Annotated in this window: 62 protein-coding genes, 1 tRNA gene and 1 riboswitch (2 of these 64 only partly in view); of the genes, 16 read left to right on the forward strand and 47 right to left on the reverse strand. The window is 71.6% G+C overall.

Annotation, left to right across the window (positions count from 1 at the left end):
* Positions 1-86, reverse strand: partial view of a hypothetical protein gene (locus ABZ794_RS23905; RefSeq protein WP_357517634.1) — the start only. Its footprint begins 361 nt before the window's first position; only the first 86 of its 447 coding nucleotides appear in the window; its start codon is at positions 84-86; its stop codon lies off the left edge, out of view.
* 97 nt (positions 87-183) lie between these two features.
* Between ABZ794_RS23905 and ABZ794_RS23910 the strand changes: the two genes are divergently transcribed.
* The gene (locus ABZ794_RS23910; protein ID WP_210783859.1) at positions 184-636 is read left to right on the forward strand and encodes a MarR family winged helix-turn-helix transcriptional regulator; all 453 of its coding nucleotides are present in this window, start codon (positions 184-186) and stop codon (positions 634-636) included.
* A gap of 6 nt (positions 637-642) precedes the next feature.
* Here ABZ794_RS23910 and ABZ794_RS23915 read toward each other — a convergent pair whose 3' ends face one another.
* The 3 genes from ABZ794_RS23915 to ABZ794_RS23925 all read right to left on the reverse strand — a co-directional run bounded on the left by ABZ794_RS23915 (position 643) and on the right by ABZ794_RS23925 (position 2,217).
* Entirely contained in the window at positions 643-1,326 is a 684-nt protein-coding gene (locus ABZ794_RS23915; RefSeq protein WP_210783858.1) for a hypothetical protein, read from the reverse strand.
* Between the two features lie 84 nt (positions 1,327-1,410).
* Positions 1,411-1,872 carry a peroxiredoxin gene (locus ABZ794_RS23920; protein WP_307850541.1) on the reverse strand — a complete coding sequence of 154 codons (462 nt, stop codon included), beginning with the start codon at positions 1,870-1,872 and terminating at the stop codon, positions 1,411-1,413.
* 45 nt (positions 1,873-1,917) lie between these two features.
* Complete coding sequence (locus ABZ794_RS23925; protein ID WP_247669342.1) at positions 1,918-2,217, reverse strand: hypothetical protein; 300 nt, start codon at positions 2,215-2,217, stop codon at positions 1,918-1,920.
* Between the two features lie 86 nt (positions 2,218-2,303).
* Here ABZ794_RS23925 and ABZ794_RS23930 point away from each other — a divergent pair, with 86 nt between their 5' ends.
* Positions 2,304-3,032 (forward strand): SDR family oxidoreductase, encoded by a 729-nt coding sequence (locus ABZ794_RS23930; RefSeq protein ID WP_210783857.1) that lies wholly within the window; start codon positions 2,304-2,306, stop codon positions 3,030-3,032.
* Between the two features lie 63 nt (positions 3,033-3,095).
* Here the strand turns inward: ABZ794_RS23930 and ABZ794_RS23935 are convergent, their stop codons facing one another.
* The 3 genes from ABZ794_RS23935 to zwf all read right to left on the reverse strand — a co-directional run bounded on the left by ABZ794_RS23935 (position 3,096) and on the right by zwf (position 6,215).
* Positions 3,096-3,221, reverse strand: a complete 126-nt coding sequence (locus ABZ794_RS23935) for a hypothetical protein (protein WP_255750329.1) — start codon at positions 3,219-3,221, stop codon at positions 3,096-3,098.
* Entirely contained in the window at positions 3,218-4,666 is a 1,449-nt protein-coding gene (locus ABZ794_RS23940; protein WP_238688944.1) for an OFA family MFS transporter, read from the reverse strand. The genes ABZ794_RS23935 and ABZ794_RS23940 overlap by 4 nt, the downstream gene beginning before the upstream one ends.
* Before the next feature lie 169 nt (positions 4,667-4,835).
* Entirely contained in the window at positions 4,836-6,215 is a 1,380-nt protein-coding gene (gene zwf, locus ABZ794_RS23945) for a glucose-6-phosphate dehydrogenase (protein WP_210783855.1), read from the reverse strand.
* Positions 6,216-6,428: 213 nt separating this feature from the next.
* On the opposite strand from zwf, the gene ABZ794_RS23950 reads away from it, so the two are divergent.
* On the forward strand, positions 6,429-8,027 hold the full coding sequence (locus ABZ794_RS23950; protein WP_238688943.1) for a beta-N-acetylhexosaminidase: 1,599 nt from the start codon (positions 6,429-6,431) through the stop codon (positions 8,025-8,027).
* A gap of 61 nt (positions 8,028-8,088) precedes the next feature.
* On the opposite strand, the gene ABZ794_RS23955 is transcribed toward ABZ794_RS23950, so the two are convergent.
* A complete protein-coding gene (locus tag ABZ794_RS23955) occupies positions 8,089-8,496 on the reverse strand; it encodes a hypothetical protein (RefSeq protein WP_357517639.1) in 408 nt (135 codons plus the stop codon).
* A 197-nt stretch (positions 8,497-8,693) separates the two neighbouring features.
* Here ABZ794_RS23955 and ABZ794_RS23960 point away from each other — a divergent pair, with 197 nt between their 5' ends.
* From ABZ794_RS23960 to ABZ794_RS23970, 3 genes are all read left to right on the forward strand, one after another.
* On the forward strand, positions 8,694-9,515 hold the full coding sequence (locus ABZ794_RS23960) for an alpha/beta hydrolase (protein ID WP_357517641.1): 822 nt from the start codon (positions 8,694-8,696) through the stop codon (positions 9,513-9,515).
* Positions 9,516-9,614: 99 nt separating this feature from the next.
* A complete protein-coding gene (locus ABZ794_RS23965) occupies positions 9,615-9,800 on the forward strand; it encodes a hypothetical protein (protein ID WP_357517643.1) in 186 nt (61 codons plus the stop codon).
* Positions 9,801-10,019: 219 nt separating this feature from the next.
* Positions 10,020-10,874: a hypothetical protein gene (locus tag ABZ794_RS23970; protein WP_357517645.1), complete on the forward strand. Its 855-nt coding sequence runs from the start codon at positions 10,020-10,022 to the stop codon at positions 10,872-10,874.
* A 99-nt stretch (positions 10,875-10,973) separates the two neighbouring features.
* Here the strand turns inward: ABZ794_RS23970 and ABZ794_RS23975 are convergent, their stop codons facing one another.
* A complete protein-coding gene (locus ABZ794_RS23975; protein WP_357517647.1) occupies positions 10,974-11,528 on the reverse strand; it encodes a hypothetical protein in 555 nt (184 codons plus the stop codon).
* A 321-nt stretch (positions 11,529-11,849) separates the two neighbouring features.
* Between ABZ794_RS23975 and ABZ794_RS23980 the strand changes: the two genes are divergently transcribed.
* Complete coding sequence (locus tag ABZ794_RS23980) at positions 11,850-12,845, forward strand: tyrosine-type recombinase/integrase (protein ID WP_357517649.1); 996 nt, start codon at positions 11,850-11,852, stop codon at positions 12,843-12,845.
* A gap of 6 nt (positions 12,846-12,851) precedes the next feature.
* Here the strand turns inward: ABZ794_RS23980 and ABZ794_RS23985 are convergent, their stop codons facing one another.
* From ABZ794_RS23985 to ABZ794_RS24005, 5 genes are all read right to left on the reverse strand, one after another.
* Positions 12,852-13,541 carry a fasciclin domain-containing protein gene (locus tag ABZ794_RS23985; RefSeq protein WP_357517651.1) on the reverse strand — a complete coding sequence of 230 codons (690 nt, stop codon included), beginning with the start codon at positions 13,539-13,541 and terminating at the stop codon, positions 12,852-12,854.
* 94 nt (positions 13,542-13,635) lie between these two features.
* Positions 13,636-15,735: a M14 family zinc carboxypeptidase gene (locus tag ABZ794_RS23990; RefSeq protein WP_357517653.1), complete on the reverse strand. Its 2,100-nt coding sequence runs from the start codon at positions 15,733-15,735 to the stop codon at positions 13,636-13,638.
* Positions 15,736-15,849: 114 nt separating this feature from the next.
* Entirely contained in the window at positions 15,850-16,650 is an 801-nt protein-coding gene (locus ABZ794_RS23995) for an MBL fold metallo-hydrolase (RefSeq protein WP_357517655.1), read from the reverse strand.
* Complete coding sequence (locus ABZ794_RS24000; RefSeq protein WP_210783847.1) at positions 16,647-17,447, reverse strand: alpha/beta hydrolase; 801 nt, start codon at positions 17,445-17,447, stop codon at positions 16,647-16,649. The genes ABZ794_RS23995 and ABZ794_RS24000 overlap by 4 nt, the downstream gene beginning before the upstream one ends.
* 107 nt (positions 17,448-17,554) lie before the next feature.
* Positions 17,555-18,334, reverse strand: a complete 780-nt coding sequence (locus ABZ794_RS24005; protein WP_357517657.1) for an endonuclease/exonuclease/phosphatase family protein — start codon at positions 18,332-18,334, stop codon at positions 17,555-17,557.
* Positions 18,335-18,518: 184 nt separating this feature from the next.
* Here ABZ794_RS24005 and ABZ794_RS24010 point away from each other — a divergent pair, with 184 nt between their 5' ends.
* A complete protein-coding gene (locus ABZ794_RS24010; RefSeq protein ID WP_357517659.1) occupies positions 18,519-19,289 on the forward strand; it encodes a TSUP family transporter in 771 nt (256 codons plus the stop codon).
* Here the strand turns inward: ABZ794_RS24010 and def are convergent.
* Positions 19,286-19,795, reverse strand: coding sequence for a peptide deformylase (def, locus tag ABZ794_RS24015; RefSeq protein WP_210783845.1), 510 nt, complete (start codon positions 19,793-19,795; stop codon positions 19,286-19,288). The genes ABZ794_RS24010 and def overlap by 4 nt on opposite strands.
* Positions 19,796-19,827: 32 nt before the next feature.
* Positions 19,828-21,099 (reverse strand): chorismate-binding protein, encoded by a 1,272-nt coding sequence (locus ABZ794_RS24020; RefSeq protein ID WP_357517706.1) that lies wholly within the window; start codon positions 21,097-21,099, stop codon positions 19,828-19,830.
* A 96-nt stretch (positions 21,100-21,195) separates the two neighbouring features.
* Here ABZ794_RS24020 and ABZ794_RS24025 point away from each other — a divergent pair, with 96 nt between their 5' ends.
* Complete coding sequence (locus ABZ794_RS24025; protein WP_007460326.1) at positions 21,196-21,396, forward strand: DUF5999 family protein; 201 nt, start codon at positions 21,196-21,198, stop codon at positions 21,394-21,396.
* Positions 21,397-21,546: 150 nt separating this feature from the next.
* Here the strand turns inward: ABZ794_RS24025 and gcvP are convergent, their stop codons facing one another.
* From gcvP to ABZ794_RS24040, 3 genes are all read right to left on the reverse strand, one after another.
* Positions 21,547-24,369: an aminomethyl-transferring glycine dehydrogenase gene (gcvP, locus tag ABZ794_RS24030; protein WP_210783843.1), complete on the reverse strand. Its 2,823-nt coding sequence runs from the start codon at positions 24,367-24,369 to the stop codon at positions 21,547-21,549.
* Between the two features lie 73 nt (positions 24,370-24,442).
* Positions 24,443-24,541: riboswitch (glycine riboswitch) on the reverse strand.
* An 86-nt stretch (positions 24,542-24,627) separates the two neighbouring features.
* A complete protein-coding gene (locus ABZ794_RS24035) occupies positions 24,628-25,470 on the reverse strand; it encodes an NAD-dependent protein deacetylase (RefSeq protein WP_357517661.1) in 843 nt (280 codons plus the stop codon).
* An 84-nt stretch (positions 25,471-25,554) separates the two neighbouring features.
* Positions 25,555-26,622, reverse strand: coding sequence for a MerR family transcriptional regulator (locus tag ABZ794_RS24040; RefSeq protein ID WP_357517708.1), 1,068 nt, complete (start codon positions 26,620-26,622; stop codon positions 25,555-25,557).
* Positions 26,623-26,741: 119 nt separating this feature from the next.
* On the opposite strand from ABZ794_RS24040, the gene ABZ794_RS24045 reads away from it, so the two are divergent.
* A complete protein-coding gene (locus ABZ794_RS24045; protein ID WP_210783840.1) occupies positions 26,742-27,398 on the forward strand; it encodes an NAD(P)-binding oxidoreductase in 657 nt (218 codons plus the stop codon).
* Between the two features lie 26 nt (positions 27,399-27,424).
* The gene (locus ABZ794_RS24050) at positions 27,425-27,703 is read left to right on the forward strand and encodes a DUF1905 domain-containing protein (protein ID WP_112587027.1); all 279 of its coding nucleotides are present in this window, start codon (positions 27,425-27,427) and stop codon (positions 27,701-27,703) included.
* Between the two features lie 25 nt (positions 27,704-27,728).
* Here ABZ794_RS24050 and ABZ794_RS24055 read toward each other — a convergent pair whose 3' ends face one another.
* From ABZ794_RS24055 to ABZ794_RS24130, 16 genes are all read right to left on the reverse strand, one after another.
* Positions 27,729-28,688, reverse strand: coding sequence for a class I SAM-dependent methyltransferase (locus tag ABZ794_RS24055; protein WP_210783838.1), 960 nt, complete (start codon positions 28,686-28,688; stop codon positions 27,729-27,731).
* A 114-nt stretch (positions 28,689-28,802) separates the two neighbouring features.
* Positions 28,803-29,498 (reverse strand): cell division protein DivIVA, encoded by a 696-nt coding sequence (locus ABZ794_RS24060; RefSeq protein WP_357517663.1) that lies wholly within the window; start codon positions 29,496-29,498, stop codon positions 28,803-28,805.
* A 52-nt stretch (positions 29,499-29,550) separates the two neighbouring features.
* Complete coding sequence (locus ABZ794_RS24065; protein ID WP_210783834.1) at positions 29,551-30,732, reverse strand: globin domain-containing protein; 1,182 nt, start codon at positions 30,730-30,732, stop codon at positions 29,551-29,553.
* A gap of 2 nt (positions 30,733-30,734) precedes the next feature.
* The gene (locus ABZ794_RS24070; protein ID WP_210783832.1) at positions 30,735-31,133 is read right to left on the reverse strand and encodes a group 1 truncated hemoglobin; all 399 of its coding nucleotides are present in this window, start codon (positions 31,131-31,133) and stop codon (positions 30,735-30,737) included.
* Positions 31,134-31,391: 258 nt separating this feature from the next.
* Complete coding sequence (locus ABZ794_RS24075; protein ID WP_210783830.1) at positions 31,392-31,988, reverse strand: MerR family transcriptional regulator; 597 nt, start codon at positions 31,986-31,988, stop codon at positions 31,392-31,394.
* Positions 31,989-32,148: 160 nt separating this feature from the next.
* Entirely contained in the window at positions 32,149-32,613 is a 465-nt protein-coding gene (locus ABZ794_RS24080; protein ID WP_030327706.1) for a bifunctional nuclease family protein, read from the reverse strand.
* 185 nt (positions 32,614-32,798) lie between these two features.
* A complete protein-coding gene (locus tag ABZ794_RS24085) occupies positions 32,799-33,500 on the reverse strand; it encodes a MerR family transcriptional regulator (protein WP_357517667.1) in 702 nt (233 codons plus the stop codon).
* A gap of 50 nt (positions 33,501-33,550) precedes the next feature.
* Positions 33,551-34,003: an FHA domain-containing protein gene (locus tag ABZ794_RS24090; protein ID WP_007071101.1), complete on the reverse strand. Its 453-nt coding sequence runs from the start codon at positions 34,001-34,003 to the stop codon at positions 33,551-33,553.
* A gap of 214 nt (positions 34,004-34,217) precedes the next feature.
* Positions 34,218-34,598 (reverse strand): glycine cleavage system protein GcvH, encoded by a 381-nt coding sequence (gene gcvH / locus ABZ794_RS24095; RefSeq protein WP_091397961.1) that lies wholly within the window; start codon positions 34,596-34,598, stop codon positions 34,218-34,220.
* 60 nt (positions 34,599-34,658) lie between these two features.
* Complete coding sequence (locus ABZ794_RS24100; RefSeq protein ID WP_210783826.1) at positions 34,659-35,669, reverse strand: DUF881 domain-containing protein; 1,011 nt, start codon at positions 35,667-35,669, stop codon at positions 34,659-34,661.
* An 11-nt stretch (positions 35,670-35,680) separates the two neighbouring features.
* Positions 35,681-36,013 carry a small basic family protein gene (locus ABZ794_RS24105; protein WP_030327710.1) on the reverse strand — a complete coding sequence of 111 codons (333 nt, stop codon included), beginning with the start codon at positions 36,011-36,013 and terminating at the stop codon, positions 35,681-35,683.
* On the reverse strand, positions 36,010-36,954 hold the full coding sequence (locus ABZ794_RS24110) for a DUF881 domain-containing protein (protein WP_210783824.1): 945 nt from the start codon (positions 36,952-36,954) through the stop codon (positions 36,010-36,012). The genes ABZ794_RS24105 and ABZ794_RS24110 overlap by 4 nt, the downstream gene beginning before the upstream one ends.
* Positions 36,951-37,583, reverse strand: coding sequence for a CDP-alcohol phosphatidyltransferase family protein (locus ABZ794_RS24115; protein ID WP_210783822.1), 633 nt, complete (start codon positions 37,581-37,583; stop codon positions 36,951-36,953). The genes ABZ794_RS24110 and ABZ794_RS24115 overlap by 4 nt, the downstream gene beginning before the upstream one ends.
* Before the next feature lie 294 nt (positions 37,584-37,877).
* Entirely contained in the window at positions 37,878-38,339 is a 462-nt protein-coding gene (locus ABZ794_RS24120; protein WP_210783872.1) for a MarR family transcriptional regulator, read from the reverse strand.
* A 56-nt stretch (positions 38,340-38,395) separates the two neighbouring features.
* Positions 38,396-39,568 (reverse strand): PP2C family protein-serine/threonine phosphatase, encoded by a 1,173-nt coding sequence (locus ABZ794_RS24125; RefSeq protein ID WP_210783820.1) that lies wholly within the window; start codon positions 39,566-39,568, stop codon positions 38,396-38,398.
* Between the two features lie 71 nt (positions 39,569-39,639).
* Positions 39,640-40,386 (reverse strand): SAM-dependent methyltransferase, encoded by a 747-nt coding sequence (locus tag ABZ794_RS24130; protein WP_210783818.1) that lies wholly within the window; start codon positions 40,384-40,386, stop codon positions 39,640-39,642.
* Positions 40,387-40,499: 113 nt separating this feature from the next.
* Between ABZ794_RS24130 and ABZ794_RS24135 the strand changes: the two genes are divergently transcribed.
* The 3 genes from ABZ794_RS24135 (at position 40,500) to ABZ794_RS24145 (ending at position 42,167) form a co-directional block, all read left to right on the forward strand.
* Positions 40,500-41,381 (forward strand): universal stress protein, encoded by an 882-nt coding sequence (locus tag ABZ794_RS24135; protein ID WP_210783816.1) that lies wholly within the window; start codon positions 40,500-40,502, stop codon positions 41,379-41,381.
* A gap of 100 nt (positions 41,382-41,481) precedes the next feature.
* Positions 41,482-41,694 carry a phosphatidylethanolamine-binding protein gene (locus ABZ794_RS24140; RefSeq protein ID WP_088948250.1) on the forward strand — a complete coding sequence of 71 codons (213 nt, stop codon included), beginning with the start codon at positions 41,482-41,484 and terminating at the stop codon, positions 41,692-41,694.
* Entirely contained in the window at positions 41,691-42,167 is a 477-nt protein-coding gene (locus ABZ794_RS24145) for a hypothetical protein (protein ID WP_210783814.1), read from the forward strand. Before ABZ794_RS24140 ends, ABZ794_RS24145 begins: the two co-directional genes overlap by 4 nt.
* Before the next feature lie 8 nt (positions 42,168-42,175).
* On the opposite strand, the gene ABZ794_RS24150 is transcribed toward ABZ794_RS24145, so the two are convergent.
* A complete protein-coding gene (locus ABZ794_RS24150; protein WP_210783812.1) occupies positions 42,176-42,379 on the reverse strand; it encodes a hypothetical protein in 204 nt (67 codons plus the stop codon).
* 135 nt (positions 42,380-42,514) lie between these two features.
* On the opposite strand from ABZ794_RS24150, the gene ABZ794_RS24155 reads away from it, so the two are divergent.
* Positions 42,515-43,165: a hypothetical protein gene (locus ABZ794_RS24155; protein WP_210783810.1), complete on the forward strand. Its 651-nt coding sequence runs from the start codon at positions 42,515-42,517 to the stop codon at positions 43,163-43,165.
* Positions 43,166-43,170: 5 nt separating this feature from the next.
* Here the strand turns inward: ABZ794_RS24155 and ABZ794_RS24160 are convergent, their stop codons facing one another.
* The 5 genes from ABZ794_RS24160 to ABZ794_RS24180 form a co-directional block, all read right to left on the reverse strand.
* Positions 43,171-43,356, reverse strand: coding sequence for a hypothetical protein (locus tag ABZ794_RS24160; RefSeq protein WP_036410487.1), 186 nt, complete (start codon positions 43,354-43,356; stop codon positions 43,171-43,173).
* A 73-nt stretch (positions 43,357-43,429) separates the two neighbouring features.
* Positions 43,430-44,707: a hemolysin family protein gene (locus ABZ794_RS24165; protein ID WP_210783871.1), complete on the reverse strand. Its 1,278-nt coding sequence runs from the start codon at positions 44,705-44,707 to the stop codon at positions 43,430-43,432.
* A gap of 80 nt (positions 44,708-44,787) precedes the next feature.
* The gene (locus ABZ794_RS24170) at positions 44,788-44,985 is read right to left on the reverse strand and encodes a hypothetical protein (protein ID WP_030327722.1); all 198 of its coding nucleotides are present in this window, start codon (positions 44,983-44,985) and stop codon (positions 44,788-44,790) included.
* A 39-nt stretch (positions 44,986-45,024) separates the two neighbouring features.
* Positions 45,025-45,765, reverse strand: a complete 741-nt coding sequence (locus ABZ794_RS24175; RefSeq protein ID WP_210783808.1) for a hypothetical protein — start codon at positions 45,763-45,765, stop codon at positions 45,025-45,027.
* Between the two features lie 76 nt (positions 45,766-45,841).
* Positions 45,842-46,450, reverse strand: coding sequence for a TetR/AcrR family transcriptional regulator (locus ABZ794_RS24180; RefSeq protein WP_210783806.1), 609 nt, complete (start codon positions 46,448-46,450; stop codon positions 45,842-45,844).
* A gap of 95 nt (positions 46,451-46,545) precedes the next feature.
* On the opposite strand from ABZ794_RS24180, the gene ABZ794_RS24185 reads away from it, so the two are divergent.
* Positions 46,546-47,586, forward strand: a complete 1,041-nt coding sequence (locus tag ABZ794_RS24185; protein ID WP_210783804.1) for an NAD(P)-dependent alcohol dehydrogenase — start codon at positions 46,546-46,548, stop codon at positions 47,584-47,586.
* A 24-nt stretch (positions 47,587-47,610) separates the two neighbouring features.
* Here ABZ794_RS24185 and selB read toward each other — a convergent pair whose 3' ends face one another.
* From selB to fdh, 6 genes are all read right to left on the reverse strand, one after another.
* Entirely contained in the window at positions 47,611-49,395 is a 1,785-nt protein-coding gene (gene selB, locus ABZ794_RS24190; protein WP_210783802.1) for a selenocysteine-specific translation elongation factor, read from the reverse strand.
* A 2-nt stretch (positions 49,396-49,397) separates the two neighbouring features.
* On the reverse strand, positions 49,398-50,702 hold the full coding sequence (gene selA, locus ABZ794_RS24195) for an L-seryl-tRNA(Sec) selenium transferase (RefSeq protein WP_357517673.1): 1,305 nt from the start codon (positions 50,700-50,702) through the stop codon (positions 49,398-49,400).
* A gap of 23 nt (positions 50,703-50,725) precedes the next feature.
* Positions 50,726-50,821: transfer RNA gene (locus tag ABZ794_RS24200), tRNA-Sec, on the reverse strand.
* 13 nt (positions 50,822-50,834) lie between these two features.
* Positions 50,835-51,986, reverse strand: a complete 1,152-nt coding sequence (gene nrfD, locus ABZ794_RS24205; RefSeq protein ID WP_210783799.1) for an NrfD/PsrC family molybdoenzyme membrane anchor subunit — start codon at positions 51,984-51,986, stop codon at positions 50,835-50,837.
* Entirely contained in the window at positions 51,983-52,951 is a 969-nt protein-coding gene (locus ABZ794_RS24210) for a 4Fe-4S dicluster domain-containing protein (RefSeq protein WP_357517675.1), read from the reverse strand. Before ABZ794_RS24210 ends, nrfD begins: the two co-directional genes overlap by 4 nt.
* Positions 52,941-55,807, reverse strand: partial view of a formate dehydrogenase gene (gene fdh, locus ABZ794_RS24215; protein WP_357517677.1) — the 3' portion only. 406 nt of this gene lie beyond the right edge of the window; 2,867 of the gene's 3,273 nt are visible here — the last part of the coding sequence; its start codon lies off the right edge, out of view; the stop codon is at positions 52,941-52,943. The genes ABZ794_RS24210 and fdh overlap by 11 nt, the downstream gene beginning before the upstream one ends.

Genomic DNA, 55,807 nt, shown 5'->3' on the forward strand with positions numbered 1-55,807 from the left:
GCAGCGGTGGCCCGTTCGAGCAGGGCCCGGGTGGCGTAGTGGGCCTGGCCGATGACCTGGCCGTTGAGGGTGGGGATGGTGGACATGACGCCTCCTTCGACACGTTGGCAGAACCAACGTTGGTCTCACCAACGTAACATCCGATCGTGGGTCGCGCCAACGATCCCTGGTAGACTGCGCCACATGGACAACGCGGCCCCGCAGTCACCCGCCGGGCTCAGCACCACCCCGAGCTGGCTGCTCAACCAGACCGCCGGTCACGCCGCCCGCCTGCTCAGCGAGGGCCTCGCCGCGCACGACCTGCGCGGCTACCACTACCGCCTGCTCGCCACCCTGGCCGAGGACGGGCCTGCGAGCCAGGCCGACCTCGGCCGGCGCTGCGGCATCGACCGCAGCGACGTGGTGGCCGCCATCAACGACCTGGCCGGCCGAGGGCTCGTGGTGCGTGCCCCCGACCCGGCCGATCGCCGCCGCAACGTCATCAGCGCCACCGACGCCGGCGCCGACGAGGCCCGCCGGATGGGCGCGACCCTCGAGCGCGTCCAAGCCGACCTGCTGGCCCCGCTGTCCGCCACCGAGCGCGAGCAGCTGACGCGACTGCTCACCCGACTGCTGCGCCACCACAGCCGGAACTGACCCGCCTCAGCGAGCCTCGCGCAGCTCCGCCAGCCGCGCCTCGATCTCGGCCAGCTCGGCGCGCAGCTTCTCGGCCTGCTGTTCCGCCTCGGCCCGCTCGGTGCCGAGGATCTGCTCCACCGCCTCCTGCACCCCCGGCACGTCGACCAGGGCCACCATCTTCAACGCCTCCGCCGGCTTCACCACGTACGGCTTCGCCAGGGCCTTGCTGCCCTGCTGCGCGGCGACGGTCCACTCACCGTCGGCGTACGCCAAGGTCACGGTGAGGCCCGCGGGGCCCTTCGGCTTGACGGCCTTGACCGCCCGCCGCGCCGGCGGCTTCTCCGTCTGCTCCACCTTCGGCTCCTCCTGTCGCTGCGCGGGCACCCGCGGCGTGTCCAAAACGAACTCCGGCGCGGCCACCGCTGGCGGCTCGGGCTCGGGCTCCGGCTTCGGCTCCACCACCCGACGGGTGACGCCCTTGGGCGCCACGGCCAGGTCGGCGGGGGAGAACGGCAACTCGTCGCGACCGAAGCGCACCACCACGAACTCGTCGGACACCTCCGGGTCGGTCAGCTCGATCACCTGACCGACCTGACCGGCGATCTGCCCCGCCGACGCGGTGAACACCACCCGTGGTTTACGCCCGGCCGCCAACGACTCCCGGATGCTCTGCACCTCGCTAGTGGACAAACCCTGGCCGGCATCCATCACAACCCTCTTCCGTACACCTGTTTGATTGCTGTCTTGATAGCAGCCGACTGCGACACCCGCCGCACCGGGCTCACACCTCGCTCAGCCGCCCAGCGCCCGCAGCGCCCGGTCCGCGTGCTCGTTCATGCTGACCTCGCTGTGGATCACCTCGATGACCCGCTGGTCAGCGCCGATGACGAACGTCATGCGCTTCATGCTCAACGGCCCCAACGGCACCCGCCGCTTGACGCCGAACTGCTGCGCCACCGCGCCGTCGGCGTCCGACAACAGCGGATAGTCGAAGCCGTGCAGCTTCGAGAACTCGGCCTGCTTCGCCACCGGGTCGCGGCTGATGCCCACCCGCGTCGCGCCCAACGCCGTGAACTCCGCCGCGAGGTCGCGGAAGTGGCAGCTCTCCGCCGTGCACCCCCGGGTCATCGCCGCCGGGTAGAAGAACAGCACCACCGGCCCGGCCGCCAACAACTCCGACAGCCGCCGCGGCGTGCCCGTCTCATCCGGCAGCTCGAAATCCTGCACCACGTCGCCGACACCCACACCCGCCACCGCACACCTCCATCGTCTGATCGACAGCGCGGTGAGCGTAAGCGATCACGCCCAGAGCGCCGCCACCTCGTCGGCCTGGGTCCGCCCGGCCCGCGTCGCGGCGCACCGGGCCGGGTCCAGCGCATTGCGGCCGATCGCCGTGCGCGCCGCCGCGTCCGGCGTCAGCACCACCACCCGCGACCCGGCCGCCCGCAAGGCGCCCACCTGCGCCGACAGCCGTGGCATCGGCCCGAACGCCGTCGACGTCGGCGCGAGCACCAGCACCCTGCGCGCGTGCGCCGCCAGGTCCGCGTTCACAGTCGAGCACATCCGATCGTCGACGAAGCGGCGCGCGCCGATCGTCACCGGGTCCTCTGGACGACCGACCCGCGCCGGTCACGGTAGCGTCGGCACGACCATCGCGCAGCCGTCAGACTCCCCGGGAGGCAACAGTGGCACCCGTCACCGTCATCACCGGCGGCGGCCGGGGCATCGGCGCGGCCACCGCCCGCCGGCTCGCCGCCGCCGGTCACCACGTCGCCCTGTGCTACCGCCGCGACGAGGCCGCCGCCACCGCCGTCCTGGCCGACGTGCGGGCCGCCGGCGCACAGGCCGTCGCGGTACGCGCCGACACCACCGACCCCGAGCAGGTGCACGCCCTGTTCGACGCGGCCGCGCAGCTCGGCCCGCTCACCGGCCTGGTCAACAACGCCGGCGTCACCAGCCTGATCGGGCCGTTCACCGAGCTGCGCGTCGAGGATCTGCGCCGGGTCGTCGACGTCAACCTCGTCGGCTACGTCCTCTGCGCCCAACAGGCCGCCCGGCGGCTCACCGACGGCGGGGCGATCGTCAACGTCTCCTCGGCGGCCGCGACCCTCGGCAGCCCGGGGGAGTACGTGCACTACGCCGCCGTGAAGGCCGCCACCGACACCCTCACCGTCGGCCTGGCCAAGGAACTCGCCCCGAAGGGCATCCGGGTCAACGCCGTGGCCCCCGGCATCGTGCGCACCGACATCCACGCCGACTCCGGGGTGCCCGACCGTGCCGACTCCGCCGTCGGTCGCATCCCCCTGGGCCGTGCCGGCGAACCCGACGAGATCGCCGCCGCCATCGCCTGGCTGCTCGGCCCGGACGCCTCGTACGCCACCGGGACCGTGCTGCGCGTCTCCGGCGGCCTCTGACCACGCGTGCACCCGGCCGAAGACCGCCGGGCGTTCACGCGGTCGGAGACCGCCGGATCCGGCTCAGTGGGTGAACAGCTTCGCCGCGGTGACGACGGTCTGGGCGACTCCGTAGCCGAGCAGCGCCGCCACCACCAACCAGGAGATCCACAACCGGGCCTGCTGCCCGGGTCGGCTGTCCGCACTCATCGCGTACCACTCCTCTGCGCCGTCGTGTCCTCGTCCACGTCCCGATCCGCGTTCTCATCCGCGCCCTGTTGCGCGTTCTGCTCCGTCGACGGTTCGTGGTAGCGCTGCGGCACCGGCCGCACCAGCAGGTTCGCCACGAAGCCCACGGCCAGCACAGCCACCATCGTGAACAGCGCCGGCCGGTACGCCGCGGCCGTCAGTGAGCCCGGCTCGCCCTGCGCGTCGAGGAACCCGTTGACGATCAGCGGACCGGCGATCCCCGCCGCCGACCACGCGGTCAGCAGCCGACCGTGGATCGCGCCGACCTGGAAGGTGCCGAACAGGTCCCGCAGGTACGCCGGCACTGTCGCGAAGCCACCGCCGTAGAACGACAGGATCACGCAGGCCAACAGCACGAACAGGGCCGTCGAGGTCTGCCCGACGAGCGCCAGCAGCGCGTAGAGCACCATGCCGACGCCCAGGTACACCAGGTAGATCGGTTTGCGGCCGATGACGTCCGAAGTGGACGACCACACGAACCGGCCGGCCATGTTGAACAGCGACAGCAGACCCACGAACCCGCCGGCCGCCGCGACGGTCACCGCCGAGGTGCCGTTGTCGCGGAAGAAGTCCTGGATCATCGGGCTGGCCTGCTCGAGGATGCCGATGCCGGCGGTCACGTTGCAGAACAGCACCACCCACAGCAGCCAGAACGAGCGGGTCTTCACCGCGTTCGCCGCCGACACGTTCGCCGTGGTGACCAGCGGCTTCGCCGCCACGCTCGCCGGGTCGAAGCCGGCCGGCCGCCAGTCCGGCGCCGGCACCCGCACGTTCGCCACCCCGAACATCATGATCACGAAGTAGCCCAGGCCGAGGGTCACGAACAGCCACACCAGGGCGCTGCCCGACGCCGTCGACCCCGCGTTGGCCGGGTCGTAGCCGGCGTCGTAGAACGACAACAGTTGCCGCGACAGGGGAGAGGCGACCATCGCCCCACCACCGAAGCCCATGATCGCCAACCCGGTGGCCAGCCCCGGCCGGTCCGGGAACCACTTGATCAGCGTGGAGACGGGGGAGATGTAGCCGATGCCCAGCCCGATGCCGCCGAGCAGCCCGTAGCCCAGATACAGCAGCCACAGCTGCTTCGTGGCGATGCCCAGCGAGCCCACCAGGAAACCCGCCGCCCAGAAACAGGCCGAGACGAACATGGCCTTACGCGGCCCGTTCGCCTCCACCCAGGTCCCGGCGACCGCGGCGGACAACCCGAGCATCACGATCGCGATGCTGAAGATCACCCCGATCGCCGTCTGGCTGGTGTCGAAGTGGGCGATCAGGGAGTTCTTGTAGACGCTGGTCGCGTAGACCTGACCGATGCAGAGGTGGATGGCCAACGCCGCCGGGGGGATGAGCCACCGGCTGTAGCCGGGCGGCGCGACGGTGTGCCGACGATCGAGTGCGGAAAGCATGCGCTGCTTCCTCTCCGACGAGGACGAGAAACGTCGCACCCAACGTGCCCGCAGCACTCGTAAGCGGCAAACCTCACCGTCGCCGGACGGTCGTTTCGCTGAGCTGAGCGGTCAGTCAGCGTCCGCGCGGCACGCTCCGTCAGGGAGCCGCCGGCGGATCAGGCCGCGGCTACCGCAGGTCCGGAAGGTGCCAGCCGCCGGCCAGCGCCTCGGCGTCCGCCGGACCCCAGCTGCTCTTCTCGTACGACTGCACCGCCGTCGGCAGATCCAGGATCGGCTCGACGATGCGCCACTCCTGCTCGATCGTCTCGGCACGCGCGAAGCGCAGGTGCTGCCCGTCCATCGCGTCGTCGAGCAGCCGCTCGTACGCCTCCTGCCGGCGACCGAGGGCCGAGCCGAAGTCGACGGACAGATCCACCGGACGGCTCGCCACCTCGGCACCCGGGCTCTTCGCCTGGATCGACATGGTGATGCCGTCGCCACGCCCCAGGCGGAAACGCAGCAGGTTCGCGGCCCTCGCCGTGCCCCGCTCGGCGGGGATCAGCGAGCGCTGCGGCTGCTTGAACTCGACCACCACCTCCGTCGCCGTCCCCGGCAGCGACTTGCCGGTGCGCAGGTAGAACGGCACGCCCGCCCAGCGGGGGGAGTCGACAGTCAACCTGGTCGCCACGAACGTCTCCGTGTTCGAGTCCGCCGCCACGCCCGGCTCGTCGCGGTAGCCGGCGTACTGCCCCCGGACGGTGGACTCCGGCGACAGCGGTGCGATCTGCCGCAGCACCGCGGCCTCCGCCTCCCGGAACGCCGTGGTGTCATCGCTGGCCGGCGCCTCCATCGCGATGAGCGCGACGACCTGAAGGATGTGGTTCTGCAGCACGTCCCGGGTCGCGCCCACCGTGTCGTAGAACCCGGCCCGGCCCTGGGTGCCGAAACCCTCGGCGAGGGTCACCTGGATGTTGTCGATGTGCTCGTTGTTCCACAGCGGCTCGAACAGCCGGTTGGCGAACCGGAAGGCGTAGAGACCTTCGACGGCTTCCTTACCGAGGTAGTGGTCGATGCGGAACACCCGCTCCGGCGCGAAGGCCGCGCCCAGGGTGCGATCCAGCTCGCGGGAGGACTCCAGGTCACGCCCGAACGGCTTCTCCACGATCACCCGACCCCGGTCGGCCAGGCCCACGGCCGCCAGGCCCTCGACGACGGAGCCGAACACCGCCGGAGGGATCGCCAGGTAGAACACCGGCCGCTCGGCGTCGCGCAGCCGCTCAGCCAGCCGCTGGTACGTCGTCGGGTCCGCGTAGTTGCCGGAGATCATCGAGAGGTTGTCCGCCAGCCGATCGAAGGTCTCGTCGTCGATCTCGTCATCGGCCTCGGTGACCGACTTGCGGGCCATGGTGACCAACTGCTGATCATCCCAGGCGGAGCGGGCCACGCCGATCACCGGAACGTCGAGGCGGTCGCGCCGGGTCAACTCGTACAGCGCCGGAAACAGCTTCTTCGAGACGAGGTCTCCCGTGACGCCGAACAGCACTACCGCGTCTGAGCGCACGTGCATGGCACTTCCCATTCGATCATCCGAACCTGATCTTCCGAACGGACAACGGCACGACCCACTCCAGGAATTCCCCAGCGTGCGGCGTACGTGAGGTCGGCGACAACACTGTCTCGACGAACCCCTACGTTAAGGAAGGTTTACAGTGCAGGCGAAACGCCGGTAGCCTGCGACTCTAATCGACGAAGGTCGATCATCACGAGGCCTGGAGGTACCGTGCGTCGCCGACACACCACCACACGGCTGCTGGCCATAGCCGCACTCGCGCTACCAGTCATCCTGCCCGCAACGCCCGCCGCCGCCGCGACACCCACCGCACCAACCCGACACCTCAGCGACGTCATCCCCGCACCCGTCGAAACCCACCCCGACGCGCACAACACCTTCCGGATCACCCCCCTGACCGTCATCCGCACCACCCCAGGCTCAGCCGCCGCCCGGCGCATCGGTCACCAACTCGCCACCACACTGCGCCCCGCCACCGGCCACCCCCTGCCCGTCCTGCCCGTACGCTCCACCCCGCTACCCGAGATCGCCCTGCTCATCGGCGGCGCCGACGACCGCATCGGCCAACAGGGCTACCAACTCGACGTCACCCGCCGCAGCGTCACAATCCGCGCCAACACCCCCGCCGGGCTGTTCGCCGGCACCCAGACCCTGCGCCAACTGCTCCCCGCCGACATCGAGGCACCCGACCGGCAGCGGACCACCTGGACAGTCCCCGGCGGACGAATCATCGACTACCCACGCTTCGCCTACCGCGGCGCGATGCTCGACCTCGCACGCCACTTCCACACCGTCGACGACATCACCGCCTACGTGGACCTGCTCAGCCAGTACAAAATCAACTACCTGCACCTGCACCTCACCGACGACCAGGGCTGGCGCATCCAGATCGACTCCTGGCCCCGCCTCACCACCGTCGGCGGCGGACCCGGCACCGGAGTCGACGGCGTCGGCCCCGGATACCTCACCAAGGCCGACTACAAGGCCGTCGTCGCCTACGCCGCCGCACGACACATCACGATCATCCCCGAGATCGACATGCCCGGGCACACCAACGCCGCCCAGTCGACGTACCCCGAACTCAACTGCGACGGCGTCGCACCGGCCCCGCGCACCGACATCGCGGTCGGCTACAGCTCCCTCTGCATCAACGACGAACTCACCTACCGCTTCGTCGAGGACGTCATCCGCGAACTCGCCGCCATCACCCCCGGACCATTCCTGCACATCGGCGGCGACGAAGCCCACGCCACCACCGACGAGGACTACCGCACCTTCATGAACCGCGTCCTGCCCCTGGTCGCGAAGTACGGCAAGCGCGCCTCCGGATGGAACGAGATCACCCAGGCCGACCTGTCCACCGACGTCGTCGCCCAGTTCTGGGGCACCGGCACCACCAACGCCAGCCTCGCCGCGGCCGCCGCCCGCGGCAACAAGATCATCATGTCGCCGGCGAACAAGGCATACCTGGACATGAAGTACGACGCCAACACCCGCCTCGGCCTGCGCTGGGCCGGCCTGATCGAGGTGTCCGACGCCTACGGCTGGGACCCGGCCACCCGGGTCACCGGCGTCGGCGAGAACGCCATCCTCGGCGTCGAGGCCCCACTGTGGTCCGAGACGCTGCGCACCCTGGACGACATCGAATACATGGCCTTCCCCCGCCTACCCGCGATCGCCGAACTCGGCTGGTCCACCACCGCCAGCCACGACTGGGAATCGTTCCGAACCCGACTGGGGAAGCAGGCACCCCGCTGGCGACTGCAACAGGTCGACTTCTACCCGTCCCCACAGGTGCCCTGGATCTGAGCCCTACCCCCGGCGCACGACGTTCGTGGGCACCGGCCGACCCGGCCGGTGCCCACAACGGTCAGCGACCGCAGGCGGTGTCCAACGCCTTCAGCGGCGGGTCGAGATCCGGCGCCTCGATCTCGGCGGCCTTCGGACCGGCCAGGTGCTTCTCCACCCCGGCAGCCAGGGTCTCCAACGCGGTCCGCACCTGCGGATCGGCAGCGCTCGGCGCCGCCGCCTTGAGGTCCTGCAACAGCGCCGTGTAGTGGCCGCGAACCTTCACGCCCGCCTCCTTCGCGCTGACCGGCTTGTCGATGGCGGCGATCGCGTCGTCGGCCATCGCGATGTAGTGCTTCTTGACAAAATTGAGACTGGCGTCGCAGACCTGCTTGCTGTTCGCCGCCACGTCGACGGTCGGGCTGGGCGCCACTGTCGGCGACGGCGCGGCGGCCCCCGCGCTCTCCTTCTCGGCAGGCTGGCAGCCCACAACGAGGCCAACGGTCGCGACCAGGCCAACCACAATACGGACAGGCTTACTCGTCAAGGTGTTCCCCCGTGATGATGTGCGACCCCGCCGTTCGCGGCGAACGGCGGCGGCCAGAGCGCACCACTGTAGACAGCCCACGCCGATGTCGCACACCGCTTTCACGTCCGGCAACCCGCCCCGACCTCACCGGGCATGAGATGTTGGAGCACACAGCCATCCCCAGCGAGGACGCCTCCATGAACCTGGCGTACGACCAGTCAGCGGACACCGGACCAGCCGTGGTGTGCCTACCCATGTTCAGCATGAGCCGCGCCGCCACAGCCGCCGCCCTCAGCCCCGCCCTCGCGGACGCCGGCCTACGAGAGATCTACCTGGACCTACCCGGCCACGGAGACACCCCCGCGAACTGCCCACCCACCTCCCAGTCGATGCTGGACACCGTCTGCGCCTGGCTCGACCACCACGTCGACGCACCGGTCCTGGCCGCCGGCAGCTCCTACGGCGCGTACCTGGCCGCCGGCATCGCCCGCCAACGACCCGACCTCGTCGCCGGCCTGCTCCTGCTCTGTCCCGGTGTCACCATCGCCCGCCCCAGCCGGGACCTGCCCGACCAACCACCACTCGACGCACCCACAGGCTGGCTCGACACCGCTCCCACCGAACTGCACGCACACCTCGACGCCGCCCTGGGCCACCGCACCCCAACCGTCGTCGCGACGGTGCTCGCGGCACTGACCTCCGGCGGCCCCGGCGACCCGACCTTCCAACAGCAGTTGCAGAGCGGCCCTGACTACGCGCTACCCGACGAGAACACCGAGGTCGTCTTCGACGGCCCGGTCAGCGTGATCACCGGCCGACAGGACCGGATCGTCGGGTACGCCGACCAGTTCCGCGCCATGCGCCGCTACCCGCGCGGCACCTACACCGTGATCGACGCGGCCGGACACTACCTACCGTACGAACAACCCACCCTGCTGCGATCGCTCACCCAGGACTGGCTACGCCGTACGCGCGGCTGACAGCCCGAACTGGGGGAGCGAGCCTTGTCCAAGCGCATTCACAACTATTAATGTTCGCGGCGGCGCCAATCAATACGGGGTGCCGTACTGACCACCGGCATGACCCTCGTGCACGACTCCGGCGGCCCGTGGGACATTCACTGGCACGTCGAGATCGCTGACAACGGCGGTTACTCCACCCAGAACTACGACGAGTACGACGGCTACTACTGGCCGGGCCACACCCAGCCCGGCCAGCACCTTCGCGATCGCGCCCACTGGCACACGGCACTGGCACCATGGTGAACGGCAGCAGGGGACAGCCCGTACCGACGAGGAGGCCGGGATGAAACGCGACCCGTCGCCCGGCCCGGACGAACGCTTCGTACAACAGACCGAACGCGTCCGCCGGGAACTGCTGCACAGCGCGACACCGGTCGTTGCGCTCACCGGCCCCGACCGCCCGGCCGCCGAATGCTTCGCCGGCACCGAAACCGTCAACGGCACGATCACGTCGTCCGGATCGTGCACGGCGACTCCACCGCCGGACCGTGGGCGAGCGTCGACACCGCCCGCTGGGCCGACCTCCCGGTCAACGCCGGCCCGTTACGCACGCACCTCGAACACGACATGCGACTCGCCGGAGACCGATTCTCCGACGTCGAATGGACCGAGAACGACACGACTGTCCTGGTCGACGAGCAGCCAGTTCCCGGCCGCACGGTACGAGCCGGCCACCGGTGGTGGGCGACCCGCTGCGAACGCGACGGTGTCGAGATCACCGTGACGGCCCGCGACTGGCACCCCGCCACCGTCCACCTACGCTCGGTCACGGACCTCACGCCACTGCTCGACGCACTGGGCACCCGACCCGCGGCGGAGACACCGCCCACGGAACCGGTCACCCTGCCGCCCGGCCTGGCCCGGGAACCACACCGGGCGCTCATCGACGCCGCCCTGCGTACCCGTCGGGATCACAACGCCTGGATGGCCGACGGGGGAGCACCACCGCAGCTGCCCCCGTACTGGTCAACGCTCTGGCAGGCCGCCGTACGCCGACAGAGGCAACTCACCGATCAGGACAAACCCGACGCCGAGCGTGCGGTGAGCGACATCGTCGCCCACGTCACCAGCCTCGCCGACGACACCACCTGGTTCGATGATCACCCGACCCTGCGTGACCGCGCCATCAACGAGATCCTGCTGTACGGCACCGGGCTGGGCGAAGGTGTGTCCAGCCACCCGGCTCAACGCGCCTGGCGCGAACGGCAACACCTCATGCCTCGACAGGGTGCGCCCATCAGCGAGCGGGAGGTTGTCGACCGGCGCTGGCGCGACGCCTGGGCCCGGTGGGCCGACACCGCCGTCGAAGAGTTCTGACGGCTGTCCCCTTCACCCGCGACCCGAATACCGATTCGATAATCAACATTATGTAAAGTAGCGGGTTCTGGGGGTCCCCTCGCCGTCGCCCGACAGGGGTCAGTCGCGCGTCAGGCCGGGCGGACACGCGTCCTCGTCCGGCCCGACGAGGCGCGCGTTGACCAGCGGGTTGCGTCGCAGGGCCGCGAGTACCGCACCGCTGGCGCCGATGTCGGTCCAGGTGTCGTCCCACAGGGCGGAGACGAGCCAGGAGCGATCCGCCGGAAAGAACAGGTCGGGCAGCGCCCCGTCGCCGCGCATGTGCCCGGTCCGCCAGCTGAGGGCCTGTTCCGGCCCGGCCTCGACCAACACGTACGACCAGTCCCAGTAGAGGGACACCCTCGGGACGTGCGGAAAGACCACGTCGTGGGCGCCGGTGTCGAGGAAGCCCAGCCACCAGGGCTGATCCGGCGTGCACGCCGCCAACTCGTCGACCACCGCGCGTTCATGGGCGTTGAAACCGACCCCTGCGGGCGGGTGGAAGGTGCCGTACGCCTCGAACACGGGCGGGATCGCCGTGGTGACCGACAGACCCTGCGTGGTCCGCCCGGCGAGCCAACCGACGTCGCCGGCCGTGCCGATCCGCCAGGTCCGCCCGTCCCTGCTGACGTCCATGGGCTCCCTCCGGGTGGTGGGGCCTTGCCGGTCGCTGTCGACGGCGGCGGGCGACGCATGGGGAGCCCACCCGGCTCGGCCAGCGGCCCGCCACTGGTGCCCCTCGGAGCAGACCAGATCTGTCGGACCGTCGAGGTCCCGGTACACGATGGGCGTGCCCGGTCGACCACAGGTGGGACAGGTGGCGGCGGGCGACGTCATGCCGCGCACGATACGTGCTTCTCGATCGGCTCCGGCCGTACTCGTGGCGGTCCGGCCTGAGGCCCTCTCCCCCTCGCTCACCGCTTCCCGGATACGCGAAAATGCTGCATAATATCCCTTATGCATGACAAACAGGACGAATCGCTCGCCGTGCTGATCGAGGAGTTCCTGACCGCGCGGGCCACCCGCAAGCCCTCCCCGCACACCCTGGCCGCGTACCGCAGGGATCTGCGCACGGTCGCGGCTCTGGTCGCGGACGATGCCACCTCTCCCCTACCGCTGGACGCGCTGTCGATCACCGACCTCTCCCCCAGGGTGATGCGCGCGGCCTTCGCCCGGTTCGCCGCCCCCCGGGCGCCCGCGTCGGTGCACCGGGCCTGGTCCACCTGGAACACCTTCTTCACGTTCCTCGTCGCTGACGGGTTCGTGGCGGGCAACCCGATGCCGGCGGTCGGGCGGCCCCGGGCGCTACTCCCCCAGCCGAAGCCGCTGCGCGGCGCGGACACCCCCGAGGTGCTGCTCGCGTCCGCCGCGCGCGACGACGGCCCGCAACGCGACCCGTGGCCGGAGCGGGACGTGGCGGTGTTGGCGGTGGCGCTCTGCGCCGGGCTGCGCCTGTCGGAGCTGCTGGCGTTGCGCGTCGACTCGCTCGGCGGTCGGTCGGGTGAGCGGCGGGTCGAGGTGGCGGGCAAGGGTGGGCGGCCTCGGGTGGTGCCGATCGAGGCGGATCTGGACCGGGTGTTGCGGGACTACCTGGACAGTCGGGTGCGGCGCTTCGGTTCGCGGTCGGTACGCCCCGACTCGCCGTTTCTGGTGGACCGGCGTGGTGAGCCGTTGCGCCGTGGTGGCCTGCAGTATCTCGTCGAGTCGTGTTACCGGCGGGCCGGCATCGGTGACCGGGTGCCGCGTGGTGCGCGGCTGCACGCGCTGCGGCACACCTTCGCGACCCGGTTGGCGGAGGACGGTGCGAGCGCGGCGGAGATCATGCGGTTGTTGGGGCACGCGTCGTTGGCGTCGTCGCAGACGTACATCGAGGTGACGGCCGGGCAGCAGCGTGACGCGGTTCGCGCCAACCGGACCAACCGCGCGCTGGCGGGTCTGGTGCGGCCGGGGTGAGCGTGGTCAGTGTGCGCGGTGGCCGGTGCCGTCGGCGGTGACGGGCAGTGGGCCGAGGACGGCGTTGATGATGTGGATGCGGGCGTTGGTGGCCTGGTAGTCGGCGCAGACGGTGTCGGCGCGGTCACCGAGGCGGGCGGTGGGCCCGGTGCGGGTGACGGTGACGGTGACGCCGTCGATGGTGGTGGCGGTGCCGGCGGTGGTGAGGTCGGCGATCGGGTGGCTTCCGGTGATGAGGTGGGCTTTCAGCAGGGTGCGGAGCTGGTCGGTGTGGTGGGTCATGAGGTCGTCCCAGTTGTCCTCGGAGAACGTGGCGGCGAAGGCGTCGTCGGAGGGCGCCAGGACGGTGACGCCGTCGCCGGAGGGCAGGTCGGTGAGGACGCCGCTGGTGCGCAGGGCCGCTTCGAACGTGGTGAGGGTGGGGATCCAGCGCAGCGCCTGGTCGACGGGTTGCCCGGCGAGGAAGCTCGGGTTGCCGGGGTCGGTGCCGGTGGGCAGGGCGGCGCAGAGTGGCCCGGTGGGCTGGGGTGCGGTGCTCGCGGGCGCGGCGTTCGTGCGGGGAGCTGCGGGGTTGCCGGTGCAGGCGGCGAGCAGCAGGGTCGGCAGGAGCAGGCCGAGTGCCCGTCGGACGTGCCGAGCGCCGTGCCGTCCGCGGGATCGTCGGGGTTGTCGCTGTGGGGTGGCGGGGTGCGACACGGCGGCCTCCACGGGTGCGGGGGTTGCTGGTGAGGTGCCGGGGGGGGGGGGGTGGGGCCCCGCCCCCCCGGCGTGGTGGCTCGCTAGGTGTCGGTCACAGCGCCGCGCACTGGGTGGTGCGGGGGCCGTGGACGGTGTTGGCGATGCCGAGGTTGGTCGGGGTGGGGTTGTTGCCGGTGCAGTTGAGTGGGCCGCGGATGGTGCTGCCGGCCAGCACTGGTGCGTCGGTGCCGGTGGTGTTGCCGGAGAGGTCGACGGGGCCGGCGATGGTGGCGTCGATGATGGAGATGGTGTCGGTGGTGGCGATGCGGACCGGGCCGTTGATGGTGCTGTCGGCGAGGAGGATGCCGGCGGCGCCGGTGGCGGTGAGTGGGCCGCTGATGGTCGTTGCGGTGGTGACGAGTGCCGCGCCGGCCCGGACGGTGACCGGGCCGTTGATGGTGGCGTCGTCGGCGCAGGTGAAGCCGGTGACGGTCAGGGGTCCGTTGCGGCGTCCGGTGACTGTGGGGTGGACGCGTTCGCCGTCGGTCAGTTTCTCCACGCCCTTGCCGTCGAGGAGCAGGGGGATGAGGCCGCGTTCGGGTTGGTTGAGGGGGACGTAGTGGTCGTCGCCGATGGTGATGACTTTCCAGCCGTGGGCGGCGATGCGCTGGGCGACTGTGGTGCCGATGCCGCCGGGTCCGTCGGTGCGGGTGCCGTTGTACTGCGCGTCGGTGAGTTTGTAGGCGCAGGGCGGGTTGTCGAGGATCAGGTCGGCGGGGGGCGCGTCGAGTGGTGGTGGGCTGTCGCCGGGGTGCGGTGCCGGGTGGGCGGGGATGGGGCGGGAGCCGCGGAAGACCAGCCGGCCGGTGTTGGCGGCTTGGGTTTCGATGGCTTCGCTGCGGGCCTTCAGGATGTCGGCGCGGTCGGCGCGGTGGTAGTCGAGGAACTGGTGGAAGGTCCACAGGGCGGAGTAGGTCTTGCGGCGTCGGTTGTTGGCGGTGTTGCCTTCGTCGGGGCGGGTCTGGCCGCCGGAGCTGCGTAGTTCCAGCAGGGAGTTGGTGACGTTCTTGAGTCCGAGGGTGTTGCGCAGGATGGTTTCCTCGCTGAGGCCGACGTTGCCGCCGCCGTCGCAGCCGTAGGGGCAGGCCCACCAGCCGGCTTCGGCGCCTTTGGCGTACATGTGGCCTTCGATCATGTCCTGGGACTGGTCGAAGATGGGTTGGGCGACGTTCTGGTGCCGTGGGGGCAGCATCGGCAGGTCGCCGGCGCGGGAGTTGCCGAACTCGTGGCCGTCGTAGCCGGCGACGGGTCGGTAGTCGCGGACCATTTTGATGTACGCGGTGGTCTCGGGTTGGCGGATCAGGGAGTAGTCGCGGTTGAGGTCCTGGCCGGTGGAGTTGCCGCGGGTGTTGTTGGCGCGGCCGTCTCCGTTGATGGTGGGGACGATCAGGACGGTGGTGTGGCTGAGCAGGTCGGTGATGCGGGGGTCGGTGCTGAAGGCGAGTTGGCGGGCCATGATGAGGCAGGCTTCGCGGTCGCCGGGTTCGTTGCCGTGCACGTTGCAGTTGATGGCCACGGGTGCGGTGGCGGCGACGGCTTGCGGGGTGGCCGCCGGGGTGGGGTGGCCGATGACGAGCATGTTGACGGGTCGGTTCTGGACGGTGCGGCCGAGTTCGACGACGCGTACGCGGTCGCTGAGGGCGTCGATGGCGGCGGTGTAGGCGTACTCGTCGGTGTCGTTCGTGTATTGCGCGGCGTGGGTGGTTTCCCAGCCGGTGCGCAGTTGCTCGCCGGAGGTGGTGGGGTTGCCCCAGGGTGCGGTGGTGGTGGCGGTGACCGGGTCGGAGTAGGGCTGTTCGGTGGTGCCGGTGCGGGCGCGTACGCGCCATTGGAAGGTGTCGCCGGGGTTGTAGCCGGCGTCGGCGAAGGTGGGCGCCTGTTGGTTGATCTGGCGGTTGGGTCGCCAGATGCCGACGATGGTGGGTGCGGCGGTGGGGGTGCCGTTGGCGTCGACGGGGGTGCGTTCGATCTGGTAGTCGGTGGCGCCGTCGACGGGGTGCCAGGCGAGGGTGGTGTATCCGTCGGCCTGGTGGGCGGTGAGGGCGGTGACCTGGTCGGGTGGTGCGGCGGTGGCGGGGGTGGGTGCTGCGGTGGTGAGGGTGATGGCGATGAGGGTGGACACGGCGATGAGGGTGGGTCGCTGGCGTCTCATGTGGCCTCCGACGAGTTGATCGTGGCGCGTGTCGACCAGCATGGTTGTCGAAGTTCGTCGATGCAATGATCTTGAGGGAATCTTGCGACTTGGCGGTCTGCTCCCCCGCCGTTGTCAGGCGTCGATGGTGGAGGGTTCGCCCGGTGGGAGCCAGTGGACGCTGTCGCGCACCGGAGGCGGTGCGGCGGTGAACACCCGCTCGATGGCCTCGCGGGGTTCCTGGAAGTGCTGCCAGCCCTCGTAGTGCACCGGGATCACGGTGTGGGGCCGAAGCTGGGCGCACAGTTTCGCGGCTCGCCGGGCCGTCATCGAGTAGCGCAACGGCCCGGTGATGGGGAATCGCACCCCACCTAGGTGCAGCAGCACCGTGCCGACCCCGATGCGGGTGGCGGCTCGGCGTACCCGGCGGGTCAGAACGGTGTCGCCGGTGACCCAGAGCGCGCCGTGTTGTTGCCCGGCCCAGCGCAGGGCGAAGCCGATGACGGTGCCGACGATCGGGCCGCTCAGCGGCGGGCCGTGCCGGCACGGCGTGGCGGTCACCTCGATCGTGGGTCGTCGGGGGTGCGTGAGGCGGGTGCTCTGCCCGGCGCGCAGGCCCCGGGTGTGGGGGCCGAGCCGGCGTGCCCCGGGCACGGTGGTGAGGACTGCGCCCGCACCGCTGAGGAGTGCTCGACCGTTGTCGTCGAGGTTGTCGCCGTGGTGGTCGTGGCTGAGCAGGACCGCGTGGACCGGCCCGAGGTCGGCGGCGGGGATCGCCGGGCCGGTGAGCTTGCGCGAGGAGGTGCCCCAGCCGAAGGTGTAGCGCCGCCCGGGTGGGTCGAAGGTGGGGTCGGTGAGCAGCCGCCACCCGCCGACCTCGATCAGCGTGGTGGGGCCGCCGATATGGGTGATCCGCACCTGGTGTGCAGTGCTCACCGGGCGTGCCGCAGGGCCCAGTCGAGGGCGGCGTCGGCGATGCGCTGCCAGCCCTGCTGCGCGGGCAGCAGGTGCGCGTACCCCTCGAAGAGCTCGACCTCGGTGATGGTGTCGCCCCGGTAGAGCGCGGCGTTCGCGCGCTGCACGCTGGGCGGCATGATGTGGTCTTCCGAGCCGGAGATGAACAGCAGCGGCGCGCGCTGGTCGTTGTGGTAGTCGACGGCGATGTCCTGGGGGCCGGGCAGCAGATTGGCCAGGACGCTGTCCCAGAGAATGCCGCCGGCGGCGGGGATGGCGTAGCGCTCGTACAGGGCGCGGGCGGTCTGCTCGTCGAAGGTGTTGGTGAACGCGTAGTTCCACTGCTCGAAGGTGAACCCGACGGCGCGGTGCCGGTTGGCGGGGTTGCGCAGCACCGGGAAGGTGGAGCGCAGTTGCGAGAAGGGGATGTTGCGGACCCCTTCGGTGGGTGCCGAGTTGAGCACGACGGCGCTGGCGCCGTACCCCCGGTCGAGTAGCACCTGGGTGAACGCCCCGCCGGCGGAGTGGCCCATCAGGATCGGCGGCGTGGGCAGCGCGGCGACCACCTCGGACAGGTGCGCGATGACCTGCGGCGCGGTCAGTGTCTCCAGCGGGCTGGGGTCGGCGTTGATCGCCTCGACCTCGCCTTCCAGACCGGGGTAGGTGGGGGTGAGCACCCGCAAGCCCTTGTCCTGGTAGTGGGTGACCCAGTTTTCCCAGCTGCGGGGGGTCACCCAGAATCCGTGGATGAGCACGATCGTGTCCGGCGTGTCGCTCATGGTCAGCTCCGTGATCGTCGGGGGTGGCGATGGCGCAACGGCGGTGGTGTCGGTGAGCCCACCCTAGACATTGGTGAGCCGCGATGTGGCCGGTTGGGCGATGATGCTCAGCCGAGGTCGACCAGCAGCGGGCGGTGGTCGGAGATGGTGGACGCCGGCGCGGTGACGGCGCGTACCGGCGGGAGGTCGGCGAGGGCGTGCCGGTCGGCGAGGATGTGGTCGAGTTGGACGCGGGGCTGCCCGGACGGGTAGGTGGGGCGTCGGCCCAGGGGGTGCCAACCGGAGATGAGCCGGGCCGCGCCGGCGGGCAGGTTGAGGTCGCCGAGCAGGACGCGGGGCCCCGGTAGCGCGCGCAGGGCGCGGACGGTCTGGCGTAGTTGGCGGGCGTTCCAGCCGGGCACGAAGGACAGGTGGGTCGCGGCGACGGTGAGGGGGCCGTGCGGGGTGTCCAGGACGGCGGCGAGGACCACGCGGGGTTCGTCGTGCAGCAGGATGAGGCCGCCGCGGGGGCCGGGCACGTAGACCGGTGAGCGCACCGGCGCCGGTTTGAGTCGGGTGACCTGCCAGCTGCGTACGGGGTGTCGGCTGATCAGCCCGATGCCGTAGCAGGGCTCGCCGTGGCCGTCGTCGTCGTGGCGCAGTGGCCGGAACTGTTCGCCGGGGGTGCCGACGACGGCGGCGGCGAAGCGGTGATGCGGTGCGCCGAGGGCGCGGGCGGCGATGGCGGTGAGGTCGAGGTTGCCGCTGCGGCGTTGGTCGCGGTCGACCTCCTGCAGGGCGAGCACGTCGGCGTCGAGGGCGCCGATGGCGGCGGCGAGTCGGTCGGAGTCGACGAGCCCGTCGGTGAGGGACCGCCCGTGCAGCAGGTTGAAGGTTGCCAGGCGCACTCCTGCACCTTACGTGCCCGTGGCATGGTTGCCGGGTGGTGAAGGTGTTGCTGTGTTCGGTGCTGGTGTTCGTGGCGGTCGGAGCGTTGGGGGTGTGGTTGCGGCGTACGCGGGGTCGGTGACCGGGTGAGGCTGGCCACTCGGGTGCCGCCGCGGCGCGTCGGGTGGGCAAGAATTGCCGCCCGTGGACGCCGTGACGCTGAGTACCCTGCTGGCCGCCGCCGCGATGGCCGGGTGGGTCGATGCCGTGGTCGGTGGTGGCGGGTTGTTGCTGCTGCCGGCGTTGTTGGTGGCTGCCCCGGGGTTGCCGGTGGCCACCGCGTTGGGCACGAACAAGTTGGCCGCGATCTTCGGTACGGCCACGGCGGCGACGACGTACGCCCGCAGGACGAAAGTCGACTGGCGGGTGGCGGGCCCGGCGGCGGGGTTCGCGGTGCTCAGCGCGGGTGTGGGCGCGGCGTTGGCCGGGGCGGTGCCGGCGTCGGCGTACCGGCCGGTCGTGCTGGTGGTGCTGGTGTCGGTGGCGGTGTTCGTGCTGCTGCGTCCCCGGATGGGGGTGGTGGCGGTGCCGGCGAAGCGCACTCCGCTGCGGGTGGCGGTGGTGATCGCGGTGGCCGGGGTGGGGATCGCCCTGTACGACGGGTTGATCGGCCCGGGCACCGGCACGTTCCTGGTGTTGGCGTTCACCGCCCTGGTGGGCGCGGACTTCGTGCACGGCTCGGCGATGGCGAAGGTCGTCAACGCGGGGACGAACCTGGGCGCGCTGGTGGTGTTCGGGGTGACCGGGCACGTGTGGTGGCTGCTGGGCGCGGGCATGGCGGTGTGCAACATCGCCGGCGCGGTGCTGGGGGCGCGGATGGCGTTGCGCCGCGGCTCCGGGTTCGTGCGGGTGGTGTTGCTGGTGGTGGTGGTGGCGTTGGTCGCGAAACTGGGCCACGACCAGTGGGTGAGCTAGCCGCGGCGGCTGGGTGAGTCGAAGCGCCCGGCGCGGATTTCGCGCAGGGCCCGGCGGCGGGTGTCGCCGCGCAGGGTGTCGACGTAGAGCCGCCCGCCCAGGTGGTCGGTCTCGTGTTGCAGGGCGCGGGCCAGGAACCCGCTGCCGGCGATGGTCAGCGGCTCGCCGTGCTGGTCGACGCCGTGGGCGGTGGCGTGCAGGGCCCGCACGGTCGGAAAGTACAGCCCGGGGATGGACAGGCAGCCCTCCTCGTCGTCCTGGAGTTCGTCGGACAGCTCCAGGGTGGGGTTGATGAGGTGGCCACGGTGCCCGTCGGCGTCGTAGACGAACACCTGCGCGCTGACGCCGATCTGCGGTGCGGCGACACCGGCGCGGCCGGGGGCACCGAGCAGGGTGTCCATCAGGTCGGTGACGAGGGCGCGCAACTCGGCGTCGAAGGTGGTGACCGGTTCGCATCCGGTGCGCAGGACAGGGTCGCCGATGATCCGGATGGGCCGCATGGTCATGGGGTTCAGCGTATCGCCGTGCGGTGCCGCGGTCAGCGCCCGGCCAGGGTGGCGCGGATCGGGGTGGTCTTCGCGGCGGCCTCGGCGACCTCGGCGCGTGCGTCGCTGTCCCAGGTGATGCCGCCGCCGGCCCAGGTGTGCAGCCGCTGGCCGTCGGCGGCGGCGGTGCGGATGGTCAGGCCCAGGTCGACGTGGCCCGGGGCGACCCAACCCAACGCGCCCATGCTGGCGCCCCGCCCGACCGGTTCGAGGGCGCTGATCTGGGTCAGGGCGGCGAGTTTCGGGGCGCCGGTGACCGAGGCGCCCGGGCAGGTGGCGCGCAGCAGGTCGGCGAGGCCGAGGCCGTCGGCGGCGGCGGCGCGCACTGTCGACTCGGCCTGCCACAGGTCGCACCAGCGGCGCACGGCGAACAGTTCGTCGACGGTGACGGTGCCGGTGCGGGCGATGCGGGCGAGGTCGTTGCGGGCCAGGTCGACGATCATGATGTGTTCGGCGCGTTCCTTCGCGCTGGCGAGCAGTTCGGCGCGGCCGGTGGCGGTGGCCGGGCGGGTGCCCTTGATCGGTCGGGTGATCACCTGCCCGTCGGTGACCTCGACGAGGGTTTCCGGGGAGGCGCAGCCGATGGCCCAGCCGTCGCCGGTGAGGACGCCGCCGTAGCGGGCGCCGGGGAGCGCGCCGAGGCGGCTCAGGGCGGGCAACGGGTCGCCGGTGTAGGGGGCGGCGGCGTGGCCGACGAGGTTGCTCTGGTAGACGTCGCCGCGGCCGATGGCGGCGCGGACCGCGTCGACGGCGGCGGCGTGCTGGCCGGGGGTCCAGCTCTCGGCCCACTCGCCGAGCCGCCACGACGACGGTGGGCCGGGCCGGGTGACCCGGGTGGGGCCGTGCTGGTAGACGACGACGGCGAGGTCGGGCAGGGCCGGCGCGGGTTCGGGTGCCCCGGTGGGGGCGCCGGCCAGCAGCGCCCCGGCGGCGGCGGACAGGTACAGCGCCGCGCCGCAGACCCCGGTGCCGTGCTGGCCGGTGGCCGGTCGGGTCAGGTCGTGCAGGGGTAGGCCGTGCGCGGCGAGGAACTCCTCGGCGAGGGCCGCGGGGTCACCGCCGTCGCCGCGAGACCAGTGCAGGCGGGCGCGTTCGGTCAGCGCATCCCGGCACGCGGCCGGCGCGGCGGGTACATCGATCGACGCGGCGCTGCGGTAGGCGGCCGACGCAGCCGGGCCGCTGTCTGCGGCGTCCACGTATGGGAGCGTTTCCACGCCGTACGGTCCAACCTTCCTCATCCGTTCAGTGGATTTCCCGTGCACCAGGCGGGCACCTGCTCGATGCTGGACACTTTCGCTTGGTACTGTGCGTCACTGGTCATGTGAACCATGACACAGTGCCCCCACAGTCCGGAGAACCCGATGTGCCAGCACCAACCGACCTGCCCCTCCGCTGAAGCCACCGACCGGGAAGCCGCGCGGGTCCTCGCCTGCTTCCGTGAGCAGGGCTGGAGCCTGCTCTGCAACGGTGTCATCGTCTTCGAGGACACCGGCGAACTGCTTCCCGACGGCAGCAGCATCGCACCGCACCGCGGCCCCGCCCGCCACGCCCTCGTGGCCTGACCGACCACTCAGCGTCACCGTTTAGCCGCCGTCGACCCAGGCTAGTCCCCCGGTAAGGGACGTCCCCGCCCAGGTCGCAGCGGCTGCCGGGGCAGGCCGTACCGCCCGCCCCGGCGCGCCGTCGTCAGTGCTCGACCGGCTGCGGCGTTGTCAGTCTTCGAACGCCTCCGGCGACGGGCACGAGCAGACCAGGTTCCGGTCGCCGTACGCGCCGTCGATGCGCCGCACCGGCGGCCAGTACTTGCCGGCCCGGTCCACCCCGGCCGGGTACGCGCCCACCGACCGCGGGTACGCGTGCGACCACTCGTCACCGCTGACCATCGCCGCGGTGTGCGGCGCGTTGGCTAGGGGGTTGTCCCCTACCGGCCACGCCCCGGAACCCACCTGCTCGATCTCCGCGCGGATCGCGATCATCGCGTCGCAGAACCGGTCCAGCTCGGCCAGGTCCTCGCTCTCGGTCGGCTCCACCATCAGCGTCCCCGCCACCGGGAACGACATCGTGGGCGCGTGGAAGCCGTAGTCGATCAGCCGCTTCGCCACGTCGTCGACGCTCACCCCGGTCGCCTTCGTCAACGGCCGCAGGTCGAGGATGCACTCGTGGGCCACCAGGCCCTTGTTGCCGGCGTACAGCACCGGGAAGTGCCCCCGCAGCCGCGCCGCCACGTAGTTCGCCGCGAGCACCGCCACACCGGTGGCCCGGGTCAGCCCCTCGGCGCCCATCATCCGCAGGTACGCCCACGGGATCGGCAGGATCCCCGCCGACCCGTACTTCGCCGCCGAGATCGCCGGCGTGGCGTCCACGTGCGCGCCCAGCGGGTCACCGGGCAGGAACGGCGTCAGGTGCGCGCGGACCGCCACCGGACCCACCCCGGGGCCACCGCCGCCGTGCGGGATGCAGAACGTCTTGTGCAGGTTCAGGTGCGACACGTCCGCGCCGAACTTGCCGGGCTTGGCGAACCCGACCAGGGCGTTGAGGTTCGCCCCGTCGACGTACACCTGCCCGCCGGCGTCGTGGACCTTCGCGCACAGCGACGCGATGCCCGTCTCGTACACACCGTGCGTGGACGGGTACGTCACCATGATCGCGGCGAGCGCGTCGCGGTGCTTGTCGATCTTCGCGTCCAGGTCGACGAGGTCGACGTTGCCGTCGTCGTCGCAGGCCACCACCACGACCCGCATGCCGGCCATCACCGCCGACGCCGCGTTCGTGCCGTGCGCCGACGACGGGATCAGGCACACGTCGCGGTGCGTCTCACCCCGCGACGCGTGGTACGAGCGGATCGCCAGCAACCCGGCCAGCTCACCCTGCGAACCGGCGTTGGGCTGCACGCTCACCGCGTCGTAGCCGGTCACCTCGGCCAGCCACGACTCCAGCTGACCGATCATCTCCCGGTACCCGACGGTCTGCGCGTCGGGCGCGAACGGGTGGATGTTCGCGAACTCCGCCCAGCTCACCGGCTCCATCTCGGTGGTCGCGTTCAGCTTCATCGTGCACGACCCGAGCGGGATCATGCCCCGGTCCAGGGCGTAGTCGAAGTCCGACAGCCGCCGCAGGTAGCGCAGCATCGCCGTCTCGGAGTGGTGGCTGCGGAACACCGGGTGGGTGAGGAAGTCGCTGCCGCGCGTCAGGTCGACCGGCAGGGCGGCGTCCACGTCGGCGTCGAAGGCGGGCACCCCGAACGCCTCCCACACCTGCGCCAGGTGCGCGTCGGTAGTGGTCTCGTCGCAGGACACCCCCACCCGGTCGGCGTCGACCAGCCGCAGGTTGACACCACGGTCGGCGGCGGCGGCCACCACCTCGGCGGCCCGCCCCGGCACGGTCGCGGTGACGGTGTCGAAGAACGCGACGTCGGCGACGTCCACCCCACCGGCGCGCAACCCGGCCGCGAGCCGCGCCGCCATCGCATGGGTACGCGTCGCGATGTCGCGCAGCCCGTCCGGGCCGTGGTAGACGGCGTACATGCCGGCCATCACCGCGAGCAGAACCTGCGCGGTGCAGATGTTGCTGGTCGCCTTCTCCCGCCGGATGTGCTGCTCACGGGTCTGCAACGCCAACCGGTAGGCCGGGTTGCCGTCCGCGTCGCGTGACACCCCGACCAGGCGCCCGGGCAGCATCCGCTCCAGGCCCGAGCGCACCGCCAGGTAACCGGCGTGCGGCCCACCGAAGCCCATCGGTACGCCGAAACGCTGGGTGGTGCCGGCGGCGATGTCCGCGCCGATCTGCCCCGGTGCGCGCAGCAGCGTCAACGCCAGCAGGTCCGCCGCGACGGTCACCAGGGCGCCGACGGCGTGCGCCGCCGCCACGAGGCTGGCGTGGTCGCGCACCGCCCCGGACGCCCCCGGGTACTGCAGGTGCAGGCCGAAGAACTCCGCCGGCAACTCGTCGCGCTGCACGTCGAGGACCCGCACGTCGATGCCGAGCGGCTCGGCCCGGCTGGTGATCACCGCGATGGTCTGCGGCAACGCGTCGGCGTCAACGACGTACACGCCGCTCTTGCTCTTGGAGGCCCGCCGCGCCAGGGTCATCGCCTCCGCAGCCGCGGTGCCCTCGTCGAGCATGGAAGCGTTCGCGGTGGTCAGGCCGGTCAGGTCGGTGACCATGGTCTGGAAGTTCAGCAGCGCCTCCAGGCGGCCCTGGCTGATCTCCGGCTGGTACGGCGTGTACGCCGTGTACCAGGCCGGGTCCTCCAGCACGTTGCGGCGGATCACCGCCGGGGTGTGCGTGCCGTGGTACCCCAACCCGATCATGGAGACGGCGACGGTGTTACGCGCCGCGAGGGCCCGCAGCTCGGCGATCGTCTCGGCCTCGGTGGCCGGGTCGGGCAGGTCGAGGGTGCCGTGCCAGCGGATCACCTCGGGGATCGCGGCGTCCATCAGCTCGTCGATGGAGTCGTGCCCGACGACCTCCAGCATCCGACGCTCATCGTCGGGGCCGGGACCGATGTGACGGGTGGCGAACTGCTCTACGGTCATAGGGGGCACTCCCGGGGCGAGGTCGACGTGTCGGCCTCCCCCTCTGTCGCACCCACAGGGGCACTCCACAGTGCCTGCCCACGAGGTCCTTTTGCCTGAGAGGTTCCGGGGAGGATTTGCCCCTTCGGCGCCGCCCTGCGTGCTGTCGGGCGGTCTCTCCCACGTGGGTGTTACCGGCGTGGTCAACGCTACCAGCGTTGGTGTTTCCGGCGGATGTCCTACCCCCGGGCCTCGTGCTCACCCGCGCGGGTAGGTCCGTCACACCCCCAGCGGTGCCCCGGCGCCGACCCGCGCGGCCAGCTGCGGCAGCACCACGCCCAGCGGCGCGTCGACGCACACTGTGGCGTGGCCGTCACCCCGGGTCGGCCCCTGGTTGACGATCGCGACCGGGATGCCCCGTTTCGCGGCCCGAATCACGAACCGGCGCCCCGACATCACCGTCAACGACGACCCGAGCACCAGCAACGCGCGGGCCTGCTCCACGGCCGCGAAACACCGCGCCACCCGCTGCGGCGGCACCGTCTCACCGAAGAACACCACGTCCGGTTTCAGCATCCCGGTGCCGCAGATCCCGCAGTCCACCGGCCGAAACGCCGCCACCTGCTCATCAGGGAGATCAACATCACCGTCCGGGTTGACCGCGGCGACGCGGGCCACGAACTCCGGGTTGGCCTCGCGCAGCCGCCGGTGCAGCTCCTCCCGGGACGTCAGGTTGCCGCAGTCCAGGCAGGTCACCTCGTCGAGGCGGCCGTGCAGCTCGATCACCGACGGGCTGCCGGCCGCACCGTGCAGACCGTCGACGTTCTGGGTGATCACCGTCTCGACCAGCCCGGCGTGTTGCAGCCCGGCCACCGCCCGGTGCCCGGCGTTGGGCGCCGCGCCCGCGATCAGCCGCCAGCCCAGGTGGCTGCGCGCCCAGTAGCGCCGCCGGGCCAGGGGATCGCGGGTGAACGCCTGGAAGGTCATCGGCGTGTGCCGCCGCGCCACCCCGCTGGGCCCCCGGTAGTCCGGAATTCCCGACTCGGTGGACAGGCCGGCGCCGCTGAGCACCACCACCCCACCACCGGCCACCAGCGAGGTCAACGCGTCGAAGCTCTCCATCACCTCTCCATGCTGCCTCAACCGGTTCACCAACGCCGAGCCCCGCGCCGGGCAGGCGGTCCCACCCGGCGCGGGTGACCTCGGCTATACCGCGACGACGTCGGCGACGACGCAGGCGACGTTGTCCGGCGCACCCTCGGCCCGCGCCAGACCGATCAGCGCCCGCACCGTGTCCCCGGGATCGTCCGTCGCTGCCAACGCCGACCCCAACTCGGCCCGGTCGACGACCGCGGACAGCCCGTCGGAGCACAACAGGTACCGGTCACCCGGCAACGCGGTACGCACCGCCAGATCCGCCTCGACCTGCCGGCCGCCACCGAGGGCACGCACCAGCACCGCGCGCTGCGGATGCGTCGCGGCCTGATCCCGGTCGAGCCGGCCCTGCTCAACCTGAGCCTGCACCCAGGTGTGATCCTGAGTGAGCAGCGACAGCTCACCGCCGCGCAGCAGGTAGGCGCGGGTGTCACCGACGTGCACCAGCGCCAGCCGGGAACCGCTGAGCAGCAGCGCGGTCAGCGTGGTGACCGGCTGGTCGGTGTCGGTGGCCAACGCGTGCACGGCGCCGTCGGCGTCGCTCACCGCGCCGGCCAGCATCGTCAGCAGGTCGGCCGCCGGCACGTCGGTGAGCGCCAACGGCCTCAGGGCGTCGACGGCGGCGGCGCTGGCGGCCGCGCCGCCGGGCCCCCGCATACCGTCGGCCACGGCGAGCAACCGCTCGCCGGCGTACGCGGTGTCCTCGTTGCTGTCGCGCACCAGCCCGGTGTCACAACCGGCGGCGCAGCGGACGGCAACTGTGGGATTCGGGTCAGACATGGTGGCGCCCCCTTCAGACAGGTGCTCCACGAGGAGGGTGGCGAGCCGGGCGCGGGCCGCGGTGTCGGCGCTGACCTGCCGCCAGTACGCGGTGACCGCCTCAGCCGCCGCCGCGGGCTCCAGGCCGCACACCACCCGGATCGTCGCCAGCGGCATACCGAGGCGACGCAACTGGGCGACCAGCCGAGCCACCGGCAGCTGAGCCGGGCCGTAGAGCCGGTAACCGGACTCCGGATCGACAGCGGCCGGCACCAGCAGCCCCACCTGGTCGTACAGGCGCAACGCCTTCGGTGTCAGCCTCGCCGCCCGGGCGAACGCCCCGATGGTCATCAGCCCCACGTCGGCATCCTCCTCGCAGCCGGTCACGGCGACCGGCACCCACCAGGCTCAGGGTTCCCCGAAGGTCAAGGTCAAGCCGGTGACGCCGCCGGCACCCGCGGCGCCGGTAGGTTGGGCCCATGCGCGTCGTCATCGCCGGAGGCCACGGCAAGATCGCCCTCCTGTTGCAACGCCACCTCGTCGGGCGCGGCGACACCGCCGTCGGCCTCATCCGCAACCCCGAGCAGACCGCGACGCTGCGCGCCGCCGGCGCCACCCCCGTCGTCTGCGACCTGGAACACACCGAGGTCGCGCAGGTGGCCGAGCACCTGCACGGCGCCGACGCGGTGATCTTCGCCGCCGGCGCCGGCCCCGGCAGCGGCGCCGCCCGCAAGGACAGCGTCGACCGGGCCGCCGCCGCGCTGCTCGCCGACGCCGCCGCCCGCGCCGGCGTCCACCGCTACCTACTCGTCTCCTCCATGGGGGTGGACACACCACCCGCCCCCGGCACCGACGACGTGTGGACGGCGTACCTGCGCGCCAAACGCGCCGCCGAGGACGACCTGCGCCGCCGCGACCTGGCCTGGACGGTGCTACGACCCGGCCGGCTCACCGACGACCCACCCACCGGGCGGGTCACCCTCACCCCACACGCCGGACGTGGCGCGATCAGCCGCACCGACGTCGCCCACGTCCTCGCCGCGCTGCTCGACGAACCACGCACCACCGGCGCGACACTGGAACTCGTCGACGGGCCCACCCCGATCGTCGAGGCCATCCGCGCCGCCGCCAGCTGACCGACCCGTCGCGCCCAGGAGAACCCATGGACCCGCAACCACTCGACTACCGCTTCACCGCGCCCATCGAGAAAGACGGCGCGTTCGCCACCTACGTGACAGTTCCCGACTCCGCGGACCTGCTCGGCACCCGACGCGCCGTCAAGGTCACCGGCACCATCGACGGGCACCCGTTCAACGCCACCCTGATGCCCTCCGGCGCCGGCCCCCACTGGCTGCCCATCCGCGCCGCCCTGTGCAAGACCATCGGCAAGAGCGCCGCCGGCACCGAGGTCACCTTCCACCTCGAACAACGGCTCAGCTGACCACCCGCAGCACCGACTGTCGCCCTCAGCCGCCCGGGCGGTGCGCGGCGACCAACACCGGCCCGCCCGGGACGGTCGGAAAACGCCGAACCTCACCCAACCCGGCCCCCGCCAGCACCTCCGCCATCCGGTCGGCGTCGAAGGCGTTGCCGCCGTTACGCACGGCGTTCCACCGGTCGACGGCCGCCCGCAACGGGTCCCCGGCCGGCGCATTGGTGCCCGCCACCAGCCAGCCACCGGGTCGCAGCGCCCGCACCAGCCGGGGCAGCGCGAGCGCCAACGTCTGCTGGGGAAGAAACGGCGCCGGCACCCAGACCAGGTCGTACCCGCCGGGCTCGGCCACCTCCGCGACGTCCTGCCGGCGCAAACTGATCCGATCCGCGACATCGCGCGCCTCGGCCAACTCCCCGCCGGCCAGGTCCAACGCCCGTTGCAGCACGTCGATACCCACCACCGACACCCGGGGCAACGCGCGGGCCAGGGCGACGGCCAACGCCGCCACACCGGTGCCCACATCCAACACCCGGGCGTCCGCCGAGTCCAAGCGCTGCGCCAGCCCCGGCAACTCGGGCACCACCCGGGTCGCCAACGCCCGGCCGGTCGCCGCCGACGCCCGACCCTGATGCAGCAACACCTCGTCGTCCACCTGCGCCCAGCCGGCCCCACCCCCGCCGGAAGGCTCCTGCGCCGCCGCGGCGACCGCCTGCCGCAGCGAACTCAACCGCGCCTGCACCGCGCTGCGCCCGGTCGGCCCGTCGGCAGGCACCAGCGACGGGTGCGCGACCGGCGTCCCGCCGTCTGAGGACAGCAGACCCGCGGCCTCCAGCACCGCGCTGCGGTGCGGCGACGCCGCGAGGACCTCCGCGAGCGGGGCCGACAGGGCGTCACTCATGGTGCCGACCGCGGCCGCCAGCGCCCACGCCGACGCCTCCAACGCGGCCAGCGGGTCCGCTGACCCGCCGGACGGGGACGGTGATACCGACACGACGGCGCCTCTCCCAGGGGCGGGCCACCCGTCAGCCCCGCCTGACCCCTCCGACTATGCCACCGCCGCCAACACGCCGGGCGGGGTCCACGTCAGCGCACCCCACCCGGCGACTCAGCGCTGCTGGTGCCGCGGCAACGCCGACTGGCCCACCACGCCACCCACGAACGGCGCCCCCGGCGTCTCCGCCGCGATCCGATCCATCGTGCGCGCCAACTGCTCACTGCCGTCGTCGAGATGCCGCGCCGCCGCCTGCATGTGCGACACCATCATCTCGCCGAAGATCCGCAACGCCTCCCGGGTCGCCACCGTGTCGTCGAAGCTCGACCCCGCCGCGCTGCGGTACTCCGCCACCGCCCGCTCCGCCTCCTGCTTCGCCTCCGCCTCCGCCGCGTGCAGGTAACTCTCGTACTGCACCCGGGCGTACTCGGCGACCCGACGCGCGTAGTCATGCGCCTGCGCGATGATCTGCTCGGCCTCCCGCTGCGCCGCCGACAGCAGATTCACCTCCCGCGCCGCCGGGACCTTCGCCGCCGCCCCCGTACTCGGAATCACCCCGTGCCGGTGCAACTCCACCCGGTCGGTCAGCCGCTCGTTCTCCGCCCGCAACGTCGCGATCTGCGTCGCCAACAGGTCCAACTCGTCAGCGACCTGCACCCGGAACCGGTCCACGTCAGCGTTGTCGTAACCACGCCGAGCGAACGACGCCGCACCGAACTCCCACCGCCGAGCCCGGTCGGCGGTGATCCGCACCTGCACACCGCCGGAAACCTGCACCCCGTCATACCGACTGATCGGCGTCGCACTCACCTGTGCAGACCTCCGTTCGCGACCGCCGGGCTCGCAAGCTCACTGATCGCGCTCACCTGTGCCCACCTCCCGAAGTGTCACCCGCAGCCGACTGCTGCACCGCCGTCCGCCACGCCGGGCCGTACCACTGCGCGCCCAGGCCCTCGTGGTGCACCTGACCCGCGTGGAAACCCGCCTGCACCAACGTTCGCACCGCGTGCGACACCATCTCGTCCGACCCACACACGAACACGTGCCGGGACCGCCAGTCACCGTCGGCCAACGCCCGGTCCACCGCCTGCACGAACTCCCCCGGCCGGTGCACGTCGGCACCGACCACGTACGTCACCGTCAACCACGGATACGACGACGCCAACTTGTCGATCGCGTCGCTGTCGTAGAACTCGCTACGGGACCGGGCCCCCACGTACAGGTCCACCCGCCGACGGGAACCCTCCGCGGCCACCTGCTCCACCAACGCCTTCACCGGCGCCCAGCCGGTACCCGAGACCAACAGCAACAGGTCACTGGAGCCCGCCGACCACAATCCCAACCGGTCCCCCACCGGCGCCGCCAGGTGGATCCGATCCCCCACCGCCGACCCGTACACCAGCCGCGACGACACCGCGCCCCCCGGCGCGGCCCGCACATGCAACTCCAACGTGCCGTCCGCCCGCGGCGCGTTCGCCGGCGAGTAGTACCGCCACGACCGCACCGACGGGTGCGACACCCCGACCGACTGACCCGGCGTGAACGGCAACAGATACTGCGGACGCACCGTCAACACCGCCACGTCGAACGCCCGCCGCTCATGCGCCACGATCTCCGCCACCCACCACGGCGGATTGACCGCCTCAGCGGCCTGCGCGGCCTCCATCATCACCTGGGCGACCAACCCGTACGCGGCCGTCCAGTCCGCAGCCAACTCGTCGGTCCACTGCTCGGCGAGGAAATGCTGCAACGTCGCCACCAACGCCTCACCGACCGCCGGATAGTGCTCCGCGCGGACCGCGAACTTGCGGTGATCCGCGCCGAGATCCTGCAGGAAACCCACCAGCCGATCCACCTGGTCCACGTTGGACACGATGTGACCCAACGCGGTCACGAGGCGGTCCCGCTGACCGGCCATGTTCGTGGGGAACATCTGCCGCGTCTCGGGATGAGCGAGGAACAACGTCGAGTAGAAGTAGAGCGGCACCTGGTCGCCGTGACCGGCGACCACCGACCAGCTCTGCTTGAGGCGAGCGGCGTCCACGCTCAGACGCCCGACCTGTTCCCGGCAGCCACCACCTGGCCCTGCACCTGCCCCAGCACTGTCTGCACGTGGGCGAGGACGTCCGCCGGCACCCCCAGCTCGGTCAGCGTCACCGTCAGGTGCTCGCCCACCTTCGCGTAGTGCCCCACCGTGATGTTCAACGGCTGGTGCGCCTCGGCCAACCCGCGACCCGTGTACTCGTTCGGGCCACCCAGCACCACAGTCAACATCAACGCCAGATGCCGCCGCTGACCCGCCATGTCCACGCCAACGAAATAGCCCGCCAACTCCGGGTCCGCGAGCACCTTGTCGTAGAACAGCTCAACCGCCGCCTTGACCGAACTGGCGCCGCCAATGCGGTCGTAGTGCGAGGCGGGAGCAGTCTCTTCCGTAACCGTCACGGTCGTTCCTTCCGGGGGTGAAGGGTCCAGAACCGTGAGGGACCATAGCGTGTCAACCGCCCCCGGTCAGCGCCCCCTTATCGGATTCCCGACAACACGCCGACACGGTGCGTCACCACTACCGATCGGTATCTCCACAATGGGCCACCAGCACAACACCCACGGTATCCACAGTGGACTGGCACGGCCGATAGATGCCTGCCACCGTCACCGACTGTCGCGAGAAAACAACCGAAAAAAAATCGAAAGACCGAACGGTCAGCCGGCGCGCCGCCGCGCCCGCCGCGCCGCCAACTCGTCACCCACCGGATCCGGCCCCGACGCCACCGCCGGCTCCACCGGGCCGCTCGTCGCCGGCTCCGCCGGCAGATGCGACAACGACCCCTGGATCTCCTTGAAAGCCCCACCGATCGCGATGCCGAAGACCCCCTGGCCACCCTGCAACAGATCGACCACCTCCTCCGGAGACCGGCACTCGTACACCGTCGTCCCATCAGAGATAAGCGTGATCCCCGCCAGATCCTCCACACCACGCGACCGCAACGCCTCGATCGCCTTACGGATGTTCTGCAGGGACACCCCCGCATCCAACAACCGCTTCACGACCTTCAACACCACCAGGTCCCGGAACGAATACAACCGCTGCGTCCCCGAACCCGAGGCGTCACGAACGCTCGGCACCACAAGCGTCGTCCGCGCCCAGTAATCCAACTGCCGGTAACTGATGCCCACCGCATGGCAGGCCGTCACACCCCGGTAGCCAACCGAACCGTCACCCTCAGCCGCCACACCTGGCGACGAGGCACCCGACTCGTCGAACCCTGCACCCGGATCGGAATCCCGCGGCTCGTGCATCCGGACAACCTCCCCGTCAGTGTGGCGACGCATCGTTTCCTCCGACGCGCACCCCTCGACATGGAAACCCTATCGCCACCGTCAGGGGTTACCACGGAGGAACCGACGCGACACGCCGCGCAGCCACCGAGAAAGATCACCAACCGAGCCCAGGCACACCTCAGCCCGCGAAATCCTCCGGACGCACCTGCTCCAGGAACTCGCGGAACTTCTCCACCTCGTCCTCCTGCTCATCAGGGATAACGATCCCCGCCTCGCTGAGGACCTGCTCCGCACAACGAATCGGCGCACCAACCCGCAACGCCAACGCGATCGAATCGCTCGGCCGCGCCGACACCCGCACCCCATCGCCGATCAACAGATCCGCGTAGAAGACGTTCTCCTTCAGCTCGGTGATCTCCACCGCCTGCAAGGGCGCCTTCAACGCCGCCAACACATCCCGCAGAAGATCATGCGTCAACGGCCGGGCCGGCTTGACCCCCTGCTGCTCATAAGCGATAGCCGTCGCCTCGACCGCGCCGATCCAGATCGGCAGATAGCGGTCCCCCTCGACCTCCCTGAGCAGGACGATCGGCTGGTTGCTGGGCAGCTCCACCCGAACTCCGACCACGCTCAGCTCGCGCACCGCCGCCTCCGTGTCGTTGTCACCTACGCCGCACCGCGCCCTTCCCTGCACGGTACACGGACCGCAACACGGCCGTCCCATGCGCTACAGCACCACGCCCGCGCCGAAAAGGGGTTACCCCGGCAAGCCTACGGCACGCTTCCCGGAAGAGATCTTTCCGCTCAGCCGCCACCCACCGGGCACCCTCACCGACCCAACGTCGACCGCAGCCCCACCCGCACCAACGCCGCGTGCAACTGCTCCGACAACGCCACCAACTCCCGCGCCGTCTCCGCAGCCCGCGCCCGCGCCGCCGGATCACTCTGCCGCGCCAACGGCGCCACCAACTGCGCGAACAAACCGACCTCCCGGTCCGCCGCCGTCCGATAACCCCGCAGGTGCCGCGGCTCCAACCCGTACGCCGCCAACCCCGCCACCGCCGACGCGATGATCAGAGCATCCGCGTCATACCACCCCGGCGGATCCGACACCAGCACACCGAGCCGCTCCAACTCCACCAACGTCGACTCGTCGATCCCACTACGCGCCACCAGATCCACCCGGCCGAGCCGCACCTGCGACGACTCGGCCGGGTCCGCCAACTCACGACCCGGCACCGCACCATCGGGACCAACCGCCACCAACGCCGGCCGCGACCGCCCCGGCTGCTCACCGGACGAATCCCACTGGGCCAACTGCTCCCGGATCACCCGCAACGGCAGGTACTTGTCCCGCTGCGCGGTCAACACGAACCGCAACCGCGCCACATCGTCCCAGCTGTACTTCCGGTAACCCGCCGCCGTCCGCTGCGGCTCGACCAAACCCTCAGCCTCAAGAAACCGCAGCTTCGAAATCGTGGTATCCGGAAAATCCACCCGCAACTGCCCAAGCACCTCACCGATGCTCATCAGCGGCTCAGACCGAGCCGCCCCGGGTGACATGGAGGCCGCAGGCTCGTTCACCCCCGGCCGGCCTCCTCCTCCGGGCGCGGACCGGCGATGAACACCACCCGGAACTTACCGATCTGGACCTCGTCACCATTGCTCAACGTGGCCGCCTCAACCCGCTCACGATTGACGTACGTGCCATTCAGGCTGCCCACGTCCCGCACCGTGAACGTCCCACCATCACGGTGGAACTCCGCATGCCGACGCGACACCGTCACGTCGTCCAGGAAGATGTCACTGTCCGGGTGCCGGCCACTGGTCGTCACATCGTGGTCCAACAAGAACCGGGCACCCGCATTCGGACCTCGACGAACCACCAGCAGCGCCATACCCGGCGGCAACGAACCGGACATCCGGCTCGGCACCACATCGGTATCCGGCCCCTCCAGCACTTCGTCGAGCGAACCGAGATTGAGCGTCGAAGTGACGTCGAGTGGGGGGAACTCGTCGTCTGGCCGCGTCATGGGACCACCTCACGGATCTGTTCGGTCGGCGTCGGGTAATGGCGGGTCTGGCCGCCGGGCACTTGAACACCCGGCGGCTGGCTCCCCGTGCCCGGGAAGGCAATTCCGCAACGCTCAACTATTGGGTTCTCGGTCGACTGGGCGAGCCTAGCCAGCGCCGAAATGCAGGGCAACCGGACGCGCGCAGACATCCCACGCACCGGATCAAGCACACTCAGCCTTCGGTGATCTTCTGATACGCGGCCGCCGTCAGCAACCCATCCGTCGCAGTCGGATCATTCGGCGTGATCTCCACCAACCAACCCTCACCGTACGGATCAGTGTTGATCAGCTCAGGCGTGTCAGCCAACGCGTCGTTGCGCGCCGCCACCGTACCGGCCACCGGCGCGTAGATCTCCGACACACTCTTGGTCGACTCGATCTCACCCAACGAGTCACCGGCCGCGACCACCGCACCCGCCTCGGGCAACTGCACGTACACGATGTCACCGAGCGCGTCCTGCGCGAAGTGGGTGATGCCGACCCGGACCGAAGCCGTGCCGTCACCCGCCACCCACTCATGCTCGGCGGTGTATCGCAGATCCTCGGGAATCACCAGACGCGTCCTTCATCCATCGGTGCCCCGGACCACCCGGGTCCGGCGCGGCCGCGCCGGTCAGGAGACCGGACGGGCGTGTTCCAACTTGATCGGCACGTGCAGCGCCGAAACCTCGGCAACCTCACGCTCCCCAAACGTCACGTTACCGCCGTCACCCCGGACCGACGCCACCACCCCACCAGGAATGTTCAACGCCGTACGCATCGTCGCCGGATCACCGATCACCGTGATCGTGTACGGCCCCGACAACCGACGCCCCTCCACCATCAACGACCCGTTGTCCCTATCGTCGAGGAAGTACGTCGACGCGATGATCCGCACCGTCGCCCGATCCCCACCGGAGATCTGCATCGCCTCGGCACCCGCACCGCGCAGCTCCTGCACCGCGTCCAACACCCGGTTCGCCGAGATCGGCTTCACCCCGGCGTCGAACTGCACAGTCAACCCCGGACCCACCGCCGGCAACGTCCCCGCCAGGATGCCCAACTCGTCCGCCCGCCGCGTCGCCTCATCCAACGCCGCCTGACGACCCTGCTCACCCGAGCGCAACTGCCGCTGACTGTCCTCCAGAGCCCGGATGTCCTGCTGCAGGCGGTTCTCCCGCGCATCCAGATCCGACAGGATCCGGACCAGGTCCTCCTGCCGGGTGGCACCCAGCGTCGGGTCCGTCGACGTCGTCTTCAACTGCACGACCAACGTGAACCCCAGCAACGCCAACAACGCGGCGATCATCACCCCGGCCGTACTCACCCGGGACCGACCAGCCACCACCGGCGCCACCGACTCCCCCACCGGCTCCGCCAACCCGTCGGAATCCGCGACCGGCTCCCCCGACCGCGACACCGCGCTCAGGTCCACCGTCGCACCATCATCAACCGGCTCCACACCCGGCTCCGCCGCAGGCTCGTCATCCGACGGCTGCGCCGGCCCCTGCGGCGCCAACGGGCTCAACTCATCCGGATCCGGCGCATCCGGCCGCGGATCCGGCTCACCCGCCGGCCCAGCCGGCCGCACCGGACCCGCCGGCTGCGGCCACCCGGTCCCCGTGTCGGTCTGCTCGTCACTCATCGCAACCCAACCTACGCCCGGAACAGGTGCCGACGGATCGCCGCCACGTTGCCGAAGATACGCACACCCAACACAACCACCACACCGGTGGACAACTGCCCACCCACCCCCAACTGGTCACCCAGATACACGATCAGACCAGCCACCAGCACGTTCGAAATGAACGACACCACGAACTGCTTGTCGTCGAAGATGCGGTCCAACCGGGCCCGCACCCCACCGAACACCGCGTCCAACGCGGCCACCACCGCGATCGGCAGGTACGGCTGCAACGCCGCCGGCACCGTGGGATCAAGCCACACGCCCAACACCACACCGGCGAGCAACGCCAACACCGCGATCATCGGCCACCTCCGGAGGGGCTAACAGTCGTCGCCGGACCGGACGACCCGGGACTGCCGGAACGGACACCCGACGCGGAAGGGCTCGGACTGACCGACGGCTTGGCGTAGCGTAGCTGCGGCTCCGGCGCCGCCGGCAGGGTGAGGTCATCCGCCTCCCGCACACCGAACGACAACCCCGTCCCCTGCGCGACCTTCCGCATCAGCGCCGCGTTCCGGCTGTCCTCGAACTTGCGCCGCATCGAACCCGGCCCGATCGCCGACACCTCGAACGGCCCGGTCACCGGCCGGAAATCCACCAGCATCGCCTCACCCGCCGACCGGATCGTCGACGTCGACGTCAACCGCTGCCCGTTGATGGCGATCGCCTCCGCGCCAGCACTCCACAACGCGTTCGCCACACCCTGAAGGTCGCTGTAGAGCACCCGCGGGGGCCCAGCGCCGGCACCGGTGACCGCGTCCGCCTTGTCCGGCGCGTCCGCCAACCGCACCACCACACCATCACCGCGCACCCGACCCAGCCCGGTGCTCGCCTCCAGGTTGCGCAACCGGGCGGCAGCCGACCCGCTCAACGCCGCGTCCCGCTGCCGACTGACCTCCTCGCGCAGCTGGTCCGCCTGCGTGGACAACCGATCGGTCTGGCTCTCCCGCTCCTTGATCTGCGCCACCAGACCCGAACGGGCCTGGCTGCGCCCCGGCTCGTCCGCCATCGTCTGCCGGTACGCGACCGCGAACAGGAAACCGAGCATCACCACCACGACCAGGCTCACCGACCGCGCCGGCAGGGCCCGCCACCCCCGCGCCGGAGCCGACTCCGCCGAGCGCCGACGCGCCGCAGCCGCGTCCGCGTACCCCGGATCCAGCGGGTTGCGGAACAGCTCGGTGAGGAAATCCGGCGCGTACACCCGGTCCTGGCCGGGTTTGCCCAGCCGAGGCGCGCTCACGCCGCCGCTCCCGGACCGCGCGCCGCGCGCACCAGCCGGGCCGCCTGCACCACGTACATCCCGCCGGCCACCCAGTACAGCACCAGCCCCCACCAGGCCAACGCCCAACCGATGGCGCTCGCCGCCGTCGCCACGTCGGTCGCCGCGCTGGCCAACAGCAGCACCGGGAACGCCGCGAGCAGCAGGAACGTGGCGGTCTTGCCCACGTAGTGCACCGGCGGCGGCCCGTACCCGTAGCGACGCAGCACCGCCAGCGAGGCCAGCAGGAGCACCTCACGGGCCAGCAGCGCCGCGGTGAACTGCCACGGCACCACCTCCCGCACGGTGAAGGCGACCAGGGTGGCGAGGATGTAGAGCCGGTCGGCGAGCGGGTCGAGCAGCTCGCCCAGGCGGCTGACCTGGTGCAGGCGGCGGGCGATCCAGCCGTCGACCCAGTCGGTGGTGCCGCCGATGGCCAGCACCACGACCGCGGCCACGTCGGCCCGCACCACCAGGAACAGATAGAGGAAGAGCGGCACGCCCAGCAGCCGCCCGAAGCTGATCAGGTTGGGCAGGGTGAGGACCTGGTTGCCGGGAGTCTCGTCACCGGTGTCCCGCGGTTGCTCCGCCCGAGCCGGCCGACGCGACACCGATCCTCCTCCACGGCACGCGGGCCCCCGGCCGGCGCCGGGCGCGGCTGAGGGTCGTACGCGCTGTCGGGCCGACCAGCGCCGGCTCTCCCCTGCGGCCCCGGGCGGGGCCCCTTCCCCTGATGCGGCCCGCGATCTCGATGATCGCGGGCCGGGTAGGTGCGCTGCCACTATATCGGGCTTCCTCTCGCTGGCAGGGCGCCGCCGCGGGCTGTCGGTGCGGCTGTGCCGCACTGTGGCGTGGATCACCACGCCTAAAGCGTCCTAGGATACTAGTGGAAGGGGGGACGGCGCTCAGGCCGTCTGGACGGCGGGCTCGGTCTGCTGCTCGGGAACCGAGGTCGCCGCCCGAGCGAACCCGGCGAGCGCCAGCAACAGCTCGTGCTGCATCCGCACCGGCATCCGGTCCAACACCGCCTGCACCGCGCGCTGCCGCCGCTCGGCCAACTCCCCCAACAGGGTCAGCGCCGCAGCGGTCGGCACCAACCGCACCTCACGCCGGTCACGGGGATCGGCCACCCGACGCAACAGCCCGGTCGCCTCCAGCCGGTCGCACAGGCGGCTCGCCGAGGAGGGCACCACGTCCAGCAACTCCGCCAAACCGTTGACGTTGGTCTCCGGCCGACCGCTGATCAGCGTGAGCACTCTCAGCTGGGTGGGCGGCACCTGATGCCGCGACGCGGCAGACTCCAGCACGGCGATCAGCGTCCCGGCGGCCGCGTCGATCGCCGCGGCGAGATCCGCAGGTCGCTCCACCTGATGTCCCCTGCCGTCGTCGCGCTGGTGCCCGCCCGGCAACGCGGCGGCGAATCTCACCCCGTGCCCCGTTCGCGCGGACCGTGCCAGTCCAGACAGACCACGACGGCGTCGTCGCGCAGATCGGAATCCGCGTGATAGGCGTGCAGTTCGCGCATCACCGTACCAACCGCCTCGGCCGGCGGCTGCAGCCGCGTGGCGCGCAGGGACCGAGCCATCACCCGCTGCCCGTACGGCTCCTGACCCGGCGGCTCGGCGGCCCACACCCCGTCACTGACCACGAAGAGCCGGTCACCCGGGGCGAGTTGCACCTCCTGAAGCTCGTAGCGGGTCTCGGCGAACATGCCCAGCGGCAGTTGCTGATCGAGCTTCATCGGCTCGACAGTGGACCCCCGCATCCGCAACAGATGGGGGGAGCCCGCGTCGACGGCACGCACCCGGCCGAGGCGAGTGTCCAGCTCCAACAGCAGGGTGGCCACGTACCGGGCGCCCCGGTGTTGGTAGAAGACCGTGTCCGAGGCCAGCTCGGCCTGTTCCACCAGGCCGCCACCGGAGCGCCGCGCGTTGCGCATCGCGTTGACAGTGACGGCGGTCAACAGGGACGCCGCCAGCCCACTGCCCTCGCCGTTGAGCACCGTCACGGTGAGACGGTCGCCGTCCAACGACCAGTCGAAGTGGTCGCCGCCGACTGTGTACGCCGGTTCCAGCTGGCCGGCCAGATCGAACGCGTGGTGCGACACACCACGACCGGGCAGCAGGTCCCACTGCATCTCGGCGGCCATCGTCAGTCGCTCCCGACGGCGGGCCCGCCGGTAACGGTCGGTCTCCCGGTCCGCCGCGCGCATCGCCACCGCCAGAGCGCCGGCGATGTCCGTCGCCCGACCGGTGACCGTCGCGTTGGGTACGGTCGGAAGCTCGATCAGCAGCACACCAAGCCGCTCCCCCCACACCGTCAAGGGCAGGTAGAGCCGGCAGGGGCCATCACCGTCGCGTACCGGCTGCTGGCTGCTGAAGCAGCGCTGCGCCATGGTGTGGCAGGCCAGGAAGCCGCCCGCCGGCAGGTCCGGGTCCAGCACCGGCCACAGGCCGCTGATCCGGTAGTCGGCGACGAAGACGTCGGTGCGCAGCGCGCCCATCGTGGACCGGATCGCCCGGTCCGCCGCCTCCGCCAGCTGGTCGGGCGGCGCCTCGCGCAACGCGCGCGACACCACGTCCGGCGCGTCTACCATCGTCGCCCTCCCCAGAAGCTTGCCATAGGGCAAGCATCATACGGACGCCCCCGGACAGACGATCGGCGCGGTCAGTCCTCCGCGCGGGTCGCGAGCACACCGTGAAACGCGTCGGGCACCCGCGCCGGCGGGCCGTCCGGCCGCCACTCGGCGACCGGGACGATCCCGTCCGCCGTCGGCGCCCACCGACCCAGCAGGGGCGCGAACGCCGCCGGTGGACGCATCCGGAACTGCGGCCCCATCATGGCCAGCGCCTGCGGATGACAGGCCAACTCTTCGGTGTCGAAGTCCACAGCGAGCAGGCTGCCCGGCGCCGCGGCAGCGTACAACTCGTCGAGGGTGCGGGTCAGCGTGGCGTCGTCGAGGAACGCGGCCAGGCCGAGGAAGACCACCCCGACCGGCCGCCGACCCCAGCCCGGCACGAAACGGTGCAGTTGGGCCGGGTCGATGGTGCCGATGTCGGTCGCGTCGCCGAAGCCGTAGCCGGCCCGGTCGCTGCCGGCGAGGATGCTCTGCCCCAGTCGGATGGTGACCGGGTCGACGTCGGTGTAGAGCACTGTCGCCTCGGTGGCGACCTCGTGCACGTTGCCCATCGTCGGCACCCCGGCGCCGAACACCAGGAACCCGTCAACGCCCTGCTCGGCCATCTCCCGCACCGCCCGGCCCAGGAACGCCCGCAGCTCGCCGAACACCGGAGCGCACGGGCCGTACGCCTGCTCGAACGCGTTCGCGGCGGCCACGTCCACGGGAAAGTGATGCTGCCCGCCGAGCCAAAAGTCGATCATGCGAGCGGTGCTCGGCTGGTCTGGTTCACCCATCGGCGGCGCTCCCTCCCCGGTCGTCGCCAGCGTACCGACCGGGACGTGCTCAGCGGTATCGCGGCGCGAGGGCGTCCGGGCCCGCGATACTGGCCGCGAGCGGGAGGTGGGCGGTGAACTCAGCGAACAACGCGGCGGTGGTGGTCGGCGTCGACGGCTCGGAGTCGGCGCTGCGCGCCGTGCGTCTCGCCGCGACCGAGGCGGCGCGCCGGCACCGACCGCTGCGGGTCGTGCACGGCTTCATCTGGCCGCTGCTGCACGTACCGGTCTCCCCCGCCCCGGACGCGCCGCCCGGCGGTGGGCTGCGCCACCAGGCCGAGGAACTCGTCGAGGCCGCCGTGCGCGAGGCCGAGGCGACAGTGCCCGGGATGTCGATCTCCGGCGAGATCATCGACGGTGAGGCCGCAGCGGTGCTGGTGGGCGAATCCCCCACCGCCGCGCTCATAGTGCTCGGCGACCGCGGGCTGGGTGGGTTCTCCGCCCTGCTGGTCGGCTCGGTCGCGGTGCAGGTCGCCGCGTACGCCGACTGCCCGGTGCTGGTCGCGCGCGGCACGCAACGACCCGACGAGCCGGTCCTGGTCGCGGTGGACGGCTCGGACGCCTCCCGGCGGGCGGCGGACTTCGCCGCCGAGACCGCCGTGTCGCTCGGCGTGCCGCTGGTGGCCGTGCACGCCTACCGACACCCCGGCAGCAGCGGCCCGGGCGACATGCAACCCCTGGTGTACGACGAGGCGAAGCTGCGCGGCGAGCAGGAGCGGATGCTCGCCGGGTGGCTGACCGGGCTCACCGAGGACCACAGGGGTCTGCGGTTGACCTGCCAGGTGGTGCACGGCCGACCCGGCACCGTGCTCGCCGAGGCGTCCCGCTCCGCCCAACTCGCCGTCGTCGGTGGGCGCGGGCGCGGCGAGGTGACCGGGTTGCTGCTGGGGTCGGTGAGCCAGTCGATGCTGCACCACGCGCAGTGCCCGGTGGTAGTGGTCCGCGCGCCCCAGTAGGGGCGCCGGGGTTGGTCCGCCGCCAGACGGGTAGACGGCCGCGGTACGCCCAGCGGACGGTGGGCAGCACCAGGTGCCCAGACCGACGAAGGAGGCACAGATGCCAGGACCACGGCCGGGCAGTAACGCGTACGACAAGCAGCGCGCGCGGTTGCGCAACGCGATCGACGACTCCGGGCGTCGAGTACCCGACGGCAAGGCCAACCAGGTCGCGAACCGGATCCTCCAGGAGGATCGCGGTCAACGGGGCGTGGTGCGCGGTGAGCGGACGTACGGCCCGAAGAGCGAGCGCGAACCGGGCGACCCGAAGTGAGGACTGTCGACGTTGCCGACGGCGCGATCGCGGGCGCCGTCGGCAGCACCGCGCTGAACGTGGTCAGCTACCTCGACATGGCGCTACGGGGACGGCCGGAGAGCGACGTCCCCCAGGAGACCGTCGACCGGCTGGCCGGGATCGCGCACGTGGACCTGGGGAACGGGGCCCGGGCGGCCAACCGCCGCTCGGGCCTCGGGCCGCTGATCGGTTACGGGCTCGGCGTCGCCGCGGGCGTCGGGTTCGCGCTCTACGCCGGTGGTCGACGTCAGCCGTTGCCGGTGGCCACCGGTCTGCTCGGCGCGGGCGTGATGACCATGACCGACGGGTCGATCACCGTGCTCGGGATCAGCGACCCGCGTACGTGGCGGCGCTCCGACTGGATCTCCGACATCATCCCGCACCTCGCGTACGGACTGGCGGCCGCCGCCACCTGGAACAGGTTGCGGCGGCCGCCAGCCCGCGGTCGCTAGCCCATCGGTCAGCGGGTGTCGCTGTCGTCCTCGGCCACCGGCTCGCCGGCCGGGCCGTACGGCGACACCTGCCCCTTGGGCACCGGTCGACCGGCGTCCCCGCGCGACGTCCCACTGTTGAGCGGGTGCCCGGTCGGCTTGGGCCCCTTGCTGTCCTGGCTGGTGGCGCCCTTGGCGTTGCGCCGGAACTCTTCCTGCTGCGGATTGACCACGGGTGTCTCCCTTCCGGGTACGGCAGGCGGCATCGACCGCCTCCACGCCTCGGCATACCCGCCCGCCCCGGTGGCATTCCGGCCACTGTCAGCGGTGCGACGGCTACCGAGTCCCCAAGTGGGTAACCCGACGGGGTGGGCAATGATCGAACTGTGGTGCGGGTGCTGCTCGACCGGCGTGGCCGCACGTACGCGGAGGAGGCCGGCATCCGGCTCTCCGACCGGCCGGGGCCGCTGTATCAGCTGCTGGTGCTGACCACGTTGCTGAGCACCCGGATCCGCGCGTGCGTGGCGGTGGACGCCGCGCGGGAGCTGTTCGCCGCCGGCTACCGCACTCCACAGGCCATGGAGGCGGCCAGTTGGCAGGAGCGCGTCGACGCGCTGGGCCGGGGCCACTACCGCCGCTACGACGAGCGGACCGCCACCATGCTCGGCACCGGCGCCCGGCTGTGCCTGGACCGTTGGCACGGTGACCTGCGACGCCTGCACCGGGAGGCCCAGGGCGACCCGACCGGGTTGCGGCGGCGGCTCACCGAGTTCCCCGGCATCGGCCCCACCGGCGCGGACATCTACCTGCGCGAGGCGCAGACGGTCTGGTCGGACGTGCGCCCGTACGCCGACCGTCGGGCCCTGGCCGGGGCGAAGCGGCTGGGTCTGCCGGGGTCCCCGGACCGGCTCGCCGGTCTGGTCGACGAACCGGACTTCGGCCGGCTCGCGTCAGCGCTGGTGCGGGTGGCGCTGGGTGAGGAGTCCGCCGGTGAGGTCACCCGCGTCGCCGCCCGCTGAGGCGCTCACTTGACCGTCTTGTCCCCCGGGCGGGTCAGGTGCCACACCAGCAGCGCGGCGAGCAACGCCAGGACCACCACCCCGCCGGAGATGCCACGGCCCTCCTCGGGGCTGCGGCCGGCGCTGCCGAAGTAGATCACCGCGAGGCCGGCCAGCACCGTGACGAACGTACGCAACCCTCGGTCCTTCACGTCTGGCACCGTAGGCGTACCGCGTTCCCCGTTTTATCGATTTGGGCATTTTGTCAGTCTTCTGGGTGACGGCTCAGCGCTCGGTGACGAACCCGCAGAGCCGCACCCTGCGCACCGCCCGGTCGGCGACCTCCACCACCTGCAGGGTCAGCCCGGGCAGCCGCACCGTCTCACCCGGGGAGTCCGGCAGGTGCCGCAGTCGGGCCAGCACCAGACCAGCCACCGTCGTGTAGTCCCGGGACAACGGAAAGCTCAGCCGCACCCCCAGGTCGGGCAGGTCGTGCAGCGGAAAGTCACCGGGCACCAGCAGCGACCCGTCCGGTTCCCGGACGACCCCGCGCACGTCCCGGTCGGTCTCGTCGTACAACTCGCCAACCACCTCGGCCAGCAGATCCTCCATGGTGACCATGCCGTCGATGCCCCCGTGCTCGTCGACCACCAGGGCCAGTTGCTGATGCTCCTGGCGCAGCTGACGCATCGCGTCGGCGACCGGCAGGGTCACCGGCAACAGCAGCGGCGCCCGGACCCGCTCGCCCACCGGGGCGGTGCCGGCCCGCACCAGGTCGCGGATGTGCACCACCCCGAGCACCTCGTCCAGGCCGCCGGGGCCGGTGACGGGAGCGCGGGACCGGCCGGCGGCGGCCAACTGTCGGACCCCCTCGTCGGCGGCCAGACCGGCCGGCAGCGTGGTCACCTCCCGCCGGGCCACCAGGATCTCCCGCAGCGTCCGGCCGGCGATGTCGAACGCGCCGGTCAGGATCTCCCGCTGCTGGGCCGACAGGCCGCGCTGGCTGGCCAGCATCTCCCGCAGCTCCTCCTCGGTCGTCTCCTCCCGGTTCGCCCGCGGGTCCCCACCGGCGAGCCGCACGACCGCGTCGGTGGCCCGGCTGAGCAGCCACACCGCCGGCCGGGACAGCCGAGCCAGCAGATCCAACGGGCCGGCGCTCAGCAGCGCCCAACGCTCGGCCCGCTGCATGGCCAGCCGCTTCGGGGCCAACTCCCCGAGCACCAGCGTGACGAACGTCAGCAGCACCGTCACCAGCAGCACCGCGGCGGGACGCGCCGCCCCGCCGAGGAAACCCAACGGCCCGACCAACGGAGAGGCCAACGACACCGCTGCCGCCGCCGAGGCCAGGAACCCGGCCAGGGTGATGCCGAGCTGAATCGTGGCCAGGTAACGGTTCGGGTCGCGAGACAGCTGCACCAACCGGTCGCCGGCACGGCTGCGCCGACCCAGCCGCCGCAACTGCCCCTCCCGCAGGGTCACCAGCGCCATCTCGCTGCCGGAGAGCGCGGCGTTGACCAGCACCAGCACGGCCACCAACGCCAACTGCCCGAGCTGACCGCCCATCGCGTACCCCCGTCCGCCGTCTGAGGTCACTCAACCGCAGCGGGGCGCGGCGCGGGCCCGGTTCGCGACCGCGCCCCCGCTCAGTCGACCTCCAGGTCGTCCAGAGAGATGGCGTGGGTCATCAGCCACCGGGCCAGCGCCGACATCCCGAACAGCCACAGCGGCACCGACTCGGTGGGGCCGTTGGTGGCGTAGATGGCGAAGCGCAGGTCCGGCGCGCGGTACGCCTCGATCCGCCACCGGTGCTGCCGGTCCCGCCAGACCGCCGAAGGGTCCATGGCGTCACCGTAGGTGACCATCGCCGCCTCGGGGGCCGGTTAGCCGGGCACCGCCGTGCTGCCGAGCAGCCAACGGGCCACCGACACAAGCAGGCCGATCCCGATTCCGGCGAGGACCAACCAACCGAAGCCACGCCAGCCCGAGCCCCGGTCGGGGACCGGTGCTGGCGGGGGCCGCCAGAGCTCCCGGTACGTCCAGGCGAGCACACCCGTGCCGAAAGGCAGCAGCCCGATCCAGAACCAGAACCATCGGGTACCGGCCAGCGGTGGCGCGCCGCCGATCAACCGGCCCAGCCAGAGCAGAGTCAACACACCGGCGAGCAGGCCCGCGGTGTTCGCGATCCGGTGCGCGGTGTCGTCGCCGGCGTGCCACGGGTCGGCTACGGCGGCGAGCCGCGCATCCAGGCCGATGTGCGCCGACCGGCCCGGCTCAGCGGGGTACGACTGCGGTTCGGGCGGTTGGACGGGGGCGTACCGGGTCTGACCGCTCGGCAGCGTCCACGCGATCATCCAACCCTGCTCGGCGGGCCGTAGCTCAGGTCGACTTCCCCAGTAGGCGTCGTCGCCGGCCCAGCCATTCGCCCGTTGATAGGTCACCACCCGGCCAGCCGCGAGATCCCGATCGAGCTGGGCTCTGGTCGACTCGTGGGGCTCCACCCACCACGCCAGACCGGCCCACAGCACCCACAACACCGGCAGCCCCCAACGCAGCGCCGCCGGGACGACGACACGCCACTGGCCGCGCGAGGGTTGCGACCGAGACGGGGACACCTCGACCATCAGCCCAGCGTCGCATCGCGGCGCAAGCGTGTCAGCACCGGATCGGTCGCGGCGGTCAGCGGTCAGCGGTCAGCGGTCAGCGGTCAGGTTGATCCTGGTCCGTCGGCACCGTGGCTCGTCGGACGCAATCGCGAAGCAGAGCACGACGCCGGGAATGCACGTCGTCGGGTTCCTGGCTGCTGGCCGCATAGACGTTGCTCACCGGCGACCAGGCCATGGACATCGCGATGACCAGGGCCATGACGTCGAACGGGTCACCGCCGCGGATCCGCCCGGCGGCCTGGGCCTCGGCGATGGCCGTGAGCTTGCGATCGTCGTAGTGCTGGTGGGCCTCGACGAGGTGTCCGGCGGGCCGGCGTTCCAGCCGCGTCCAGGTCGCGAGGCGGATGAGGTCGGGGCGGCGCAGGTATTCGTCGTAGAGGCGAACGGCCCAGTCGGCGAGATCGTCGGCGTCGATGGGCACGACGTTGGTGATGCGCTCCAGCGAGCTGAGGAAGATCGCGTCGAAGAGTCGTTCCTTGTCCCCGAAGTAGGCGTAGAGCTGCGCCTTGTTGGTGCGGGCCGCCGTCACGATGCGTTCGACGCGTGCCCCGGCGATGCCGTGTTGGGCGAACTCCTCGGTGGCGGCGTCCAGGATGCGCTGGTAGGTCGCGGCGCCTCGCGAGGTCAGGGGCTGCTCCGGCATGCTCCCACCCTAGCAAACAGAACGGTTGGTTTGCTAGGGCTCGCCGTCCGACCTAGGCTAAGACAGACCGAACAGTCTGTTTAAAGGAGTCGATCATGCGAAGGACCATTGGATGGCGAGCTACCGGCCCGACGGCGCTGCGGCGTACCCCGATCGAGCGCCGTGACCTACGCCCAGACGACATCGCGGTGCGGATCGACTACTGCGGCGTCTGCCACAGCGACCTGCACGCCCTGCACGACTACGACCAGCACACCAACGCACCCCTGGTGCCGGGTCACGAATTCACCGGCGTGGTGACCGGCACCGGCCCCGAGGTGACCAACTTCTCGATCGGCGAGAGCGTCGCGGTGGGCAACATCGTCGACTCCTGCGGCACCTGCGCCATGTGCGTAGCCGGACAGGAGAACTTCTGCCACTCCTTCCCGACTCTGACCTACGGCGGCAGAGACCGGCAGGACGGGTCGACGACCCTGGGTGGCTTCTCCCGCGAATACGTCGTGCGGAACACCTTCGCCTACCCGCTCCCCGCCGGCCTCGACCCGGCCGCAACCGCCCCGCTGCTGTGCGCCGGCGTCACCGTCTGGGAGCCCTTGCGCTCCCATCGCGTCGGCCCAGGCACTCGGGTCGCCGTGGCCGGACTCGGCGGCCTGGGCCACCTCGCGGTCAAGATGGCCGTGGCACTCGGCGCTACCACGACCGTGATCAGCCGTACCCAGGACAAGCGGGACGACGCCCACCGGCTCGGCGCAGACAACTTCGTCGACTCCACCGATCCCCGGGGGATGGCTGCGGCCCGCGACACCTTCGACCTCCTCATCGACACCATCTCCGCACCGCACGACCTCGCCCCGTATCTGAAGCTGGTGGCGATGGACGGCACCCTCAGCCTGCTCGGATTCCTGGGTCCGGTGACCGTCGACACCACCGACCTGCTTGTCGGCCGCAAGAAGCTCAGCTCCGCCGGAAGCGGCGGCCGCCGCTCGACAGCTGAGATGCTCCAGTTCTGCGCCGACAACGGCGTCACCGCCGACATCGAGGTACTCACCTCGGCGCAGGTGGGCACGGCACTCGACCGCCTCCGGCGAAACGACGTCCGCTACCGCTTCGTGCTGGACATGTCCGACCTGGACTGAAAGTGGTTGGCCAGGTCGCGGCGCTCAGCTGACGACGATCCGGGCGTCGTCGGGCAGTCGGCGGGTAGCGCCCCGCCGGTCCAGCAACTCCAGCAGGGGCACCGCCACCCGGCGGGTGGTGTCCAACGCCTGCCGGGCCGCCGACAGGGTGAACGGCTGCGGCAACCCGGCCAACACGCGGACCGCGTCGTCGAGCGCATCGGGCAGCAGCACCACGTTGTCGGCCAGCCGCAGCAGGGCGCCGGCCCGCACCGCGGCGCCGATCTCCCGGGGGCCCAGACCCAGGTCGACGAGGCGGTCCGCCTCAGGGGCGCGGAACGGCCGGTCGCCGTACTCGGCGCGGACCCGTTGCACGGCCAGGGCCACCGGTTCGGGCAGCGCGTCGGCGCCCGCCGCCCCGACCCGACCGGCGTGGATCCGCAGCGGCGGCCGGACCAGCGCCTCGACCAGCACCCGGTCGGGCAGGGCGAGGCGCTGACGCAGCGCGTCCACCGGCATCCCGGGCTCCAACGGGTGTTCCCGCGCGTGCCGGGCGACCTCCTCGGTCAGCTGCTCACCGAGCCGCCGCCAGTGTGCGGGGTCGGCCAGCCAGTCACCGGCCACCGCCTCGGCGTACGCCGGCCCGTCTTGCACCGCCTCGGCGTGCACCGGCACACCCATCCGGATCAACGCGCCGGCCCGGATCAACCGGCGACGGCGCAGCTCCCCCACCAGGTCGGGTCGACCGTCAAGCTCGGCCAGGACCTGGGCGCGGGCGGCGGCAGCACCCCGTCGGCCCAGCGGTGGAGGTGCCACATCCAGCACCCGCACCCCGCCGCTGACGTGGTGGCGGCCGGGGTCGCGCAACAGCGCCCGGTCACCCACCAGCAACGGCAGCGGGCGGGCCAACCGCAGCCGGACGGTGTCCGGACCGAGCGGACGCACCCGTACCGGCACCGCCGCCGAGCCGACGTGCAGGGTGAGGGTGGCCGGCAGGTCGGCTGCCGGGTCGCCGGCGAGCCGGACGTCGACCAGGTCGGTGTGGTGAAACCGGCCCGGGGTGAGCAACGCGTCGCCCCGGCCGAGCCGGTCGCGGGGCGTACCGCGCAGGTTGACCGCCACCCGGGCGACCGCCGCCGCCTCCGGTCGGGCCTCGCCGAGAGAGTGCAGGCCACGGACCCGGACCGGTTCGTCGGCGCCGGCCAACTCCAGTTCGTCGCCCACCCGCAGCCGCCCGGCGCCGAGGGTGCCGGTGACGACGGTGCCGCTGCCCCGCACTGTGAAGCTGCGGTCCACCCACAGCCGGACCGGGTCGTCCACCACCGGCGCGGGCAGTTGGGCGGCGAGCCGGCCCAGGGCGGCCCGCAGCTGCGGCAGGCCGGCACCGGTCAGGCCGCTGACCGCCACCGCCGGCACCGCGCCGAGGCTGGTCTCGGCGATCTCGGCGCGGGCGCGGGCCGTCGCCGGCCCCGGATCGGCGAGATCCGCGCGGGTCACCGCCAGCAGGCCGTACGCGACGCCGAGCGCGTCGAGCGCGGCCAGGTGCTCGGCGGACTGCGGCATCCAGCCCTCGTCGGCGGCCACCACGATCAGCGCCGCCGGGACCGGGCCGACCCCGGCGAGCATGTTCGGCACGAACCGCTCGTGCCCGGGTACGTCGACGAAGGCGACGGTGCCGCCGGACGGCAGCGTCGTCCAGGCGAAACCCAGGTCGATCGTCATCCCCCGGCGGCGTTCCTCGGCCCACCGGTCGGGCTCCATCCCGGTCAACGCCCGGACCAGTGTCGACTTGCCGTGGTCGACGTGCCCGGCGGTCGCGACGACGAACACGCTCAGTCCTCGCCGGGTACGCGCAGCACTGCCTCGCGGACGGCCTCGTCCGCGTCGGCGGGCACACAGCGCAGGTCGAGCAGGAGCCGGCCGCGCACCACCCGGCCGAGGACCGGCGGGTCACCGGTGCGCAGCGGCGCCGCGTACCGCTCGGGCAGGCTCAACGCCCACGAGTCCAACTCCACCCCGGGGGCGCCGCCCCCACCGACCACCGCGACGGCCGGCACCACCTCCGCCTTGCGGCCGTCCGCGCCGAGCCGGTCCCGCAGCCGCTCCACCCGTTCCCGCAGGGCACCCGGGTCGGTGTGCAGCGCCACCCGGGTCGGAGTGTCCGGTTGGTTCAGGGTGGCGGCCAGCGCGGCCAGGGTGAGTTTGTCCACCCGCAGCGCCCGCGCCAGTGGATGCCGACGCAACCGCTCGATCACCTCGACGTCACCCAGCAACAGCCCCGCCTGCGGCCCACCGAGCAGCTTGTCGCCGCTGGCGGTGACCAGCGCGGCGCCCGCGCGCAGGGTGCTGGCCGCGTCCGGTTCGTCGGGCAGCAGCGCGTCCGCGCCGAGCAGCCCGGAGCCGATGTCCGCGACCACCGGCATCCCGAGCGTGGCCAGTTGCCGTACCCCGACGGCGGAGGTGAAGCCGGTGACCCGGAAGTTCGACGGGTGCACCTTGAGCACGAAGCCGGTCTGCGGGCCGAGCGCGGCGGCGTAGTCCGCGAGGGTGGTGCGGTTGGTGGTGCCCACCTCGCGCAGCCGCGCGCCGGTGCTCTCCAGCAGGTCGGGCAGGCGGAAACCGTCGCCGATCTCGACCAGCTCGCCCCGGCTGACCACGATCTCCCGGCCGGCGGCCAACGCGGTGGCGGCCAGCACCAGCGCGGCGGCACCGTTGTTGACCACGTGCACGGCGCCCGCGGCGGGCACCGCGGCGGCCAGCGCGTCGAGCGCGCCCCGGCCGCGGCGGGCCCGCCGGCCGGTGGCCAGGTCCAACTCGACGTCGGTGTGCCCGGCGGCGGCCACCACCGCGGCGACCGCGGCGGACGACAACGGCGCCCGGCCCAGGTTGGTGTGCAGCACGACACCGGTGGCGTTGAGCACCACCCGGGGGCCGGGCGTGGGCAACGCGGCGACCGCCGCGTCGCGTACCTCGTCGGGTTTGAGCTCACCGCGGCGGGCGCGGCCCTGCGCGTGGGAGACGATCGCCTTGACCCGCTCCCGGCCGAGGGTCACGGTGGCGGCGGCCAGCACCGGGTCGGCGAGCAGCGTGTCCGTACGGGGCACCCGACGTCGCGGGTCCACCGGGCCGTCGCCCATCACGTCATCTCCTGCAAGCGGTGTGGCGGAGACGGACGGGAATCGAACCCGCCTGGCCCGGGTCCCGGACCACTCCGGTTTTGAAGACCGGGAGGGGCACCAGCCGCCTGAACGCCTCCACCGGACATTCGATCACACCGCGGGCGGGACCGCCCGATCAGCTGGAAGATCCATGCCGGCTCGCCGCGCCTCGACCCGTTCGCGCTGCGGCACCACCGTGTAGCGGGGGTCGCGGGCCGAGGCGACGCCACCGTAGAAGATGCCGAACCGGGTCAGCACCGACGCGGCCAGCAGCGCGGTCCCCGAGAGCGCACCGACCACCCGGCTGCGCCGGCCCAGCAGAGCACCCGCCACCCCGCCGGCGGTCAGCAGCCGCCCGGCACGCAGCAACCGGCCCGGCCGACCCAACCGGTAGGGCTCGCTGAGCAGGCCGAGGCGGGTCTCCACCCGATGCGCGCCGTACAGCTCCAGGGCCGCGCCGGCCACCGCCATCCGGCGGGCCGGCCCGGCCTGGGCCGGCGGCGCGGCGAGCAGACCCACGCCGGCGCCGCTGGCCAACGCGCTGCCCGCGAAGATCACCGGCAACTCGGGGTACGCCTCATGCCAGGACGGCACCGCCGTGTCGGCCAGCAACACCCCGGTGTACGTGGCCAGCGCCGGCGCGGTGCCGGCGGCGAGCAGCCCGGCGGCGTGCCCGATCGGCGGCAACGCCCGGCCGGCCAGCCCGAGCAGACCGTGCCGGGGCAGCAGACCGGCCGCCTCGGCGATCGCGGCGACGCCCGCCGCTGGCCCGTACGCGGTGAGAATCCAGGTACCCATCGACATCGGCGAGGTCGGCTTGGCCACCCGCAGCATGTGGTGGAACCGCGCCGGCCGGCCCAGGTCCCTGATCAGGAAGACGGCGCTGGCGCTGACGGCGGCCAGGGCTGTCACCCGACCGGCGCGACGCAGCGCGGGCCGCCCGGTGAGCTGCCCGCCCGCAGCCAGCAGCGACGAGCCGGCTGCCAACCCGCCGGTGAACAGGTACGCGGCGATGTCCCACTTCCAGACCGGTCCCTTCAGAACGGGCCGACCGTAATAGGAGGTGAACTCGGCCTCCGGCACCCGCAGTTCCTCACCGCCGCCACGCCGCCCGCCCCGCCGGCCCGTCCGGCCCCCGGCTTCGGTGCTGCCGCTGGCGGTACTGGGGCGGTCGTCGCTCACCGGTGGTCGGTCGCCGCCCTCGGCGGCGAGGCGCTCCCGGAAGCGACGGAACCGGTCGCCCACAGGGCCCGGTGGGGTCATGAGGAACCTCCGACGAACGCGGCGACAGTCGCCGCCGCCATGGCGAGAGCGGCGAGGCCGGCGCGCTTCCACATCTTCGGCAGGTCACGGGTGGTCACGACCGGGTCGGGCGGCAGCCCGTACACCTCGGGTTCGTCCAGGAGCAGGAAGAACGCCCCGTCACCGCCCACGCCGTCGTTCGGGTCGTGCCCGTACAGGCGGGCCTCGGGGACCCCCCGCTCGTGCAGCGTCGCCACCCGGGCGGCGGCACGTACACGCAGCTCTTCCAGGGGCCCGTACTGGATCGACTCGGTCGGGCACGCCTGCGCACACGCCGGAGTCATCCCCGCGCCCAGCCGGTCGTAGCACAGCGTGCACTTCCACGCCCGACCGTCGTCCTTACGCTGATCGATCACCCCGTACGGGCACGCCGAGATGCAGTACCCACACCCGTTGCAGATGTCCTCCTGCACCACCACGGTGCCGAACTCCGTGCGGAACAACGAACCCGTCGGACACACGTCCAGACACGCCGCATGCGTGCAGTGCTTGCAGACGTCCGACATCATCAACCACCGGAAATCCGTGCGTTCCTCGACGCCCGTGCCCCGGCCCGGTGGCTGGGCCCCCGGCATCCCCAGGAACTGCGGCCCCCCGTCGACCGGCCGGGCCGCGTCGGCGTCGACCGGCGCGCCGAGGACATCCGCCGGTGCGGCGCCGTGCCCGGCCGGGCGGGGCTGCTCGATGAACGCGACGTGCCGCCACGAGTTCGCGGTCAACGCGCCGGTGTTGTCGTACGACATGCCGAGCAGGTCCAGGCCGCTCTCCGGGACGCCGTTCCACTCCTTGCAGGCGACCTCACAGGCCTTGCAGCCGATGCAGACGCTGGTGTCGGTGAAGAACCCCATCCGGGGCGGCGCGTTCTCATAGCCCGCATCGGGTGCCGGGTCCAGCGGACCGTACAGGCTGTTCGGGTCAGGAAGCACCGTGCTCCTTCCCCTCATCGTCGGTGGTCACGGCCGGCGCGTGCTGGCCGGGGACGATCCCGGCGCGCCGCTGGTAGTCGGCCACCAGCTCGAGCAACGCCGGGCCGATGGGACGACGGCCCGGCCGCACGTCACAGGTGCCGACCTTGCTCTCCTGGATCAGCACGTTCGGGTCCAGGCTGATACCGAACAGGTCGTTGGCCGAGTCACCGGTGACCAGACCCTCGAAACCGAAGTGGTACGGCAACCACACCTGGTGGATGATCCGACCGTCCACCCGCAGCGGGGTGAGCCGGTCGGTCACCAGCACCTTCGCCTCGATCACCGCACGGCCGCTGACCAGGTGCGCCCAGCCCAGATGCGTCAACCCGACCTCGCCGGCCAGGGCCGGGGACACCTCGACGAACATCTCCGGTTGCAGCTCGGCCAACGGTGACACGGTCCGGCTCATCGCACCGGCGGTGTGGTGCTCGGTGAGCCGGCTGACAGTGAACACGTAGGGAAACACCTGGGCGTGCTCCTGCGGCGGGCTCGGGTTCACCGAGTTCACCGGGTGTGCGTACATCTTGCGGGTCGGGTTGGCCTGCTGACCGTAGAGCGGGTTACGCACCGGCGACTCCACCGGCTCGTAGTGCGTCGGCAGCGGCCCGTCCAGGACGCCGCTGGGCGCGTACAGCCAGCCCTTGCCGTCGCCCTGCATGACGAACGGGTCGTCGCCCGCGATGCCCTCCGGCCCGGACGCGCCGGCCGGCGGCCGGTACGACGGTGGCTTGGTCTTCTCGAAGTCCGGCACGTCGTAGCCGGTCCACTCGGACTTCTCCGCGTCCCACCACACGTACCGCTTGCGCTCAGACCACGGGTTGCCGTCCGGGTCGGCGGAGGCACGGTTGTAGAGGATGCGCCGGTTCGCCGGCCACGCCCAACCCCACTCGGCGGCCACCCAGTCCTGTTCGTGCCGGGACCTGCGCCGGGCCGCCTGGTTCACCCCGTCCGCGTACACCCCGCTGTAGATCCAACAACCGATGGCGGTGGAGCCGTCCGCACGGGCCTCGGCGAAACCGGACAGCGGGCGGCCGGTCGCCACGTCGTACCCGTTGATCTCGCGCAGCACCGCCTCGGCGCTCGGCTCCGCGTGCGGACCGTGCGTGGGGTAGTCCCAGGTGAGGTCGAGCAGCGCGCGGTCGCGCGGCAGCGGCGAGTCGGCCAGCTTCTCCCGCAGTTTGTGGCCGAGGTGATAGAAGAACCACAGCTCGGAGCGGGCGTCGCCCGGCGGCTCGACGGCCTTCTCCCGCCACTGCAACAACCGCTGCGTCTGGGTGAACGTGCCCTCTTTCTCCACATGCGACGCGGCGGGCAGGAAGAACACCTCCGTGCGGCACTCCTCCGGCACGATCTCCCCGGTGGCGACCTCGGGGCCGTTCTGCCAGAACGTCGCGCTTTCGATCATGAAAAGGTCCCGGACCACCAACCAGTCGAGGTTGGCCATCCCGAGCCGCTGCGCGCGACCGTGCGCGGAGCCGACCGCCGGGTTCTGCCCGAGCAGGAAGTACCCCTTGATCTTCCCGTCGATCATGTTGAGCACCTGTTGGTACGTGCCGTGATCACCGGTCAGCCGGGGCAGGTAGCCGTAGCAGAAGTCGTTCTCCGGCGTCGCCGCGTCACCCCAGTACGCCTTGAGCAGGCTGGCGGCGAACGACCGCGCGTTACCCCAGAACCCCTTCTGCCCCGGGTGGCGAATGCTGTCCACCCACTCGTCGAAGCTCGGGTGCTCGGCGTGGTGCGGCATCGGCAGATAACCGGGCAACAGGTTGAACAACGTCGGGATGTCGGTCGAGCCCTGGATGCTGGCGTGGCCACGAAGCGCCATCACCCCGCCACCCGGGCGACCCATGTTGCCCAGCAACAGCTGGATGATCGCACCGGTGCGGATGTACTGCACACCCACACTGTGCTGCGTCCAGCCCACCGAGTAGATCAGCATGCCGGTGCGGTCCCGACCGGAGTTCGCCGTCCACGCCCGCGCCAACTCCAGGAACTGCGCCTGCGAAATGCCACAGACCCGCTCCACCATCTCCGGGGTGTAACGGGAGAAGTGTCGCTTGAGGATCTGGTAGACGCAGCGCGGATGCTGCAACGTCTCGTCGCGCCGGGTCTGCCCGCCCACCGGCGCGCCGTGCGACTCGTGCGTCAACCCCGCGGCGCTGTCCCGCTCCTGGGCGGTGTGCCCACTGCCCGACGAACCCTCGTGCCCCTCGTACTGCCAGCTGTCCTGCACGTAGGTGCCGGTCTCCGGGTCGAAGCCGGAGAAGAAGCCGTCGCCGTCCTCGGTGTCGCTGAACTCCTCGCTGACGATCGTCGCCGCATTGGTGTACGCGAGCACGTACTCCCGGAAGTCCAACTCGTGGTCCAGGATGTAGCGCACCACCCCGCCGAGCAGCGCGATGTCGGTGCCCGCCCGGATCGGCACGTACTCATCCGCGACCGCACTCGTCCGGGTGAACCGTGGATCGACGTGGAAGACCTTCGCACCCTTGCGCTTGGCCTCCATCACCCACTGGAAACCCACCGGGTGCGCCTCAGCCATGTTCGAACCCTGGATGACGATCACGTCAGCGTTGGCGATGTCCTGCTGGAAATCCGTCGCACCGCCACGACCAAAGCTGGCCCCCAGACCGGGGACGGTGGCGGAGTGTCAAATACGGGCCTGGTTCTCGATCTGGAGCGCCCCCATCGCGGTGAACAACTTCTTGATGAGGTAGTTCTCCTCGTTGTCCAGCGTCGCCCCACCCAGACTGGAAATACCCAACGTCCGGTTGAGCGGTCGACCCTGCGTGTCGACGTCCTCCCAGGTCTGCT

The sequence above is a fragment of the Micromonospora sp. NPDC047187 genome, from assembly GCF_040643355.1.
Taxonomy (GTDB): domain Bacteria; phylum Actinomycetota; class Actinomycetes; order Mycobacteriales; family Micromonosporaceae; genus Micromonospora; species Micromonospora salmantinae.

Coding starts and splice junctions, on each gene's coding strand:
- ABZ794_RS23910 (WP_210783859.1), top strand. CDS start 184: ATGGACAACGCGGCCCCGCAGTCACCCGCCGGGCTCAGCACCACCCCG.
- ABZ794_RS23915 (WP_210783858.1), bottom strand. CDS start 1,326: ATGGATGCCGGCCAGGGTTTGTCCACTAGCGAGGTGCAGAGCATCCGG.
- ABZ794_RS23935 (WP_255750329.1), bottom strand. CDS start 3,221: ATGAGTGCGGACAGCCGACCCGGGCAGCAGGCCCGGTTGTGGATCTCC.
- ABZ794_RS23940 (WP_238688944.1), bottom strand. CDS start 4,666: ATGCTTTCCGCACTCGATCGTCGGCACACCGTCGCGCCGCCCGGCTAC.
- zwf (WP_210783855.1), bottom strand. CDS start 6,215: ATGCACGTGCGCTCAGACGCGGTAGTGCTGTTCGGCGTCACGGGAGAC.
- ABZ794_RS23960 (WP_357517641.1), top strand. CDS start 8,694: ATGTTGGAGCACACAGCCATCCCCAGCGAGGACGCCTCCATGAACCTG.
- ABZ794_RS23965 (WP_357517643.1), top strand. CDS start 9,615: ATGACCCTCGTGCACGACTCCGGCGGCCCGTGGGACATTCACTGGCAC.
- ABZ794_RS23975 (WP_357517647.1), bottom strand. CDS start 11,528: ATGGACGTCAGCAGGGACGGGCGGACCTGGCGGATCGGCACGGCCGGC.
- ABZ794_RS23980 (WP_357517649.1), top strand. CDS start 11,850: ATGCATGACAAACAGGACGAATCGCTCGCCGTGCTGATCGAGGAGTTC.
- ABZ794_RS23990 (WP_357517653.1), bottom strand. CDS start 15,735: ATGAGACGCCAGCGACCCACCCTCATCGCCGTGTCCACCCTCATCGCC.
- ABZ794_RS24000 (WP_210783847.1), bottom strand. CDS start 17,447: ATGAGCGACACGCCGGACACGATCGTGCTCATCCACGGATTCTGGGTG.
- def (WP_210783845.1), bottom strand. CDS start 19,795: ATGACCATGCGGCCCATCCGGATCATCGGCGACCCTGTCCTGCGCACC.
- ABZ794_RS24025 (WP_007460326.1), top strand. CDS start 21,196: ATGTGCCAGCACCAACCGACCTGCCCCTCCGCTGAAGCCACCGACCGG.
- gcvP (WP_210783843.1), bottom strand. CDS start 24,369: ATGACCGTAGAGCAGTTCGCCACCCGTCACATCGGTCCCGGCCCCGAC.
- ABZ794_RS24035 (WP_357517661.1), bottom strand. CDS start 25,470: ATGGAGAGCTTCGACGCGTTGACCTCGCTGGTGGCCGGTGGTGGGGTG.
- ABZ794_RS24045 (WP_210783840.1), top strand. CDS start 26,742: ATGCGCGTCGTCATCGCCGGAGGCCACGGCAAGATCGCCCTCCTGTTG.
- ABZ794_RS24050 (WP_112587027.1), top strand. CDS start 27,425: ATGGACCCGCAACCACTCGACTACCGCTTCACCGCGCCCATCGAGAAA.
- ABZ794_RS24075 (WP_210783830.1), bottom strand. CDS start 31,988: ATGCACGAGCCGCGGGATTCCGATCCGGGTGCAGGGTTCGACGAGTCG.
- ABZ794_RS24085 (WP_357517667.1), bottom strand. CDS start 33,500: ATGAGCATCGGTGAGGTGCTTGGGCAGTTGCGGGTGGATTTTCCGGAT.
- ABZ794_RS24090 (WP_007071101.1), bottom strand. CDS start 34,003: ATGACGCGGCCAGACGACGAGTTCCCCCCACTCGACGTCACTTCGACG.
- ABZ794_RS24100 (WP_210783826.1), bottom strand. CDS start 35,669: ATGAGTGACGAGCAGACCGACACGGGGACCGGGTGGCCGCAGCCGGCG.
- ABZ794_RS24105 (WP_030327710.1), bottom strand. CDS start 36,013: ATGATCGCGGTGTTGGCGTTGCTCGCCGGTGTGGTGTTGGGCGTGTGG.
- ABZ794_RS24125 (WP_210783820.1), bottom strand. CDS start 39,568: ATGGTAGACGCGCCGGACGTGGTGTCGCGCGCGTTGCGCGAGGCGCCG.
- ABZ794_RS24130 (WP_210783818.1), bottom strand. CDS start 40,386: ATGGGTGAACCAGACCAGCCGAGCACCGCTCGCATGATCGACTTTTGG.
- ABZ794_RS24140 (WP_088948250.1), top strand. CDS start 41,482: ATGCCAGGACCACGGCCGGGCAGTAACGCGTACGACAAGCAGCGCGCG.
- ABZ794_RS24165 (WP_210783871.1), bottom strand. CDS start 44,707: ATGGGCGGTCAGCTCGGGCAGTTGGCGTTGGTGGCCGTGCTGGTGCTG.
- ABZ794_RS24170 (WP_030327722.1), bottom strand. CDS start 44,985: ATGGACCCTTCGGCGGTCTGGCGGGACCGGCAGCACCGGTGGCGGATC.
- ABZ794_RS24175 (WP_210783808.1), bottom strand. CDS start 45,765: ATGGTCGAGGTGTCCCCGTCTCGGTCGCAACCCTCGCGCGGCCAGTGG.
- ABZ794_RS24180 (WP_210783806.1), bottom strand. CDS start 46,450: ATGCCGGAGCAGCCCCTGACCTCGCGAGGCGCCGCGACCTACCAGCGC.
- ABZ794_RS24185 (WP_210783804.1), top strand. CDS start 46,546: ATGCGAAGGACCATTGGATGGCGAGCTACCGGCCCGACGGCGCTGCGG.
- selA (WP_357517673.1), bottom strand. CDS start 50,702: ATGGGCGACGGCCCGGTGGACCCGCGACGTCGGGTGCCCCGTACGGAC.
- nrfD (WP_210783799.1), bottom strand. CDS start 51,986: ATGACCCCACCGGGCCCTGTGGGCGACCGGTTCCGTCGCTTCCGGGAG.